The organism is Micromonospora sonchi (genome assembly GCF_014646235.1).
Lineage (GTDB): Bacteria > Actinomycetota > Actinomycetes > Mycobacteriales > Micromonosporaceae > Micromonospora > Micromonospora sonchi.
In genome coordinates this window covers 1-57671 of the sequence record NZ_BMNB01000007.1, presented here as the reverse complement: position 1 = coordinate 57671, position 57671 = coordinate 1, and the positions used below count along the sequence as shown (strand labels likewise).

The window sequence follows — 57671 nt, the reverse complement described above, 5'->3', positions numbered from 1 at the left end:
GACGTGGTCCGGCACGTACAGCCGGCGGTCACCGGCGTAGTACGCCTGGTCGAGCACCGGCAGCGGCACCCGCCGCGGCTCGCCGACCAGCGTGCCGAGCTGGATCGGAACCAGGTCACCCGGGGTGACGTCCGCCATCCGCTTCCAAACCCACTCGCCGGTCTCCGGGTCGACGACCTTGATCCGGTGGGCGAGGGTGCCCTGGATCGAGTAACCGCCGCCGGTGACCACCCGCCGGGTCGGCTCCTCGCCGTTGACGAAGAACTTCGTCGCCCGGCGGGCGCCCTCGTCGGTGGAGACCTGCATGTCCAGGTCCTGCCAACGGTCGCCGTACACGTCGCCGATCTCGCCCAGCCGCATCAGGCCCCGGTCGGTGGTGACCAGCGTGTCCGGAGTCAGGCAGCCGGTGGGCGCGAGGACGCTGGCCTGCGCGTTACGCCAACCGAATTTGTCACCGACCTTGTTGCCCTGGGTCCACTGCTTGGTGGCCTCCCGCTGGATGGCGGTCGCCACGGTGCCGGACGGCTTGATCTCGTCGTTCGCGGCGGCGTGCTTGCGCATCACCCGCTTGTGCGGCTCAGCGTTGCGGGCGTAACCGTCGTACGCGCCGACGACGCCGGCCAGCTCAGCCGAGCGGCGGTACGCGGTGCCGGTCATCAGCGAGGTGATCGCGGCAGCGACCGAGCGGCCCTGCTCCGAGTCGTACGGCAGGCCGGAGGCCATCAGCAGCGCGCCGAGGTTGGCGTACCCGATGCCGAGCTGCCGGTACGCCCGGGTGGTCTCGCCGATCTTCTCGGTCGGGAAGTCGGCGAAGCAGATCGAGATGTCCATCGCGGTGATGACGAACTCGACCGACTTGACGAACTTCTCCACCTCGAAGCCGCCGTCAGCGCGGAGGAACTTCATCAGGTTGAGCGAGGCCAGGTTGCACGAGGAGTTGTCCAGGTGCAGGTACTCCGAGCACGGGTTCGACGCGGTGATCCGGCCGGTTTCCGGGCAGGTGTGCCAGTCGTTGATGGTGTCGTCGTACTGCAGGCCGGGGTCGGCACACTCCCAGGCGGCCTGGGAGATCGTGCGGAACAGCTTCTGCGCGTCGATGGTCTCGATGGTCTGCCCGTCGAGGCGGCCGCGCAGGTCGAAGGTGCCGCCCTTCTCGACCGCGGTCATGAACTCGTCGGAGACCCGCACCGAGTTGTTGGCGTTCTGGTACTGCACGCTGACGATGTCGGACCCGCCCAGGTCCATGTCGAAGCCGGCGTCCCGCAGCGCGCGGATCTTGTCCTCCTCGCGCGCCTTGGTGACCACGAACTCCTCGATGTCCGGGTGGTCGACGTCGAGAATGACCATCTTGGCCGCCCGCCGGGTGGCACCGCCGGACTTGATGGTGCCGGCGCTCGCGTCCGCGCCGCGCATGAAGCTGACCGGGCCGGAGGCGGTGCCGCCGGAGGAAAGCAGCTCTCTGGACGAGCGGATCCGGGAAAGGTTCACCCCGGAGCCGGAGCCGCCCTTGAAGATCAGCCCCTCCTCCTTGTACCAGTCCAGGATGGAGTCCATCGAGTCGTCGACGGCGAGGATGAAACACGCGCTGACCTGCTGGGGCGAGGGCGTGCCGACGTTGAACCAGACGGGCGAGTTGAAGCTGAACACCTGGTGCAGCAGCATCCAGGTCAGCTCGTGGGCGAAGACCTCGGCGTCGGCCGGGGAGGCGAAGTAGCCGTACTCCTCACCGGCGGTGCGGTAGGTGGTGACCACCCGGTCGATCAGCTGCCGCAGCGACCACTCCCGCTCCGGGGTCCCCACCGCGCCCCGGAAGTACTTGGTCGTCACGATGTTGGCCGCGTTGACGCTCCACGACTCGGGGAACTCCACGCCGCGCTGCTCGAAGTTGATCGAGCCGTCCCGCCAGTTGGTCATCACGACGTCGCGGCGTTCCCAGGCGACCTCGTCGTAGGGGTGCATCCCCTCCGTGGTCCAGACCCGCTCGACCTTGAGGCCCGCGCTCGCCTTGCTCCGTGACCTGCTTGTTGTCACACCATCCCCCGGCATCTCATCCGCCCCCTCGTCCACGCGGGCTCGCCGCGCGATCCGACTGTCACTGCTGCTGAAAAAATTCACTGCTCGCCGGTGGTACCGGCCCCGGCGCCCTCCCGGGCGCGCGCTGCGGCCCGCAGCGTCTCGATCTCCCGCTCGAAGTCGGCGAGCGAGTCGAACGACCGGTAGACGCTGGCGAAGCGCAGGTAGGCGACCTCGTCCAGGTCCCGGAGCGGACCCAGGATGGCCAGCCCCACCTCGTGGCTGGGGATCTCGGCGGCCCCCTTGGCCCGGATGGTCTCCTCGACCCGCTGCGCCAGCAGCGCGATCGAGTCCTCGTCGACCGGCCGGCCCTGGCACGCCTTACGCACCCCGCCGATGATCTTCGTACGGCTGAACGGCTCGGTCACCCCGCTGCGCTTGACCACCGCCAGCACCGCCTCCTCGACGGTGGTGAACCGTTTGCCGCACTCCGTGCAGGAGCGTCGCCGACGGATCAGCTGGCCGTCGTCGGCCTCCCGCGAGTCGACCACGCGGGAGTCGGCGTGCCGGCAGTACGGACACCGCATCGCCCGACCTCCTCGATCGACACGGGTACGCCCCGCCCGCCTCCGGGCACGCGTCAGCACGACGGATTCATCCTTGCAGGATGGCCGCCGGCTCGCCGATACCAGGAGTGCGGTCGGTAGTCGAACCCAACCTGTAGGCGACTTACGCCCTTGTGACTACTACATCTAGGGGTCGACCGTATGCCGCTGGCGATCCGCGGTCAAGTTGGCCGGCGTGTCCGGCGCGTCACCCGAACAGCCCACCGGCAACCCGCTCACGACGCAACCCGAGGGCCCAACGCGACGCGGTGACACCGGTTACCGTCCGACCGGCCAGGATCGCCGGCAATCCGGACGGGCTCGAACACCCGTTCGATCGGACGTACCATTTATCAGAACAGACGTACGACTGTCACGGTTTTCCGGCTCGACACGCGGAGCCAGGTCGTACAGACGTTTGAAAATGACCGATCTCACCTATACGGTCATGAACAGCCGGAGGTGACCATGGTCGACCCGCCGGTCGCAGCACTCTCGCACGCACCACGAGCCGCCGAGGCACCAACGCCGACCAGGGAGGACGGACGTGACCGAGGACCGGGCCACCCGGCCACAGGGCCCGCAACAGAGCACCGAGGCAGGCCCTCCGGCCGCCCGTCGCCGCAGCGTCTCCCGCGCTCGGGCCGGACAGCCCGCCCTGCGTCCGGTGACGCCGATGGCCAGCACCTTCGCCGACCCGACGACGGTCGACCTGACCGCCCGGCAGCGGCGCATCCTCGACTTCATCCGCACCTGGGTGGAGCGGCACGGTTACCCACCGAGCGTGCGCGAGATCGGTGAGGCGGTGGGGTTGGTCTCCCCGTCCAGCGTCGCCTACCAGCTCAAGGAGCTGGAGAAGAAGGGCTTTCTACGGCGCGACCCGAACCGGCCGCGCGCGGTGGACGTCCGCTCACCCAGCGACGTGGACGACGAGCTGACCCGCTCGCAGCGTCCCACGCCGGCGTACGTGCCGATGCTCGGCCGGATCGCCGCCGGTGGGCCGATCCTCGCCGAGCAGTCGATGGAGGATGTCTTCCCCCTGCCCCGGGAGCTCGTCGGCGAGGGCGAGGTCTTCATGCTCCAGGTCAAGGGCGACTCGATGCTCGACGCGGCCATCTGCGACGGCGACTGGGTGGTGGTCCGGCAGCAGCCGACCGCCGACTCCGGCGAGATCGTCGCCGCCATGCTCGACGGCGAGGCGACCGTGAAGACCTACCGCCGGCGCGACGGCCATGTCTGGCTGATGCCGCAGAATCCGGCCTTCGACCCCATCCCGGGCGACGACGCCACCATCATGGGCCGAGTGGTGGCCGTGCTGCGCCGCATCTGAGCGTCCCGGGCGACCGGCGCCGGCCGGAAAGGTCAGTACCGGTCGCCCCGATGGCCGTAGTTGCCGTGTGGCTGGCCGTACGGCTCGGAGTCGTCCTCGCGGTAGCGACCCGGGCGTCGACCCCGCTGGTCGGGCTCGGCCGGTCCACCCCGCCGAGGCGGCTCGGCACGACCACCACGAGGCGGCTCCGTGCGGCCGCCGCGAGGCGGCTCGGCACGCCCACCGCGAGGCGGCTCCGCACGCCCGCCACCGGACCCGCCTCCGCCGTAGACGCCACCGCCGTGCCCACCGCCACCGGCCGGCCGGCCGGCACCGGGCCGCCCGCCGTAGCCGGGAGCGCCCTCCGCGGGCCGCCCACCGCCGCCGTAGACGCCACTTCCCTGGGCCGGGCGGGCGGAGACAGCACCACCGGAGCCGTTCCGGCCGCCGTAGACCGGCCCCGACCGGGATGCGGACCGCTCGCCGTCCGGCGAGCCGCCGTAGACGTTCCCGGCCGGCGCGCCTGCGTACGTTCCGCCCCGCGGTCGATCCGGCGACGGTCCGGACCCGCCGTCCTTGTCCGTCGGGCCCGGACCGTCGCGGTCACGGTCGCGGTCCTTGCCGGGCGGCACCGGCCGCTTGCGGGCCCGCAGGATGCCGAAGATGCCCGCGCCGACCAGGAGCGCCCCGAGCACCCCCACGGCGGCGATCAGGTACGTGATGTCGTCCAGGGTCAACCCGTCGATGAAGGACCGGGCGGCGGACTTCTTCGCCGCGTCCGGATCCTCGGTCAGGTTCTTCGGCCCCTCGGTGGACGGGGTGTAGCTGAGGATGTCGACCGGATCCTGGTCGTCCAGGTGGCCCGCGTCGGAGACGGTCAGGAAGGTCTTGCCGTCGGTCGAGTAGGCGATCGCCTCGCCGAACGGGTCGGCCAGCGCGGTGACCCGCGGCGTGGTGGTGGTCAGCGCCGCCACGATGTCGCCGTTGGCGACGTCGTACTCGAAGGCGTCGGCGTACGTGCGCAGCACCACCCGGGAGCCGTCCGGCGACCGGGCGGCGCCGGTGATCGCGACGCGACCGAAGGTGCTGAGCGGGTTCTCGGTGTCCGTCTTCGGCACCTCGAACTCGCCGAGCCTCTTCATTGGCACCGGTTCGGTGTCACCGCTCTTCAACGGTCCGTCCGGGGTGAAGATCTCCGCCTTGCCGGCGGTGACCTTCGTGATGATCAACGGCAGGTTGTCGTCGCCGATCAGCAGCGCCTCGGCGTCGCGGGGCTTACCGTCCGGGTACGACAGCCGGTGCAGCTTCGGCTGCTTGCTGCCGTTGGCCGGCATGCTCCAGACCGCTACCCGCTCACGGCGTTGCCGGCTGGTGGCGTTGTCGCCGGTGTCGGCGATCCACAGCGTCTTGCGGTCCGGCGAGAGGGCGAGGTCCTCGGTGTCGGACGGTCCACCGCCGGAATAGGGGACCCCTTTGATGACCTCGCAGTCCTTGCTGAGGTAGAAGACCTGCTTGCGGTCGGCCTGCTCGCTGCTGTCGTTGATGACGATGTAGCCGTTCTTGGTCACCACCAGGCCGGACAGCTCACGCAGCCGCGGATCGTCGACGCTGCACTGCTTCTTCGGGGCCGCCATCAGCGGCGCCCCCAAACCCGCCAACGGCGCCCCCGCACCAGCCAACGGCACCCCCGGAGCAGCCAGCGAAACCGCGGAAAACGTCGGCGGCGGTGCCGCCACGGCCGCGCCGGCCAATGCCACGGTGCCCCCGAGCAGGCCGAGGGCGACCGTGACGGAGGAAACAGTGCGGTGCATGAAGAAAGTGTCGCATGCCACCGGTCTCCGCTGTGTGACGCGGATGAGCGGTCACGACGCGGTACGAAGCGCCTCCACCGCGTTGCCGAACGGAGCCAGCTCGGCCGCGAGCGCCTCGTTGACCCGGACGTGCAGCATGGTGCCTTCCGGCAGATGGGCCGTGCTGAGCACCTCGCCCTGCCGGTGCAGGCGGGCCACCAGGTCGCCCCGGTCGTACGGCAGCACGACCCGCACCTCGACGGCCGGGCGGGGCAGCCGCCGCTCGATCGCCTCGTGCAGCTCGTCGATGCCGCGCCCGCTGTGGGCGGAGACGAACACCGCGTCGGGCCAGAGCCGCTTGAGGTGAAGCAGGGTCTCCTCGTCGGCCGCGTCGGTCTTGTTGACCACCAGCAGCTCGGGCAGCCGGTCGGCGCCCACCTCGCCCAGCACTTCCCGCACGGCCCGGACCTGCTCCTGCGGATCCGGGTGGGCACCGTCGACCACGTGCACGACCAGGTCGGCCTCGGCGACCTCCTCCAGCGTCGAGCGGAACGCCTCGACGATCTGGTGCGGCAGGTGCCGGACGAAACCGACGGTGTCGGAGAGGGTGTAGATGCGCCCGTCGGCGGTGCTGGCCCGGCGGGTGGTCGGGTCGAGCGTGGCGAACAGCGCGTCCTCCACCAGCACGCCCGCCCCGGTGAGCCGGTTGAGCAGACTGGACTTGCCGGCGTTGGTGTAGCCGGCGATGGCCACTGCGGGCACCGCGTTGCGGGTCCGCCGGGCCCGCTTGGTCTCGCGTACCGTCCGCATGGCCTTGAGCTCCCGGCGCAGCCGGGAGATCCGGTGGCGGATGCGCCGCCGGTCGGTCTCCAGCTTGGTCTCACCGGGGCCACGCACGCCGACGCCACCGCCGGCGCCGCCACCACGGCCCGACCCACCGGTCTGCCGGGACAGCGTCTCGCCCCAGCCCCGCAGCCGGGGCAGGAGGTATTCGAGCTGGGCCAGCTCGACCTGCGCCCGGCCCTCCTTGCTCTTGGCGTGCTGGGCGAAGATGTCGAGGATCAGCGCGGTGCGGTCGACCACCTTGACCTTGGTGCGCTGCTCCAGGTTGCGCAGCTGCGACGGGGACAGCTCACCGTCGCAGATCACCGTGTCCGCACCGGCGGAAAGCACCACGGAGCCGAGGTCGTCGACCTTGCCGCGACCGATGTAGGTGGCCGGGTCGGGCCGGTTGCGCCGTTGGATCAGCCCTTCGAGCACCTGCGAGCCGGCGGTCTCCGCCAGTGCCGCCAACTCGGTGAGGGAATTCTCCGCGTCGGTCTGGGTGCCTTCGGTCCAGACGCCGACCAGGACCACCCGCTCCAGCCGGAGTTGGCGGTACTCGACCTCGGTGACGTCGGTCAGCTCGGTGGAGAGGCCGGGGACCCGTCGCAACGCCTGCCGCTCGGAGAGCTCGTACTCGCCGGTGGTGGGGTCGAGCTCGTCGTCTGGGAAAGGAACGTAGGTCTCCTGGTCTCGCAAGCGTCTCTCCTGTCCGTTCTGTGCATGTACCGAGCAATCCTGACACGTGTCAACGCCGTCCGCACCCGCTATATGCCCAGCGCGCAAAAGGGCAAAAGCGGGGGGTGGGTGCTGACCGCGCAGGTCGGGCGAGTAGAAATGCGGACGAGCCGTTCAGTGCCGACGGAGGGATCTGCGTGGCCACCACTCGACTGCCCAGTGCCGGATTCTCGATCACGATCCGCATCGCCGTGCCCGCCGACGCCTCGTCGATCGGCCGGCTCACCACCTCGGTGGGCGAGGCTGGCGCGGTCGTCACCGCGCTGGACGTGGTCGATTCCGACCCGAACTGCGTGATCGTCGACCTGACCTGCGACACCGCCGACTCCGGCCACGCCGGCCAGGTGGTGGACGCGCTGCGGGTGCTGGACGGCGTGGACGTGCGCAAGGTCTCCGACCGCACCTTCCTGCTGCACCTCGGCGGCAAGATCGAGGTGAACTCCAAGGTCGGGCTGCGCACCCGCGACGAACTCTCCCGCGCGTACACCCCGGGGGTGGCCCGGGTCTGCCAGGCGATCGCCGACAACCCGGCCGACGCCCGCCGGCTGACCATCAAGCGCAACACCGTCGCCGTGGTCAGTGACGGCTCGGCCGTGCTGGGGCTGGGCAACCTCGGCCCCGCGGCGTCGCTGCCGGTGATGGAGGGCAAGGCGGCGCTGTTCAAGCGCTTCGGTGGGGTGGACGCCTGGCCGGTGGTGCTCGACACCCAGGACACCGACGAGATCGTCGCCATCGTCAAGGCGATCGCGCCCGCGTACGGCGGGATCAACCTGGAGGACATCGCCGCGCCGCGGTGCTTCGAGGTCGAGGCACGGCTGCGCGAGGCGCTGGACATCCCGGTCTTCCACGACGACCAGCACGGCACCGCGATCTGCGTGCTGGCCGCGCTGACCAACGCGCTGCGCGTCGTGGGCAAGCATCTCGCGGACGTGCGGGTCGTGGTCTCCGGCGCTGGCGCGGCGGGCACCGCGATCATGAAGCTGCTGCTGCGCCAGGGCGTCGGGGACATCATCGCGTACGACCGCCAGGGCGCCCTGCACCGCGGCCAGACCGGCCTCAACCCGGCCTGGCAGTGGCTGGCCGAGCACACCAACCGGGACGGCTACTCGGGCGACCTGCCCGGTGCGCTGGCAGGTGCGGACGTCTTCATCGGGGTGAGCGCACCGAACCTGCTCACCGGTGCGGACATCGCCACGATGGCGAAGGATGCGATCGTCTTCGCGCTGGCCAACCCGGACCCGGAGGTCGACCCGCGGGAGGCGCGCAAGCACGCCGCCGTTGTCGCCACCGGCCGTTCCGACCAACCGAACCAGATCAACAACGTGCTCGCCTTCCCGGGCGTGTTCCGCGGCATGCTCGACGCGCACGCCGAGGAGTTCACCGAGGAGATGGCGCTCGCCGCCGCCCAGGCCATCGCCGACGTGGTCGGCGTGGAGAAGATCAACCCGACCGTCATCGTGCCCAGCGTGTTCGACTCCCGGGTCGCCCCTGCGGTCGCCGCGGCCGTCCGCGCCGCCGCCCAGAACCCGACCCGCACTCCCGCACCCGCCGCCGACCCCGGCCCCGCCGACCTCCCCGAGATCGCCGCCAACGCCTCCGCCACCCCCTGACCCCTGCTCTCTCCCTCCCCCCTCCCCCTCTCCCCCGCCGTCGCCCCTCCGCGTCGATCATGCACTTTCCGTCGGGACAAAAGTCCATCAACAGGGGCATTCCGGCGACCAAGAGTGCAAGATCGACGGGGAAGGGTGGGAAGAGTGGGGCGGCGAGGGGCGAGCGGGGGGTGGTTCAGGGGAAGGTGAGGGTGCCGGTGGCGACGAGGAGGGCGGGGCCGGAGAGCCAGCAGGAGTCGTCGGTCACGGTCGCGGTGAGACGCCCGCCGGGGACGTCCACGGCCACCGTGCCGGTTCGGCGGCCGGCGTCGTGCAGCGCGACGGCGGCGACCGCGCAGGCGCCCGTGCCGCAGGACAGGGTCTCGGCGGAGCCGCGCTCGTAGACCCGCATCCGCACGTGTGCGTCGACGCCGTCGACCGCCTCGCCGGGCGCGGTGAACTCGACGTTCACCCCGGCGGGGAAGAGCGCCGGGTCGAACCCGGGTGCCCGGGTGAGGTCCAGCCCGGCCAGTTCCAGCCCGGCGGGCAGTGGGCAGACCAGGTGCGGATTGCCGACGTCCACCGCCGTGCCGGGCAGGGTCAGCCCGTCCACGGCGGCCGCCGAGGTCGCGTACAGCCGGGGGCGGCGCAGCTCGACGGCGATGGTCTCGCCGTCGACCCGCGCGCGCACGACGCCGGCCCGGGTGGCCACCGGCAGCACGCCGGCGGCGGTCGGCGCGGCCAACCCGGTCTCCAGGAGGTACCGCACGAAGACCCGGGCACCGTTGCCGCACATCTCGGCGAAGGAGCCGTCGGAGTTCCAGTAGTCCATGAACCACTCCGCCTCGTCGGCCAGAGCGGCACCATCAGGATGCCGGCCCGCCCGGACCGCCCGCAGCACGCCGTCGCCGCCGATCCCCCGTCGCCGGTCGCAAATCGCCGCCACCAGATCGGACGTCAGCTCGAGCGTGCCGTCCGGGTCGGGCAGGATCACGAAGTCGTTGCCGGTGCCGTGTCCCTTGGTGAACTCCACGCCCCCATCATCGCGCAGCGTCACCGAGGATCCGCAGGGCGGCCTCGACCAGCCCCGGGTCGGCCGAGTCCAGCCAGTGCACCCTCGGGTCGCGCCGGAACCAGGAGCGTTGGCGACGGACGAACCGGCGGGTGGCCCGGATCGTCTCGTCGCGCGCCTCGGTCTCGGTCAGCTCGCCGGCGAGGAGACGCAGCACCTGTTGGTAGCCGAGCGCCCGGCTGGCCGTACGGCCGTCGGCCAGGCCGCGTCCGACCAGCTCGCGGGTCTCGTCCACCAACCCGTCGGCCCACATCCGGTCCACCCGCGCCGCGATCCGCTCGTCGAGCCGGGCGGTCTCCAGGTCGACCCCGATCTGCACCGCCGGGTAGTACGGCGTGGGCTGCGGCAGCGCGGTGGTGAAGGGTTGCCCGGTCAGCTCGATCACCTCCAGTGCCCGGACGATCCGCCGGCCGTTGCCGGGCAGGATCCCGTCCGCCGCCGCCGGGTCGGCCTCCCGCAGCCGCGCGTGCAGCGGCGCCGGGCCGACCGTCGCCAGCTCGTCCTCCAGGCGGCGGCGCAGCGCCGGGTCGGTGCCGGGGAACTCGAACTGCTCCAGCACCGCCCGCACGTACAGCCCGGACCCGCCGACCAGCAGCGGCACCCGGCCCCGGGCCAGGATGTCGTCGACCGTCGCCCGCGCCAACCGCTGGTACTGCGCGACGCTGGCCGGCTCGGTCACCTCCCAAATGTCCAGCAGGTGGTGCGGCACGTCCTCCCGCTCGGCCACGGTCAGTTTGGCCGTGCCGACGTCCAGGCCCCGGTAGAGCTGCATCGAGTCGGCGTTGACCACCTCGCCGCCGAGCGCGTGGGCCAGCGCGATGCTGAGCGCGGACTTGCCCGCGGCCGTCGGTCCGACCACGGCGACCACGGTCCCCGGGGCGATCATCGCCGCTCCCAGCTCGCCACGAAGTAGGCCACCCCGTACGGCGCGGCGTGGTATCGCAGCTCGCCACGCCAGTCGCCGCCCGCGGCCCGGACCGCCCCGGCGAGCACCTGCCAGGGCGCCCGCCCGGCCACCTTGAGCTGCGCCGACAGGTCGGGGTCCAGGCCGAGCAGGGCCTCGCCGTCCGCGTCGGCCAGGGCTCGCGCGACCCGCTCGTCGTACGCCGTGGCGCGCGGGTCGGCGTAGCCGGGCGCCTTCTCTCCCCGGCAGGCCGACCCGTCCCCCATCACCAGCAGTGCCCACGGCTGGTCGGTTCCGAGGCGGGCGCCCCGGGCGGCGCAGGCCTCGACGGGCTCGTCGACGTCGACCGTCCGCATCCGCCAGCTGATGCCGCCGGTCCCGGCGACCGGCCGCCGGCCCAGCAGCCAGGCGCCGACGAGCAGGCTGAGCGGGAGCCGGTCGGTGCCGACCCGGTCGTGGGGCGGACCGCCGAGGCGCACCTCCAGCGGCACTCCCCAGGGCGCGAAGCTGCCTCGGAACGGGGAGTCCAGATCGGCGCTACGGTCGTCGGCGCCGAGCACCACGACGCTCCGCGCGCCCGAGTCGAGCAGCCGGGCGACGGCGGCGTCACAGGCGGCACGGAGATCGTCCAGTTCCGAGGCGGCCGCGCCGGCCACCTCGGGGACGAGCAGTGGCGGGTGGGGGCAGACGGCGGCAGCGACCAGTGGCACCAGCCAACGGTATCGGCCCACCGGCACCGGTCGCCGGGGTGGACTGCCGACAGCGGTCCGGCAAGGTCGAATTGATCCGGGTATCGGCGGTTGCGTCCCGGCACCCGCCGGAGCGGCCGCGGGACCGGTCAAGGGCTTCGACACCGGCCCTAGGACACCGTATGGTCACGGTCGGCGATAGGCGCTCGACGCGGACCGGGGCGGACCTGTGACAATGCCCGGAGAAACTTGGCTGCGCCGTGGCGGGGCCCGGGAGGCTGCCTCCTGGGCACCGGGAGAACGAGGATGGGCACATGAGCGACTGGACTGCCTTCGGACGGGTGGACGCGGACGGCACCGTTTACGTCAAGACCGCCGAGGGCGAGCGGGTGGTCGGATCCTGGCAGGCGGGAGCACCAGAGGAGGGGTTGGCCCATTTCGCCCGCCGCTTCGCCGACCTGGTGACCGAGGTGGATCTGACCGAAGCGCGGCTCAACTCGGGCGCGGCGGACGCCAACCAGTCGCTGAGCACCATCCGGCGGCTGCGCACCTCGCTCGCCGAGGCGCACGTGGTCGGCGACCTCGACGCACTGGCCGCCCGGCTGGACCGGCTCGTCCTCGTGGCGGAGGAGAAGGCCGGTGAGGCCAGGGCCGCCAAGGAGGCCGCCCGCAGCGAGGCCCTCGCGCGCAAGACGGCCCTGGTGGAGGAGGCGGAGAAGCTGGCCGCCGAGTCGACCGGCTGGAAGACCGCCGGTGACCGGCTGAAGGAGATCCTCGACGAGTGGAAGACCATCCGGGGGGTCGACAAGAAGACCGACGGCGAGCTGTGGAAGCGCTTCGCCGCCGCCCGGGACGGCTTCACCCGCCGCCGGGGCGCGCACTTCGCCTCGCTGGACTCGCAGCGCAAGCAGGCGCAGACGGTCAAGGAGGAGCTGGTCGCCGAGGCCGAGAAGATCTCGGACTCCACGGACTGGGCGAGCACGGCCAACCAGCTGAAGGACCTGATGACCCAGTGGAAGGCCGCACCGCGCGCCTCGAAGGAGGCCGAGCAGCGGCTGTGGGAACGGTTCCGCGCCGCGCAGGATGCCTTCTTCACCCGACGCAGTGAGGTGTTCTCCGCTCGGGACAACGAGCAGCGCGCCAACCTGGAGCGCAAGCAGGCGTTGCTCGCCGAGGCCGAGGCTCTCGACGTCGACAGCGACCCGAAGGGCGCCCAGGCCAGGCTGCGGGAGATCCAGGCGCAGTGGCACGAGGCCGGCCGGGTGCCGCGCGAGGCGGCCGCCGGGTTGGATCGACGGCTGCGCGCCGTGGACGAGAAGGTCCGCGAGGTGATGGACTCGGCGTGGCGCCGCACCACCCGCGAGGACAATCCGCTGCTGGCCCAGATGCGGGCCCAGGTCGCGGAGGCCGAGGAGCGGCTGACCCGGGCCCAGGCCGCCGGCGACGCCCGGCGGATCAAGGAGGCCGAGCAGGCCCTCGCCTCGAAGCGCCAGTTCCTTCAGCTCGCCGAGCAGGCCGGCTGAGCCGTACGACCGCCAAGGCCCCTGGTCCCGTGTGGGACCGGGGGCCTTTGTCGATGCGACCGGCGATGTGAACGTACGACATTTACATCGACCGATATCTGTGGTTGCCTGGGGAAAACGCTTACCCACCTTCGACCACGAGGAGAATGACCGTGCTCGCAATCGTCAAGCGTCGTCCGGCGCGGCGGCTCGCGGCGCTGGCCGCGGCGGCGGTCGCGCTGCCGGCGGCGGCGGTCGTGGCGACCGTCGCCCCCGCCGCCGCAGCCACCGTCGACACCGGCGCCTACTACGTGTTCGTCAACCGCAACAGCGGCAAGGCGATGGACCTGTGGAACTGGTCCACCGCCGACGGCGGCGAGATCCGCCAGTTCACCCGCGGTGACGGCAACAACCAGCAGTTCCAGTTCGTCGACGTGGGCAACGGCTACTACCAGCTGCGCAACCGGCACTCCGGCAAGGTCGTCACGGTGCCGAACTCGAACGACGGGGTGCAGGTCACCCAGATCACGGCGAGCAGCGACACCAAGCAGCACTGGGCGCTGCGCGACTCCGCCAACGGCGACGTCCGGTTCATCAACCGGCACAGCGGCAAGGCGCTCGACCTGTGGGAATGGTCCACCGCCGACGGCGGGATGGTCTCGCAGTACGCCGATCTCGACGGCGCCAACCAGCGCTGGCAGATGATCAAGTTGGGCGGCGGCAGCACTCCCCCACCCAACCCGGCCCCGCAGACCGGCCTGGTCGGCTGGGCCACTCAGAACGGCGGCACCAGCGGCGGCGGCAACGCCGGCACCACCACGGTCACCAGCGCCTCGGCCCTGACCAGCGCGCTCAACTCCACCAGCGCGGCGGTGATCCGGGTCTCCGGCACCATCAACTGCTCCGGGATGCTGCGCGTCCGGTCGAACAAGACCATCCTCGGCAACGCGGGTGCGACCATCGTCGGCTGCGGCTTCACCATCAACGGTGACCGCAACGTGATCATCCGTAACCTGACCTTCCGGAACTGGGGCGACGACGCGATCAACGTGGAGCAGTCCGCCACCAACATCTGGATCGACCACAACACCTTCAGCAACGGCTACGACGGCGCGGTGGACATCAAGCGCGGCTCGGACTTCATCACCGTGTCGTGGAACCGGGTCTTCAGCCACGACAAGACGATGCTGCTCGGACACAGCGACGACAACGGCAGCCAGGACGTCGGACGGCTGCGGGTGAGCTACCACCACAACTGGTTCGACGGCAGCAACCAGCGCAACCCGCGGGTCCGCTTCGGCAACCCGGTGCACGTGTACAACAACTACTACGGCAACGTGCGCGGCTACGGCGTGGCCTCCACCATGAACGCCGGCGTGCTGGTCGAGGGGAACTACTTCGAGAACACCCCCGACCCGTTCCACCGTGGTGAGGGCGACTCCGGCCCGGGTTCGCTGGTGGCCCGCAACAACCACTTCGTCAACTCGGGCAGCGGGCAGACCGGCGGCAGCGTGGCCGGCATCCCGTACGCGTACACCCTGGACAGCGCGAGCAGCGTGAAGTCGATCGTGACGGGCGGCGCGGGCGCCGGCCGGATCTCGGTCTGACCGCGCGGTCAGGGCCTGTGTCGAGGTCCTCGGTCGAGCCGAGGCGGAGTCCAGGCGGCGTCCGGCCAGGCGTGGCGCGAGCCCGCCGCAGGCCGGCCCGGGACTTCGACGCAGGGCCCAGGGCTGCGTGACGCAGCCGCATTCGGGTTCGGTTCTGCGCACCGGTGAGTGGCGTGGGTCAGGGTTGTCGGGTCAGGCCGACGATGGTGGCCAGTCGCGCGACGCCGGCCGCTGCCGGCCCGCCTTGGATGACCTGGGCGAGGAGAGTACGGGCGACAGGTCGGCTGCGGACTTCGGCGGGCGCAATCCTGTCGGAGTCGAGCAGAGCTTGGCCGGCTCGGATGGAGTCGCCGGTGTCGAGGTAGGCGTGGGCGGCGTCGATGAGATGGGCGGCGCGGTGTTCGGGCGGTAGTCGTCGCCAGCCGTCGCTTCGGATGGCGTGTTCGTGTCGGTGGATGGCCTCGATCGTGTCGCCGAGGTGGTGGGCCGCGAGGAAGCGAGCCGACTGGACGGCGGCGGGCCCGAAGCCGATGTGGTGCGGGTCGGTGTCGCGGGTGTGTCGGTCGGCGAGGGCAGCGGCATGGTCGAGCAGGTCGTGGGCGTTGCGGCAGTCGCCACTGCCGGCGGCGGCGAGGCTGGCCTGGAGAAACAGAGTTCCGCGTACGGTGTCGTCGTCTGCGGTGTCCGCCGCGCTGAGGGCGGCGGTGAGCGCGAGATGGTGGTGGCCGAGGGCGCGTAGGGCCTGCCCGACAGCGGTGGTGGCGGTGGCGGTGAGGGTGGGGCCGCCAGCGGCGGTGGTGACGGCCCGGTCGGCGGCGAGCCAGGCGAGGTCGGCATGGTCGAGTTTGACCAGCACGGCGGCGGCGATCCGGTACGTGGAAACCAGCAGGCTCCGGGTGCCGTGGGTGGTGTCGAGCAGGGCGGGTAGGGCGTCGAGCAGGTGCGGATAGCGGGCGTGCTGGTAGGCCATCCAGGCGTACGCAACCTGCCGGCGCGCCTGGTCCGCCGTGACGGTGCGCTGTGATCGAGCGTCGTAGCGGGCGAGGGCGGCACGCACCCCGTCGACGCCGTCGAGGCTGGGTGCGGTGGGTGGCGGCTGGCGGGGACCCAGGAGAAGTTCCGGGTCGAGGCGCAGCACGTCGGCGATCTCCCGGATGACGGAGTAGCGGTCGAGTTTGCGTACGCCGCGCTCGATTTTGTCGACCCAGCTTTTCGACTTGCCGAGCCGGTCGGCGAACGCCTGCTGGCTCATGCCCCGGCGGGCCCGCAACTCGGCGACCCGCCGGCCGATGGGCACGGAGTTGTGGTCGCGCCGGTGTGGGCGGTTCATCGGTCCCCCTGCACCGGCGGCGCGGCGTGGGTGGACTCCCCGCAGCGCGGACACCACCGCGACTTCACCCGAAACGCAAACAGCCCGGCCAGGAAACCCGGTACCAACCCGCCGAGTACGACCGACACGACCACGAAGGCCACGATTCTCCTCATATCGTGAGTGGACCGAGGGCAGGGCGTTGCCGCGCCCATGACCCTCGGTCCTCGCGACAAAGACCGCGATATATGCAAAAGGTTGCCGGTGTGTCACGGACGGTTGCACCGCTGGCGTGTGACTATCAGGGGACGTCTACGAAAGGTCCCCGGTCATGGCGCGGAACGATGGACTCAGGAGAGCGATGGTGGCAGCTGGCCTGACCGCAGCTGACCTCGCACAACGGTGCGATGTGGACGCAAAGACCGTAGAGCGGTGGGTCAGTCGAGGACGGGTGCCGCATCCCCGCTCAAGGGTGCGTGCGGCCGAGGTACTGGGCGAAGATGTAGGGATGCTGTGGCCTGAGATCATCCGACGCGCTGCAAAGGTAGGGGCTGATCGGGAACTGGTCGGCATGTACCCTCACCGCGCCGACCTTCCCCGAGCGGTCTTTCGTGAGGCGATCGGGCGTGCTGGCACTCGGCTGTGGTTTGGTGGGTACACCAGCTACTTCGTGTGGCTGGAAGTGCCCGACGCCGCCGCAACCCTCGAAGCGAAGGTCAACGCCGGGGCCGACCTGCGGTTCCTTCTCGGCGACCCGGACAGCCGAGTCACGGCCGAGCGAGATCGGCTGGAAGCGACTCCGCTCACGTTGGCGACTCGTATCGCGATGACCCAGGCAGAGATCGGCAAAGTCGACGCCGTGATTCCGGTCCGGCTGTCTGATCGCCATATCGCCATGTCCGTGTGGGTCTTCGACGACGAAGCCATCGTTGCCACGCACATCGGTGCGGGGCTCGGGCAGGACTCTGTGACGCTGCACCTGCGGCGTGCGCAGGACGGCGGAGTATTCGACCGGTACGTGGAGCACTTCGAGTCGCTGTGGGCCGATGGCAGGCCCACTGAACCACAGGACTGAGCCAGCCCAGCACGCTGCGGCTGCCCACCATCCTGTCTGAGGCGTCCCTGCGGACCGATGTCGGCGGTCGGAGCCGTCACTTGGCGCGGCTGTCGGCGGCGGACGACAATCTGAGGATGCTGGCCAGATCGCCGGCCGAGTCGATGAAGTTCATCAAGGAGCTGAGCGAGCATGGAGCGTAACGTCTGGCGCACGTCGAGCCGTTCCGGCAGCAACGGCCAGTGCGTCGAGGTCCGCGACCGAGGCGCCGAAATTGACGTACGCGACTCCAAGGCCCCCACCGCCGGAACCCTGAGCTTCGACCCTGCGGCCTGGGGCACCTTCGTCAACGGCATCAAGACGGACGGCGCCCGCGCCTGAGCTGCGGCCATGCATGCCGTGTTCGCCGATCTCCACCACCTGAGCGTCGACGGCGTTTCAGCCCTGGCCGGGTCCCGGATCAGGTCGCTGAGCGATTACTCGTTCTTGGCGTACTTGTTCGAGCATGGCAGTGTCGGATGCGAGGTCCGGGTGGCCCGCTTGGCGGTCGAGGTCGACGACGAGTTCGAGCTCGCCGATCGCCTTGTCGAGATCTCCCTCACCGCGATGGATCATTGCGATGTTGTATCGGGTGACTGCTTCGCCGGCGCGGTCGCCGACCTCCCGCCGGATGGGTAGGGCCTGCCGGTAGTAAGTAAGGGCCTGCTGCCGATCCCCAAGCCCGCCGTACACGAGGCCGATGTTGTTCAGGGTGACTGCTTCGCCGGCCCGGTCACCGACCTCCCGCCGGATGGGTAGGGCCTGCCGGTAGTAAGTAAGGGCCTGCTGCCGATCCCCAAGCCCGCCGTACACGAGGCCGATGTTGTTGAGAGTGGCGGCTTCGCCGGCCCGGTCACCGACCTCCCCCCGGATGGGTAGGGCCTGCCGGTAGTAAGTAAGGGCCTGCTGCCGATCCCCAAGCCCGCCGTACACGAGGCCGATGTTGTTGAGAGTGGCGGCTTCGCCGGCCCGGTCACCGACCTCCCGCGCGATGGGTAGGGCCTGCCGGTAGTAGGTGAGGGCCTGCTGCCGATCCCCAAGCCTGTCGTACACGTGGCCGATGTTGTTGAGGGTGGCGGCTTCGTTGCCGTGGTCGTCGACCTCGCGGTACAGGCGCAGGGCCTGTTCGTAGCTTTCCAAAGCGAGCCGGGGCCGGCCGGTGGCGGATTGGGCCCACCCCAGGTCATAGAAGGCGCTGGCGTCCGGGCCGAGAGTCAGGGTCGCAGTCGCGAGGGCCTCGACATCCGCGAACCGCGACGTGCGCAGCCACACCCTCGCCACCCCGCGGCCGACGTGCCGGGCGATCACCGGCTCCCGGCCCGCCACCGCCAGCCGATGCACCTCCACCCACTGGGTGAGGGTGGTCATGACGCGGGTCCGGGCGTGGCGGGGTCGGTGATCCAGAGTTGGTAGAGGGATCGGGCGGCGGCGGCGCAGGCTTGGGTGTGCTCGTCGTCGGTGAGTAGGGGGCGGATGAGGGGGCGCAGGACGTTGGAGACGTAGTAGCGGGGTTGGCGGGTTTCCGGGTCGGTGCCGTGTTCCATCAGGCCGAGTTGGACGGCGCGTTCGACGTGGACGGTGGCGTCGGGGTGGTCGTGGACGGCGCGGACGGTGTCGGCGGGGACGGGGAGTTCGATGACGTTGACCTTGGCGAGCATCTTCTGCAACTCGGCGGGTTGGGAGCCGAGGAGGTTCTTCGCGAGGATGGTTTCCCGGCGGAATCGGTCGGCTTCGGCCTCGATGGCGGTGATGAGGCCGTCGATGTCGAGGTCGGGGGCGGCGACGATCAGGTCGAGCCAGTCGAGCAGGCGGGGGTTGCCAGCCGCGGCCTCGACGGCGCGTTCGCGGATGTCGGGGTCGACCGGGGAGTCGGGGCGCAGGTTAGGCAGGTTCGCGAGTTTCTTGGCCTGCTCGATGTCGGTGAGAGTTTCCAGTGACTCGACGACGATGCCGGCGCCGACCGGTGGAGGGAAGCGGTAGCGGCTTGTGATGATGACCCGACTGGGGCTGCCGGTGTCGCGGATGGCCTTCAGCAGGGCCGGGAGGATGTCGGCCATCTCCGGGGCCAGCACGTGCCCGCCGTCGCGTTCGTCGAGGTTGCCGTCCTCGAAGTCGTCGAACACGAACAGGCAGGGAGTCTGACCGAGCGGTCCGTCGACGTGCAGCAGGTGACGTAGGCGGACGGGCAGGGGGGCATCGTTGTTGTCGAGCAGCTTGGTCGCTTCGATCTGCTGCTCCATGCCGGGGAAGTCGACCTTGGTGGTGAGTTCCCGGAACTTGGGCAGGTCAACGCGGCCATACCAGACGGCACGCTGGTGGGTGGGCATGCGTTCCAGCATCCGGGAGGCGAGGCTGCTCTTGCCAAGACCACCCATACCGGCCAGGACCAGTGCCTCCGCCGCACCGTCGCCACCGAGCGGTTGTTTGAGGGTACGCAGGCAGCGCTGGATGACCCGCCGCCGTCCGACGAACGCGGCGCGGGAGGCGACTCGGGACAGTTGGGTCTGCGGGTCCAGGAACTCCTGGTCGGCGGGGCGGATCTGGATCCGGGCACGCCACTTGGTGAGCAGCGGCGTGACCATGGGGGCGAGCGGGGATCTGTCGGCGTAGACGCGCAGCAGATGCCAGTTGCCGCGCTTGTTCGCGTACAGGTGCTGGCGCGCCTCGACCACGGCCCGGTCGAGGGCCTCCCCGGCGGCCAGCGACTGGTAGAGCTTGGCGGCGAACTCGGTCGCGGAGACGTCACCGACCGGCAGCGCCCACCCCAGCACAGTCGGGGCTCCGGCGCGGACCAGGCTTTCACTCATAGACGGGAACGCACCGGAGTCAGGGGAGTTCGCGGTCAGGCAGCCGGAGACAAAGACCAAGCGGGGCCAGCGACCGCCCATCGCCTGGGCGATCTGGTCAGCGGTGGCGTAGGCGCGCCCACCGAACTCGTTTTCCACCAGGAAGACGGGTTGACCGTCCGCGCCGACGGTGGCGTGGCCGCTCAAGTGCAGGACGTCGAAGTGTCCCACGCCGTAGTCGAGACTGACGAAGCGAAGCCCTTCCAGGGTGCCGCTCTCCTCCACGACCAATTCGGTTCCGGTTCGGGTCGTGGCCTCCAGGATGGCTGCCTCCTCCGCCTCGTAGCCGAGCACCGGCTCGACACCCTCCGGAGAGGTGGCCATGAACAGCACCCGCAACGGCCGGTTCTCGGGCTCGACCGGCCCCTTGAGCGCCGCGTTGGTGCCGACGGACCGCACCGGTAGCAGCGGTGCACTGGTGGAGACGGTCAGATGCGAGTCGCCTGCGGCGAGCAGTTCCCAGGGCAGGTGCCGCAGCCGTTTCTCGGCGGTGATGCGCAGCGTGGTGCCGGCAGGGCGGTCCAGCACCTGGGTCAGCCACCGCTCATCGCCATCGAGAAAGGCAGCCAGCTTCGCACCGAGATCACGTAGCTGCGGCGCGTCGAACACCTTCTGCGCCACCGCGTGCTGGCTGTAATCGCGTTCCACCACCTCGATCAGCCGGTCGATAGCCGCCTTGTCCAAACCGCGGGTCTTCGGCGGACCCCCATCGGTCGACAGGCGCAGCTCGGAGAAGTCGGAGGTCTGCTCGAAGACCTCCAACTCGTACCCGCTCATCTCACCCACGCTGGTCCCCGTCCTCGGCTTGCCGCGACTCGACCTGCTGGAAAGCGATCTTCAGCTCGCCACTGCTGGCGTTGGACAGCTCGACCCGGGTGCCGTCGCTGAGCAGGACCGTGACGGCAACCCCGTCCGGACGGCGGGAATGCCACCAGTCCCAGATCGTCTTGGCCGCACCAACCCCGCCGAACACCAGCCCGATGACCGCGATCACCAGCTCTGCGGAACGCCGCACCTCAACCGGGGACACCTCATCGCCAGGCCCGGCGTTCGCGGCAAGAACGGCGCGTAGTTCCGCAGCCGAACGCGCGGCGTTCGGCCCTGACACCTCAAGTACGGCAGTTCCCACCGGCTATCCCTTCTTTGTTTGCTCAAGCTCAATGAGGAACGCCTGCATCTCGTCCAGCGCTGGATGGTTCGTCTCCTCGGCTAGCTCTACCGCTCGGCGCTGGACCCCGATGGCATCGTCCACTCGCGCCATCCGCAGTAGCAGGACGGCCATGCTGAAGCTGACCATGGCCTCGGATCCGCGATCACCGACCGTGCGGAAGACCTCAAGAACTTCAACGAACGCATTCTCCGCCCCAGCATGATCACCCTCCTGAAACCGGATTAAACCGATGTTGTTGAGGGTGGTGGCTTCGCCGGCGCGGTCGCCGACCTCCCGCCGGATGGGTAGGGCCTGCCGGTAGTAGGTAAGCGCCTGCCGCCGATCCCCGAGCCCGTCGTACGCCAGGCCGATGTTGTTGAGGGTGACGGCTTCGCCAGTGCGATAACCGACCTCCCGCATGATGGGCAGGGCCTGCCGGTAGTAGGCGAGGGCCTGCTGCCGATCCCCAAGCCCGTCGTACACGCGCCCGATGTTGTTGAGGGCGGCGGCTTCGCCGGCACGGTCACCGACCTCCCGCGCGATGGGCAGGGCCTGCCGGTAGTAGGTCAGGGCCTGCTGCCGATCCCCGAGCCCGTCGTACATGGCGCCGATGCTGGTGAGGGTGGCGGCTTCGTTGCCGTGGTCGTCGGCCTCGCGGTGCAGATGCAGCGCCTGCTCGTAGCTTTTGAGGGCTGGCCGGGGTCGCCCGGTGGCGGCTTGGGCCCACCCCAGGTCATAGAAGGCGCCAGCGTCCGGGCCGAGGGTCAGGGTCGCAGTCGCGAGAGCCTCGACATCCGCGAACCGAGACGTGCGCAGCCACACCCTCGCCACCCTGTGCCCGACGTGTCGGGCGATTACCGGCTCCCGGCCCGCCACCGCCAGCCGATGCACCTCCACCCACTGCGCAACCGTGGCCGCCGGTCTAACGTGAGTCAATTAATCCTCCATACCGGCCAGCACGATACGGCCGACACCGATCCGGCAGACCGCAACGACCAAGATCTGACAGCAAGAACCGCACCAGCACCGTCGATTTAGGACGGTGACGGTGCGGTCAATGCCTTGGCGGGTTCGACCACAGCAGCTGCCGGCGGGTCTGGGCGAAAATGACCGCCGGGCTGCGGGCGCTCAAGCCTGAAGAAGGGCCCGACTCGGCTCAGTGCGTGACGGCGCAGCCGCTGGTCGGCGCGGGCGACGCGGCCGGGGCGCCGACCGTGGGCAGCCCGAGCAACACCCCGGGGGTACGCGGCGACCGCCCGGCCTCGGCCGCGTCGCCGGCCCGGGTGCGGCGGTGCGACAGCGGCTCACCGTCGGCGTTGAGGTGGTGCGGGGCGGCGTAGGTAATCGTGGTGTGCACGATGTCGCCGGGACGGATCGACCCGGCGTACGAGCCGGCGTCGAAGTGCACCAGGCGGCCGTCGCGGGCCCGGCCGGACATCCGGCCGGTGCGCTCGTCCTTGCGGCCCTCGCCGACGGCGACCAGCACCTCGACGGTCTCGCCCACCAGCTTCTTGTTCTCCGCCCAGGTGATCTCCTCGACGCAGGTGATCAGCCGCTCGTACCGCTCCTGCACGACCTGCTTGGGCAACTGGCCGTCCATGGTCGCGGCCGGCGTGCCGGGGCGCTTCGAATACTGGAAGGTGAAGGCGGAGGAGAACCGGGCCGCCCGGACCACGTCCAGGGTGCGCTCGAAGTCCGCCTCGGTCTCGCCGGGAAAGCCGACGATGATGTCGGTGGTGATCGCCGCGTCCGGCATCGCCGCGCGGACCTTCTCGATGATGCCCAGATAGCGCTCCGACCGGTACGACCGGCGCATCGCCCGCAGCACGTCGTCGGAGCCCGACTGCAACGGCATGTGCAGCGAGTGGCAGACGTTCGGTGTCTCGGCCATCGCCGCGATCACGTCGTCGGTGAAGTCCTTCGGATGCGGGCTGGTGAACCGCACCCGCTCCAGCCCGTCGATCTCCCCGCAGGCGCGCAGCAGCTTCCCGAACGCGTACCGGTCGCCGAACTCCACACCGTAGGAGTTGACGTTCTGCCCGAGCAGGGTCACCTCCAGCACACCCTCGTCGACCAGCGCCCGTACTTCGCTGAGGATGTCGCCGGGGCGGCGATCCTTCTCCTTGCCGCGCAGCGCGGGCACGATGCAGAAGGTGCACGTGTTGTTGCAGCCGACCGAGATCGACACCCAGCCGGCGTACGTCGACTCGCGGCGCGTCGGCAGCGTGGAGGGGAAGACGTCGAGGGACTCGAGGATCTCCACCTCGGCGGCGGTGTTGTGCCGGGCACGCTCCAACAGCACCGGCAGCGAGCCGATGTTGTGGGTGCCGAAGACCACGTCGACCCAGGGCGCCTTGCGGACGATGTCGCCCCGGTCCTTCTGGGCCAGGCAACCACCGACCGCGATCTGCATCCCCGGGTGCCGGTCCTTGACCGGACGCAGTTGACCGAGGTTGCCGTACAGTCGGTTGTCGGCGTTCTCCCGGACCGCGCAGGTGTTGAACACCATCACGTCCGGGGTGTCGTCGGCCTGGCCCGCGCGGACGTAGCCGGCCTGTTCCAACAGGCCGGAGATGCGCTCGGAGTCGTGCACGTTCATCTGGCAGCCGTAGGTGCGCACCTGGTACGTGCGCGGGCCGCTCGCCGCTGCGGTAGTCATGACGTGCACAGCGTATCCGCACCAGCGGGAACCGACGGAACGAGGAGGAGCCATGTGCCGGAGCATCAAGACGCTGCGTGAGCCGTACACCCCGGCGGTCACCGACGCCGACGTGCAGGCCGCCGCGTTGCAGTACGTCCGGAAGATCTCCGGATTCCGGGCGCCGGCCGCGCACAACGCCGCCGCGTTCGACGCCGCGGTGGCCGCGGTCGCCGCCGCCACCCGCACCCTCCTCGACGACCTGGTCGTCCGCAGCCGATGAGGTGTCAGGCGGCGGCGAGGGCGGGGTTCACCGAGTCGGGAACCCAGCGGGAGCGGTGGCAACGCGACCAGCCGCGGCAGCGCGGGTCGGCCTCGGTGCACAGGCGTCGGTTGCTCAGCACCTCGCCGTCGTCGGTCTCCCGTACGTCGAAGTGCACCGGCCGGATGCTGCCGTCGGGAGCGACCAGCAGGTGCCGGGTGGCGTCGAGGGTGTCGTCGCGCAGCACGCAGTTGCGCCCGAGCAGCCGGGCCAGCGCCGCGACGCTGGGCAGCTCGGGCAGGGTCTCGGGCACGCCGTAGCAGTCCACGACCGTGGCGAACTCGCCCGGGGCCTGCCACACGTCGCAGACCACCGCGTACGCCGGCAGCCGGGCCGGGTCGGCGACGGCCAGTGGCATCACCACCCGGCCGAGCGCGTCGGCGAGCGCCGGATAGACCTCCACCGGCCGTACGCCGTCGATTCTCCAGCTCCACAGCTCGGTCATGCCGCCTCCTCGCTGTGCTCGTCCACCGGCCTCCAGATCGGGCCTTACCGACGATGGTGGTAGGCATTTGCCCCTAGCCGGGGGCAAGTTACCGGTCTGTGACCATTCTGGGCAAAATTTCCGCGAGCCTCATCGCTCCGGGCAACGGGAAGGTGACAGTTTATCGGGTATGGTGCCCGCGGTCGGTTCTCAGCGCAGCACGACCAGGTGCTCGCCCCGGGGCAGCAACTCACCGACGACCGGCGCGCCGGGCACCTCACCGGCGACCAGCAGGCCGCCGGAGGTCTGCGCGTCGGCGAGCAACAGCCGGTCGATCTCTGCGACCGCGCCGAAGTCGGTCCACGGGGTCACCCATTCCAGGTTGCGCCGGGAACCGCCGCTGACGTACCCGTCGCGGGCGGCCTCCCGGGCACCGCCGAGGTACGGCACCCGGGCGGCGTCGATCGCCACGGTGAGCCGACTGGCTCGGGCCAGCTTCGAGGCGTGACCGAGCAGGCCGAACCCGGTCACGTCGGTGCCGCAACGCACCCCGGCCGCCACGGCGGCGCGAGCCGCCTCCCGGTTCAGCGTGGTCATCGACGCGACCGCCTCGGGGAAGCTCTCGCCGGTGTTCTTGTGCCGGCTGTTGAGCACACCGACGCCGAGCGGCTTGGTCAACGACAGCGGCAACCCGGCCCGCCCGGCATCGAGGGTGATCAACTCCTGCGGCCGGACCAGCCCGGTCACCGCCAGGCCGTACTTCGGACCGTCGTCGTCGACGCTGTGCCCGCCGGCCAGGTGGCAGCCCGCGGCGCGGGCCACGTCCCGGCCGCCGCGCAGCACCTCGCGGGCCAACTCCAGCGGCAGCGTCTCGCGGGGCCAGCAGAGCAGGTTGAGCGCGACCAACGGGTTGCCGCCCATCGCGTACACGTCGGACAGCGCGTTGGTCGCGGCGATCCGCCCCCAGTCGTACGCGTCGTCGACCACCGGGGTGAAAAAGTCCGCTGTGGTCACCACGCCGGTGCGCGCGTCGAGCCGGACCACCGCGGCGTCGTCGCCGTGATCGAGCCCGACCAGCAGGTCGGCGGTGTCGGTGGCCGGGTCCAGGCCGAAGAGCATCGTCTCCAACTCGCCCGGTGGAATCTTGCAGGCGCATCCGCCACCGCGGGCGTACCGGGTCAGCCGCACGACTTCGTCCATCCCCACATGATCTTCGTCGCCGGGCGCGGGCGCCACCCCGTAGTGGGCAATTCCGGGCGCGGGCGCCACCCGTAGTGGGCAATTCCGGGCGCGGAGGCACCGATCAGAAACGGTGTTACCGCCTCGTGACCATCTGAGTTGCGTGCCGCCACTTCACCCCGCCTACAGTGACCGCTACCGGGGGCCGACCGGCCCCCCGCCAGGCAACGAGGGGGACGACGTGGCGACGGGCGAACCGCTCATCGTGCTGGACTCGGTCAACAAGTGGTACGGGCCGCTGCACGTGCTGGACGACGTCTCACTCTCCGTGGACCGCGGCGAGGTGGTTGTGGTGATCGGCCCGTCCGGCTCCGGCAAGTCGACCCTGTGCCGCACGATCAACCGGCTGGAGCCGATCAACTCCGGCACCATCACCTTCGACGGGCAGGAACTGCCGGCCGAGGGCCGGGCCCTGGCAAAGCTGCGCAGCGAGGTCGGCATGGTCTTCCAGTCGTTCAACCTCTTCGCGCACAAGACGATCCTGGAGAACGTCACCCTAGGCCCGATCAAGGTACGCGGGGAGAAGCCGGCCGCCGCCCGCGAGCGCGGCCTCGCCCTGCTCGACCGGGTCGGCATCGCCAACCAGGCCGACAAGTTCCCCGCCCAGCTCTCCGGCGGCCAGCAGCAACGCGTCGCGATCGCCCGCGCCCTGGCCATGCAGCCCAAGGCGATGCTCTTCGACGAGCCCACCAGCGCCCTGGACCCGGAGATGGTCGGCGAGGTGCTGGATGTGATGACCTCGCTGGCCCGCGAGGGCATGACGATGGTCGTGGTCACCCACGAGATGGGCTTCGCCCGGCACGCCGCCAACCGGGTCATCTTCATGGCCGACGGCAAGCTCGTCGAGGACGCGGCTCCCACGGATTTCTTCGCCAATCCGCGCAGCGAGCGGGCCCGGGACTTCCTTTCGAAGATTCTCACGCACTAGGCGTTCCGTAGCGGAGCGGGCCGTGACCCGGCCCGGCTCCAGTTCCAGAAGGAGAACAAGTATGCGAATGAAGCGCATGGCGGCGATTGCCGCCGCTGCCGGCCTCGCGATCACCATGGCCGCCTGTGGCGGGGACAGCGACGAGGGTGGTTCCGGCGCCGGCGGCATCGTGGGCAAGGCCGAGAGCCAGAAGAAGCTGGTCATCGGGGTCAAGGCCGACCAGCCGGGCCTGGGCCTGCAGACCGGCAGCAAGTACGAGGGCTTCGACGTCGAGATCGCGAAGATCATCGCGAAGGGTCTCGGCGTCGAGGAGGGCAACATCGAGTGGAAGACCACCGTGTCCTCCAACCGTGAGCCCTTCATCGAGCAGGGCACCGTCGACCTGGTGATTGCCACCTACACCATCAGCGACGAGCGCAAGCAGAAGGTCGGCTTCGCTGGCCCGTACTACATGGCCGGCCAGGACCTGCTGGTCAAGGCGGACTCGACGCTCACCGGGCCGGACCAACTGGCCGGCAAGACGGTCTGCTCGGCGACCGGCTCGACCCCGGCCAAGCGGATCACCGAGAAGTACCCGGACGCCAAGCTGGAGCAGTTCGACGCGTACTCGAAGTGCCTGCCGCTGCTGGAGAACGGCCAGGTCGACGCGGTGACCACCGACGACATCATCCTCGCCGGCTACGCCGCGCAGGACCAGTACGCCGGCAAGTTCAAGGTCGTCGGCAGCCCCTTCTCCGAGGAGCCGTACGGCATCGGCCTGAAGAAGGACGACAAGGCCGGCTGCGAGAAGGTCAACGAAATCCTCAAGGCCGCCGCCGGTGACGGCACCTACAAGGCCGCCTGGGACGCCACCCTGGGCAAGAGCGGCACCGCCGCGCCCGAGCTGGACACCACCAAGCTGACCCACTGCGGCGCTGTCTGACCGTGACCGGAGCCGGCATCCCAGTGGGGTGCCGGCTCCGGCCTGTCAGCGGCCGCCATGACGTGCCTCGGGAGCCGAAGCATGCACGTATTCACCGATCCGAAGAACTTCGACGCGTACCTGTCGGGTTTCCTCTGGATCCTCAAACTGACCGGCGCGTCTGCAGTCTTCGCGCTGCTCCTCGGCGTACTGCTGGCCGGGATGCGGGTCTCCCCCGTACCCGTGCTGCGCGGCTTCGGCGCGGCCTGGGTGAACATCTTCCGCAACACCCCGCTCACCCTGGTCATCTTCTTCTGCTATTTCGGGCTGTACTCCACTCTCGGGCTGAGTCTGTCGCAGGAACTCGACCTCAACCGCTACTGGCTCGGCGTGATCGGCCTGTCGGTCTACACCGCCGCGTTCGTCTGCGAGGCGGTCCGCTCGGGCATCAACACCGTGCCGACCGGGCAGGCCGAGGCGGCCCGGGCGATCGGGTTGTCCTTCGCGCAGACCCTGCGGATCGTGGTGCTGCCGCAGGCCGCGCGTTCGGTGATCGCGCCCTTCGGCAGTGTCCTGATCGCGCTCTGCAAGAACGCCACCATCGTCGGCACCATCGGGTTGATGGAGTCCTCCAACGTCATGAAGGACCTGATCAACAGCAACGGTGACGCGGTCATCCCGATCTTCCTGGTCATCGCCGGCACCTTCGCCGCGCTCCTGATCCCCACCGGCTACCTCTTCGGCTGGCTGGCCAACCGTCTGGCGGTGAAGCGCTGATGAGCACCACCAGCGTCCTCTACGACCACCCGGGGCCGCGGGCCCGGGTCCGCAACACGGTGCTCAGCGTCGTCTTCGGCGTCGCGCTGCTCGGGCTGCTCTACTGGATCTACACCAAGTTCGACCAGGCCAACCAGTGGGAGCCCCGGCTGTGGGAGCCCTTCACCCGGTCGACCACCTGGACGCAGTTCATCCTGCCGGGCCTGTGGGCCACCCTCAAGGCGGCGGTCGTCGGCATGCTGCTCTCGCTCGCCTTCGGCATCGTCTTCGCCGTCGGCCGCATCTCCGACCACCGGTGGATCAGTGTGCCGGCCGGCGCGGTGGTGGAGTTCTTCCGAGCCGTGCCGCTGCTTCTGATGATCTTCTTCGTCTTCTACGGCCTGCCGTACGTCATCAAGCAGCCGGTGACCGCCTTCTGGGCCGTGGTGATCGGCCTGACCCTCTACAACGGGTCGGTGCTGGCCGAGGCGTTCCGAGCCGGCATCCGGTCCCTGCCCGCCGGACAGTCCGAGGCGGCGTACGCGATCGGCATGCGCAAGACCCGGGTCATGCAGCTGATCCTGATCCCGCAGGCGGCCCGGGCCATGCTGCCGATCATCGTCAGCCAGCTGGTGGTGCTGCTCAAGGACACCGCGCTCGGCTACATCGTGGCCTACCCGGAGCTGCTCCAACGCGGCGTCAACGACCTCGCCGCCAACTACGGCAACATCATCGCCGCGGCGATGGTGATCGCGGTCATCTACATCGTCATCAACTCCATGCTGACCTGGTTCGCCGGTTGGCTGGACCGGCGCAGCCGCGTCCGGGCCTTCCGGGTACCGAAGCAGACCGCCCCGGCCAACGCGCCCGACTCCACCCCGGAGGGCGGTGTCACCGTCTCCGAACCGCAGGGCTGAACTGGCCCACCGGAAGCGGCGCCGGCCAGATTGGCTGGCGCCGCTTCGCGTCCTACCGCCGCCTTCAGCGTGTGACCGCCCCGGTTACGGCGCGGAGTACGCGGTGCCCGGCGTGCGCGGCGCGGAGCACGGGTGCGTGCGCCCGCGCACCCGGCGACGGTACGCGCCGTCGGCCGTTAAGAAGGGGCCCTTCCTATGCACGAGGCGTTAAAAAGGGGCCCCTCCTTACACCTCAGCGGGCGATCTCGGTGACGCGGGACTCGCGGACCACCGTCACCCGGATCTGGCCGGGATAGGTCAGTTCCTCCTCGATCTGCTTGGCCACGTCCCGGGCCAGCACCGCCGCACCGATGTCGTCCACGTCGTCGGGCTTGACCATCACCCGGATCTCCCGGCCCGCCTGCATGGCGAAGACCTTCTCCACCCCGAGCTTGCCGGCCGCGATCTCCTCGATCCGCTCCAGCCGCTTGACGTACGCCTCCAGACTCTCCCGCCGCGCCCCCGGCCGGCCCCCGGAACAGGCGTCGGAGGCCTGGGTCAGCACGGCCTCCACCGTCTGCGGCGGCACCTCGTTGTGATGCGCCTCGATGGCGTGCACCACGTCCTCGCTCTCGCCGTACTTGCGGGCCACCTCGGCACCGACGATGGCGTGGCTGCCCTCCACCTCGTGGGTCAACGCCTTGCCGATGTCGTGCAGGAACGCCGACCGCTTGATCAACGGCACGTCCAGGCGCAGCTCGGCGGCCATGATGCCGGCGATGTGCGCCGTCTCCAGCAGATGCTTGAGCACGTTCTGCCCGTACGACGTGCGGTAACGCAGCCGGCCGAGCAGCGTGACCAGCTCCGGGTGGATCTCGGTGATGCCGACCTCCACCAGAGCGTCCTCGGCGGCCCGCCGGCACAGCTGGTCCACCTCCTGCCGGGCCAACTCGTGCACCTCCTCGATCCGGTGCGGGTGGATCCGACCGTCGAGCACCAGCTTCTCCAGCGTCAACCGGCCCACCTCCCGGCGCACCGGGTCGAAGCAGGACAGCAACACCGCCTCGGGAGTGTCGTCGATGATCAGGTTGACTCCGGTGACCGACTCGAAGGCCCGGATGTTGCGGCCCTCCCGGCCGATGATCCGCCCCTTCATCTCGTCTCCCGGCAGGTGCAGCACACTGACCACGCTCTCCGCGGTCTGCTCGCTGGCAACCCGCTGGATCGCGTCGACCACGATGTGCCGGGCCCGCTGCTCGGCGGTGGACCGGGCATCCGCCTCGATGTCCCGCACCAGCAGCGCCGCCTCCCGCTTCGCCTGGGTCTCGATCACCTCCACCAACTCGCCCCGCGCGGCGTCAGCGGTCAACCCGGCGACCCGCTCCAACTCGCGCCGCCGCTGGTTCTCCGCCTCGGTCAGCTCCTCGTCGCGGACCGCCAGCGCGGCCTCCCGCGCGGCGAGGGCGGCGCTCGCCGCCGTCAGCTGGCGCTCCCGCTCCGCGAGTCGCTCCACCTCCTCGGTGTGCAGCCGCTCCCGCTCATCCATCCGGGCCGCCCGCCGCTCCACCTCGGCGGCCTGCTCGCGGGTGGTCGCGGCGAGCACCGCCACCTCCCGCTCACCGCTGCGCCGGGCCGTGGTCCGCAACTGCTCGGCGTCCGCCTCGGCCTGCTTGTGCGCGCGCTCCAGCACCGTGTCCGCCTCGGCGCGGGCGACGTCGAGCATGCGACGCGCCTCCGCCCGAGCCGCCTTCGCCTCGGCCCTGGCCGCAGCCGCCTCCGCGCGGGCCGCCGCCGCCGCGGACTTCGCCACGTCGATCGTGCTGTTCGCCTCGTCGGCGGCGGTACGCAACGCGGCCAGGGACTGCTCCTGGCGGTCCTTCTCGGCGATGTAGGCAGGATCCTCCGGCGCCGGGCGCGCCTGCAACCCGCGCACCATCCGCATCCCGAGCACCACGGCGCCGAGCACCACCAGGGTGAGCACCAGCACGGCGATCAGCAGTACGACCTCGAAGGCGCTCATGCCGCCGCTCCCGTCGCTGGCGGCTGCTCGCCGTCGTCGGTGTTACCGGCCTCCGCCGGGCCGGCAGCCGCCTTCCCGCTCATGCCGGCACTCCGCATCGCCCGCTGGTCACCGGCACGCCGAACCGCTCGCTGGCTACCGGCGCTCCCCGCCGCTCCGCGCCGCCATCAGACAGCGACCAATGGCTCGTTCGCCCACACCCGCTCATGCCGGCCACCCCGCGGATCCGTGTCGCCTCGCCATGGCGCGCCTCCCCTGAACGTCGCGCCGCAGGAACCTGCCGGTAGGCACACTCCTACGACTCTGGACGCCCGACCGGAGCGCCTGGCCATGGGGACAGCTTTCTCCGCCGGCGGTCTCCCGAGTGGAGCGCCGACGGGCCGGCTGAAGGTGTCCTGCCGGCACCGGACCGGCCTGTCCGGAGCTGGCGTCAGGCCGATGGAGCTGGCCAAAGTGATGCTGTCTTGTTACGCGTTCTATGTTGTGCGCTTAGCCTGCGCTTGGTCGGGCAATGTGAGCCTTTATGGCGAGGCTAGGTCTCCGACGGGCTCCGGTCAAGAAGTCATGATCAAACCACCCGGACGGAGAGAAGTTGAGTCGTCACACACCGCCAACGAAGAGTCGGACGCCCAGGGACAAACAAGGCGGCTACGCGGGCCGAAGCTCTCCCACGCGACCCGCGCCGACGCGCGAGTCTCAGCGGAGACCCTCCTCCTCGGCGTCGGCCAGCGCGTCGGCGTCGATCTGCTCGGCGAACTCGGCCGCCTCGGCGCTCTGCTCCGCCAGCGCCTCCTTCACCGCCCGAATGGCCACCCCCGGCGGATAGCCCTTGCGGGCCAGCATGCCGACCAGCCGCCGGAACACCGCGTCCGGCTCACCCCGGGCGGTACGCAGCTTCCGCCGAACCAGGGCCAGCGCGGTCTCCGCCTCGGTGGTCTCGTCCAACTCGCCGAGCGCCTCGCTGGCGGTGTCGCCGTCCACTCCGCGCTGGCGCAACTCGTTGGCCAGCGCGCGGCGGGCCAGCCCTCGGCCGGCGTGCCGGCTGGTCACCCAGGCCCGGGCGAACGCGGCGTCGTCGATGATCCCGACCTCGTCGTACCGGTCGAGAACCTCGCTCGCGGTCTCCTCGGAGATGCCCCGCCGGGCCAGCGCGGCAGCCAACTCGGCCCGGGTACGTGGGCGGACCGAAAGCTGCCGCAGGCAGATCTCCCGGGCCACCTCACCCTCGTCACGCGGGGCCGGCCCCGCGCCCCCGTCCTCGCCCGGGTCGGTCTCGCTCGCCGAGGAGCGGCGACGGGGACGCGGCGTGCTGTCGCCCGCACGGGACGGACTGGCATCCCAGCCCCGCCCCGTGCGGGCACGTCGTCCAGCCACGGGTCAGATCAGAAGTCGACCGGCGGCAACTCTGGCCCACCGGCGGCGTCGCCCGCGCCGACCCCGACGCCGAGCTTCTCCAGGATCTTCTTCTCGATCTCGGCGGCCACGTCCGGGTTTTCCCGGAGGAACTCGCGGGCCTTCTCCTTGCCCTGGCCGAGCTGGTCACCCTCGTAGGTGTACCAGGCACCGGACTTGCGGATGATCGACTGCTCGACGCCGACGTCGATCAGCGAGCCCTCGCGGGAGATGCCCTTGCCGTACATGATGTCGAACTCGGCCTGCTTGAACGGTGAGGCCACCTTGTTCTTCACGACCTTGACCCGAGTGCGGTTACCGACCACATCGGTGCCGTCCTTCAGGCTCTCGATGCGCCGCACATCGAGCCGGACCGAAGCGTAGAACTTCAACGCCCGCCCACCCGTGGTCGTCTCAGGGCTGTTGTGCACCATGACCCCGTCCACGAAGTAGTTGTGGTTGCCCTCCACCTCAATGTCGAATCGGTTCATCGAACGGGTTTTCGGCTTGACCCGCACGTCGATAATCCGGGCCGGCACCGGCGTGATCTCTGCTGGGACGAACTGCGGCTCGACGGAGCATTGGCCTTGGAAACGCGGCAGCAACTTGGACGCCATCGCAGCCGGCACATACGGAGCGATCAGCGCCTGAAACCTCGCCGATGATTCCGTCGTGAACATGATCGAAGCCGTCTGCCGGGTGCCACGAGACACCAGCTTCACGTCCATGCCGTACACGTCACGCAGATGCTCGACCAGACGGTTGCGGCTGCCCTCCGCCATCGCCTCGACGCAGATCTCAATCCGGCCGGAGCCGCCTGCCGTACGCTTCTGCAGGCCCTTGGACCGGAGCGTGAAGCACCCGTCGTCCATGTACCACACGGCGAGAGCCAGAGGGGTCAGCGCCTTGAGATAATCCCAGCTGAGGTGCTTCTTGCCATCGCCCAGGTAAACCGCGCGGCGCAGCTCGTCCAACTCGGGCAGTGGGGTGAAGTCGACGAAGGCCGCGCCCCGTGTGTCGGTACGCCGCGAGTGGCCGATGTTGCCGAGCAGCGACACCTTCCAGTCGAGGTAGTCGACCTGCTGTGCGCCGTGGCCGAGGCGGAAGCGGACACCGGATCGGTCCCGGCGGTTCGGCGAAAGGGCGCCATCGCCCATCAACGAACCGAGCACGACCTGCCACTGCTGCTCACTGAGACGTCGTGACTCGGCAAGCATCACCCGGTCACCAGCGATCAACTCGCCCGCCTCCCGCCAGCCACCAGGCGTACGGATCAGGTGGTTGGCGGTGGCGGCGAACTGGGCTCGACCATTCCCGCCCGACTTGGCGACGGTGAACTGAAGGAACTGCTCCGCCGGGCCGTTGTTGAACCAATTGGTGATCCGCTTCGGCTCCACCCGGTCAGTGTCCGGGTTGTAGGAGAGAACCTCGACATCCATCCGCTGGTTGACGATCTTGCCGATTTTCTCCTGCGTGCCGTCAGCCAGGGTGACCCTGGTCGAGTACGACATGCATCCGAACATCACACCGATTTTTTCTCGCAACTGGTTGATGAAGATCGCGGTGGTGCCGGTGTTGTTGAGCACACCGGTGATCTTCCGCAGCGCCTGGCTCATCAGCCGGGCCTGAAGACCCACGTGGCTGTCGCCCATCTCGCCCTCGATCTCGGCGCGCGGCACCAGGGCGGCGACCGAGTCGATCACGATGATGTCCAGCGCGCCGGAGCGGACCAGCATGTCCGCGATCTCCAACGCCTGCTCGCCGGTGTCGGGCTGGGAGACCAGCAGGGCGTCGGTGTCGACGCCGAGGGCCCGGGCGTACTCCGGGTCGAGCGCGTGCTCGGCGTCGATGAAGGCGGCGATGCCGCCGTTGCGCTGGGCGTTGGCCACGGCGTGCAGGGCGACCGTAGTTTTCCCGCTGCTCTCCGGGCCGTATACCTCCACCACCCGGCCGCGGGGCAGGCCGCCCACGCCGAGCGCGACGTCGAGCGCGATGGAGCCGGTGGGGATCACCGCGGTCTGCACGACCGGCCGTTCCCCCAGGCGCATCACCGAGCCCTTGCCGAACTGTTTGTCGATCTGAGCGAGAGCAAGGTCGAGCGCCTTCTCCCGGTCAGGTCCTGCTGCCATCGTTGCCACCCCTGCCTTCGCCGGCGTCTTTCCTGAGCTTCGCGTCACGCGGAACACGCTAGGCGCTGGGTCCGACAGAAAACCAGCCGGCCGGCCGTGGCCTGTGGACGAGCACCCCGCTGTGGACAATAGCCGAACAGGTGTACGAGTCGGCAAGAGACACGCGGAAGTAGCGAATCGGCTGCTCAGCGTAGCCGGGTGGGGACCCGGTCGGGGTAGGCGGCGACCACCGCTCGCCACACCACGTGCGTCTCCTCACCGGCCGCGAGGGCCTGCTCGATGGTCCGCCCGTCGAGCTGTGACAGCACCTGGTCGCTGGCGATGCTGGCCGCGTACCCCGGCCCGAACGCCTCCTCCAGTCGCGTCCAGAAGTCGGTCAGCCGCACGTGATCAGTCCTCCTCGCCCGCCGCGCCCACCGGTCGCAACGCTAGCGCCAGCAGGGGCATCACCGCGATCGCGGCGAGCAGGGTCAGCACCGGATAGCCGGACAGCTGCACGACAAACCCGCTGAGCGCGCCGGCCAGCGCCCCGGCGCACCCCATGACCAGGTCGGAGAGGCCCTGCGCCTGGGGTCGCACCGCGTCGGGTACCGACTCCGACAGCAGGGTGGAGCCGGCCACCATGGTCGCCGACCAGCCCAGCCCGAGCAGCACCAGCCCGACGGTGAGGCGGGGGGTGTGGTGCCCGGCGGTGCCGGCGACCGCGCAGGCGGCGAGCAGGGTGCCGATGCCGCCGAGGATGACCGGGCGGCGGCCGAGTCGGTCGGTGAGCCAGCCGATCACGGGCGCCAGCGCGTACATGCCGGCGATGTGCAGGCTCAGCACCAGCCCGACGACCGGCAGCACCTTCTCGACCGGGTGGTACTCCCGCAGGTGCACGGGGGTCATCGCCATCACCGCCACCATCGCCAGATGCCCCACTGCCACGGTGGCGATGCCGAGCCGGGCGGCCGGTCGGGCGCGTACCACCGACCAGGCGGCGCGCATGCCGGCGCCGCGCCGGGCGGGCGGAGCCGGCACCGTGAGCGGCTCGGCCGCCGTCGGAGCGTCGGCGGGCGGGATCGGGGCCGCGAGCCGGCGCGCGGTGAGCAGCGGGTCGGGCCGCAGGCACAGTTGGAGTACGCCGGCGGCGAGCACGAAGGCGACGGCGCTGAACGCGAATGGGCCGGAGAGTGCCGGCAGTCCCCAACCGCGGGTGGTGTGGTCGGCGAGGGCGGCGAAGTTCGGGGCGGCCACCGCGCCGATGGTGGTGGCCCAGACGATCAGGGACAGTTGTCGGGCCCGGCGGTTCGGTTCGGCGAGGTCGACCGCCGCGTAGCGGGCCTGGAGGTTGGCGGTGGAGCCGCCGCCGAAGAGCAGCATGCCGGCGAAGAGCAGCGGGACCGATCGGGTCGCCGCGGCCAGCACGATCAGCATGGCGCCCAAGGTGCCCACGCCGTACGCGAAGGCCAGGCCGGGTCGGCGGCCGTGGCCGATGGTGATGTGGGTGACCGGCACGGCGAGCAGCGCACCGCCGACCACGGCGGCGCTCTGTGCCAGGCCGGCCACTGCGGTGCCGGCGATCTCGGCGGCGAGCAGCGCCCCGACGGCGATGCCGATGGTCACTCCGATGCCGCCGACGATCTGGGTGGTGAAGAGCAGGCGCAGGGTACGCCGCTGGATGCGTGCGGCGTCGGGGTGCGCCGGTGCGGGGGTCGTCAGGTCGGTCGCCAACGGGCATGCTCCTTGGTGCGGGGTGACTCATCCTCTCGCTTCCGGCCGGTGTCCGCGGCCCGGTTTTTCGTCACAGCCCGAGGCCGCGTCCGATGATCTCCTTCATGATCTCGGTGGTGCCGCCGTAGATGGTCTGCACCCGGCCGTCGAGCCAGGCCTTGGCCACCGGGTGTTCCAGCATGAAGCCGTAGCCGCCGTGCAGTTGCACGCAGCGGTCGGCGACCCGGTTCTGCAGTTCGGTGGTCCACCATTTGGCCTTGGCGGCGTCGGTCACCGACAACCGGCCGGCGTTGAACTCGGTGATGCAGTGGTTGAGGAAGGTCCGCGCGATGGTGACCTCGGTGTCCAGTTCGGCCAGGAGGAACCGGTTGTGCTGGAATGTGCCGATCGGCCGGCCGAACGCCTCCCGGGTGCGCGCGTGTTCGAGGGTGAGCGTGAGCAGTTTCTCGGTGGCGGCGACCGCGGCGACGGCGATGCTCAGCCGTTCCCGGGGCAGGTTGGCCATCAGGTGGTAGAAGCCGTGGTTCTCGGTGCCGATGAGGTTCTTCGCCGGTACCCGGCAGTCGTCGAAGAAGAGTTCGGCGGTGTCGTTGGCTTTCAGTCCGACCTTGGCCAGCCGCTGGCCTCGGGTGAAGCCGGGGGTGCCGGTCTCGACCGCGATCAGGCTGACCCCGTGCGCGCCCCGGTCGGCGGTGCGTGCGACCACGATGACGAGGTCGGCGAGTTCGCCGTTGGTGATGAATGTTTTCTGCCCGTTGAGCAGGTAGCTGTCACCGTCGCGGACGGCGTTGGTGCGGATGCCGGCCAGGTCGGAGCCGGCGCCCGGTTCGCTCATCGCGATGGCGGTGACCAGGTCGCCGGAGCAGAATCCGGGCAGCCAGCGGGTGCGCTGCTCGTCGGTGGTCAGTTCGGTGAGGTATGGCGCGACCACGTCGTTGTGCAGGCCGAAGCCGAGCCCGGAGCAGCCGGCGGTCACGATTTCCTCGACCAGGACGGCGTTGTACCGGAAGTCCTGTTGCCCGCCTCCGCCGTACGTCTCGTCGACGTCGATGCCGAGCAGTCCGGCGGCGCCGGCGGCACGCCACACGTCGCGGTCGACGATGCCGTCGGTCTCCCAGCGGTCGTGGTGCGGCACGGCCTCGCGGGTGAGGAACCGGCGGCACAGGTCGCGGAACGCGTCGTGGTCCGGTTCGTACAGGTGCTGCTGCATGGCGGCAAGTGTGGCACCGGGCACCCGGGCCGGCCCAGCGGCGTCCGTCGGTCGCCGCCGGGCCGCGTGGACGGTGGCTGTCAGCGGCTGAGGGCGCGGGCGACGATGGTGAGGTCGGCGACCAGCCCGTCGTACGCGATGTCCTGGTTGTCGGCGCGGAGCACGGCGGACGGGTGGATGGTGGCCAGCAGTTGGGCCGGTGGCGCGTCGGCGGTGCGTCCGGTGCTGTCCACCGGCACCCGCTGGAAGTCCTCGGGGTGTTGCGCGGCGGCCGGCCAGGGCAGCAGTTCCCCGCGTTGGCGGGTGACCCGGAACGCCGGGCCGAGCAGGGCTTTCGCGGCGGTCGCCCCGAGCACCACGACGACCTCCGGGTGCAGCTGGGCGAACTCGGCGACCAGCCAGGGTCGGCAGGCGGTGATGTGCACCCGGTCCGGGGTCTGGTGGATGCGTCGTTTTCCGCGCAGTTCGAAGCGGAAGTGCTTCACCGCGTTGGTGAGGTAGATGTGTCCCGGGTCCAGTCCCGCGTCGTCGACCGCCTTGCGCAGCAGCCGGCCGGCGGGTCCGACGAAGGGCAGCCCTTTCTGGTCCTCCATGTCGCCGGGCTGTTCGCCGACGAAGACCACCCGGGCGGTGGCGTCGCCTCGGCCGAAGACGGTCTGTGAGGCGGCGCGGTACAGCTCGCAGCCCTGGCAGCCGGTGGCGGCGGCACGCAGGTCGTCGAGGGTGTCGGCCTGCGGCGGGATGAACCGCTGGGCGCCGGGCGCGGTCTCGGTCATGCCACTGTTCTACCCGTCCCATCCCCGCCCTCGCCCCAAGCCCCGCCGATCTTGCACTTACGGTCGCCGATATACGGAGTATGCCCCGATTCATCCCGACCAAAAGTGCAAGATCGACGAGGCGGGGGTGGGGACGAGGCGGGGACGAGGCGGGGGTCAGGCGGTGAGGGTGGGGGGTGGGGTGGGATGGGCGGCGCGGGTGAGGGCATCGGCCAGGGCGGGCAGTTCCGGCTCGTCCAGGGGGCTGATGGTGATCCGCAGGCCGGGTCCGGCGGCGGTGCGGTACAGCGCTCCGGGGGCGACCAGCCAGCCGGCGTCGCGCAGCACGGTCGCGGCGACGGTCTCGTCGGTGACCGGCACCCAGACGTTGATCCCGCTCCGACCGTGTGCGGCCAGGCCGCGTTCGGTCAGGGCGTCGACCAGCGCGTTCCGCCGCCGTTCGTAGCTGTCCGCCGCCCGGTCGATCAGCGCGGTCACCGCCGGGTCGCGCCAGAGGGAGAGCACCAGTCGTTGCAGCACGGTGGAGACCCAGCCGGCGCCGACCCGGGAGCGGCCGGCCACCCGGGCCACCGTGGTTTCGTCGCCGGCCAGTACGGCCAGGCGCAGGTCGGGCCCGTAGGGCTTGCTGACCGAGCGGATCAGGGCCCAGTGGGTGGTCGCGCCGGCGAGCGGGTGCAGGGGTACGCGGGCCAGTTCGGCGGCGTGGTCGTCCTCGATGAGCAGCAGGTCGGCGTACCCGGCGAGCAGGGTACGCAGCGCGGCGGCCCGGTCTGCGGAGAGCGCGGCGCCGGTGGGGTTCTGAGCGCGGCTGGTCACGATCAGCGCTCGGGCTCCGGCGGCGAGCGCGGCGGCCACTCCGGCGACCAGTGGGCCGTCGTCGTCGACCGGTACGCCGATCGGCCGTAGGCCGAGTGCGGCGATGAGGTCGAGTTGGTTGGCCCAGCCCGGATCCTCGACCGCGACCGCGTCCCCGGGGCGCAGGTGGGCGCCGAGCAGCCGCTCGATGCCGTCCAGCGCGCCGCCGGCGAGCGCCAGTTCGGCGGCGGGCACGCCGTCGGCGACGAGCCGGTCGCGGGCGGCCTCGGCGAATTCGGGCAGCGTTCCGGCGTCGGAGTAGCTGATCGCCGCGCTGGCGGTGTCGGCGAGCGCGGCCAGGTGCGGGCCGAGTGGTGGGAGCAGTCGTGGATCGGGTTCGCCCTGGGACAGGTCGCGCAGGCCGGGGGCGGGTGGCGGGCGCAGGGCCGCGCGGCGGGCGGCGACCGGGGGACGTGGGCGTACCCGGGTACCGTGCCGGCCGGCGGTGACGATGAGTCCGCGTTGGCGCAGCTCGGCGTAGGCGCGGGAGACGGTGGCCGGGCTGACGGCCAGGTCGGCGGCGAGCGCGCGCACCGGCGGCAACGGGTCGCCGGGGGCGAGGGCGGCGCGGCGGATGCCGGACTCGATGCTGACCGAAATCTCGGCGGCTGTCGCACCGGTCACCTGATATCGTGCTGACACAAACAGGAGATTGTACTAGAACAAAGGTGGAGCATGTACGCGCAGACCGCCCGCACCACCGCCAGCCGCTCGCGCGACCGGATGAGCTACGACCGGGACGCCGCGCACGCCGTGCTCGACGAGGCGTACCACTGCGCGCTCGGGTTCACCGTGGACGGTGAACCACGCGTACTGCCCACCCTGCACGTGCGCATCGGCGACACGCTCTACCTGCACGGCTCCACCGGCAGCCGGCCACTGCTGGCCGCCCGGGGTGACGGGTTGCCGATCTGCGTGTCGGTCACCCTGCTCGACGGGCTGGTGTACGCCCGCTCGCACTTCCACCACAGCGCCAACTACCGGTCGGTGGTCGCGCACGGCACCGCCCACCTGGTCACCGACCCGGGTGAACGGGCCGAGGTCTTCACCGCCCTGGTGGAGAAGGTCGGCGCCGGCCGCGCGGCGGAGAGCCGCCCACCGAGCCGGCGGGAACTGGCCGAGACCGCCCTGCTGGCACTGCCGCTGCACGAGGTGTCGGTCCGCGCCCGCACCGGCGGCGTCCGCGACGAACCCGCCGACCTGGCGCTGCCGCACTGGGCGGGGGTGGTCCCGCTACGGCTGACCGCCGGGCCGCCGGAGCCCGACGCCGGGGTCACCGCACCGGTGCCGGGGTACCTGCGGCCGGCCCGCACGCCGTGGCACGAGCCGGTGGTGCTGCGCGGCGCGCACGTGCTGCTGGAACCGCTGGACCTCACGCACGCCGACGCCCTCCACGCGGCCACCGCCGACCCGGAGGTCTGGCGGTACCTGTCCGCGCCCCCGCCGGCCGACGCCGTGGCGATGCGGGGCATCCTCGCCGCGGCGCTGGCCGCGCAGCACCGCGGCGAGCGGGTCGCCTGGGCGCAACGCTGCGCGACGACCGGTGCGATCGTCGGCAGCACCTCCTATTACGAGATCGACCCCGAGCGACGGTCGGTGGCGCTCGGGCACACCTTCCTCGGCCGGCCGTGGTGGGGTACCGGCCTCAACACCGAGGCCAAGCTGCTGCTGCTCGGCCGGGCCTTCGGCGAGCTCGGCGCGGTGCGGGTGGTCTGGCACACCGACATCCGCAACGAACGCTCGCAGCGGGCCATCGAGCGGCTCGGCGCGACCCGGGAGGGGGTGCTGCGGATGCACCTGCTGCGCCCCGACGGCTCGTGGCGGGACACCGTGCAGTATTCGATGACCGTTGACGAGTGGCCGAAGGCACAGATCAGGCTCCGGGAAAGGCTTCGCGCGCCGGCGCCGGCGGCCGGATGATGTCGGGCGTGCTGGGGATCACCGACATCTGGACGTACGTGCTGGGCACCGTGGCCATCGTGCTGCTGCCCGGACCCAATTCGCTGTTCGTCCTCTCCACCGCCGCCCGCCGGGGCGTGCGCACCGGTTACCGGGCCGCGGGTGGGGTGTTCGTCGGCGACGGGGTGCTCATGTTCCTCTCCGCCGCCGGGGTGGCGTCGCTGCTCAGGGCGTACCCTCCGGCCTTCCTGGTGATCAAGTACGCGGGCGCCGCGTACCTGGGCTATGTGGGGTTGACCATGCTGCGCGGGGCCTGGCGGCGCTGGCGCGACCGCAACGACCCGGCCACGCCGCGGTTGATCGACGCCGCGGAGCCGGCGGCGATACGCAGCCCGTTCCGCAAGGCCCTCATGATCAGCCTGTTGAACCCGAAGGCGATCCTGTTCTTCGTCTCGTTCTTCATCCAGTTCGTCGACCCGACCTACCCGTGGCCGGCGCTGTCCTTCCTGCTGCTCGGCCTGATCGCGCAGGTGGCCAGCGCGCTCTACCTGACCGCGCTGATCTTCGCGGGCACGTCCCTGGCCGCCCAGTTCGGCCGGCGCCGCCGGCTCGCCGCCGGCGCCACCTCCGCCGTCGGCGCGCTCTTCATCGGCTTCGGTCTCAAGCTCGCCCAGGGGTGAGGAATCAGGTGCCGTCGCCGCCACCGCCGCCACTGCCGCCCGCCGCGCCGTCGGGGCCGAAACCGGGCTGGAGCTCGTCGGGCGGGCGGCTGACGTGGGCCGACTCGGTGATGGTGGCCGACCAGTCGGCGTGGGCCGCCGCGGCGGCGTGCCGGTTGATCGTCTCGCGCAGCCAGCCGTCCACGGTCGCCACCCAGTCCCGCTGGTCGGCACCGGCGTGCCAGACCCGGAACCGGCTGATGCTGGTGTGGGTGATCCCGGCCAGCGCCAACCGGCGGTCGCACCAGAGGATCACCTCGAGACCCGCGGAGTTGGCCACGAAGATCACTTCCAGTTCGGTGATCGGCCCGGCGTAGAGCGGCCCGACCCAGAAACCCCAGCGTTGGTGCAGCGGCAGGGTCTGCTCCACCCCGGGCAGCCGACCGTCGACCAGACCGGCCTGACGCACGCTGAAGCCGAGGGTGGCCAGGGCGGCCAGCACGTACTGCTGGGTGGGCAGCGGATGCACGAAGATCGGCACCATGGCGCCCTGGTCCAGCGCGGGCTCGATGGCCACCTCCGTCCGCAGCCCCATGCGCAGGCTCAGCAGCGGTACGCCGCCGAACGTCGTCAGCGGCGTTTCCCAGGGCAGCGAGAAGTGGAACGCAATCGAGCGGGCCCGGCCGGCGCGCAGCACCAGGGCATCGGCCACCTGTGCCTGGTGGAACTGCACCAGCCGGCGGGGCGCCTCCGGATCGTCCGGCTCGACCTGGCTGACCAGGCCGAGCCGGACGTGGTAGACCGGCACGTCGACGGAACCGGCCACGAGGGTCACCCGCCCGGGCAGCCGCAGACCGGGACGGGTGCTGGGGTTGGTCACGGCGGTGTGCACCGTCAGGCCTGTACCGCCCGACTCCGGTGACACCCCCGTCAACCGCACCCGCGTCGCTCCTACCTCAGGCGGCGCACCGCGCGCGGAACCGTGTCGGTCTCGTCGTCGAACTCCCCGATGACCTCCTCCAGCAGGTCCTCCAGCGCGACGAAACCGACCGGGCGGGTCGGGCCGCCGCCGTTGCGCACCAGCGCGAGCTGGGACTGGCGGGCGCGCATCACGGCCACCGCCTCGGTCACGGTGGCCGTGCCGGGCAGCGTGATCGCCTCGTTCATCAGGTCCACCGCCCGGGCGTCGGGACGGGTGGCGGTGGCCCGCACCGCCTCCCGTACGTGCACCAGGCCGCAGACGTCACCGGCGGCGTCCAGCACCGCCAGCCGCGAGCGGCCGCTGTCCCGGCTGATCTGCTCGATCCGGTCGGCCGGTTCGTTCCGCCGCACCGTCACCATCCGGTCGAACGGCTCCATCACCTGGGCGACCGTGGTCTGCTGCAACGCCAACATGCTGGTCAGCATCTCGTGCTGGGCGGCGCCGAGCAGCCCGTGCTCGCGGGACTGCTCCAGCAGCATCCGCAACTCGTCCGGGCCGTGCACCTGGGCGAGCTGGTTCTGCGGCTTCACCTTTGCCAGTCGCAGAAGCACGTTGGCCACCGCGTTGAGGACCGACAGCACCGGCCGGGACACCCGGGCGAAGGCCCGGAAGGGCAGGGCCAGCAGCAACGCGGAGCGCTCCGGGTGGGTGATCGCCCAGGACTTCGGCGCCATCTCGCCGACCACCAGGTGCAGGAAGGTGACCAGGCTCAGCGCGAAGATCAGCGCGATCACGTGGCTGGCGCCGTGCGGCAGGCCGACCGCGTGCAGCAGTGGGCTGAGCAGGCGTTCGATCGCCGGTTCGGCCAGGGCGCCGAGGCCGAGCGTGCACAGCGTGATGCCGAGTTGCGCGCCGGCGAGCATCAGCGACAGCTCGCGTGCGCCGTCCAGCGCGGCACGGGCCGCCCGCCCGCCGCCGGTCGCCGCCTGCTCCAGGCGGTATCGCTTGCTCGCCACCAGGGCGAACTCGGCGGCGACGAAGAACCCGTTGAGCGCCAACAGGACCACCGAGGTGATCAGCGCGAGCCCGGTGCTCATGCCGTCACCTCTTCCCGCCCGCCGGTCACCTCGAGGCGTACCGAGTCGGCCACGTGCCGGTCGACCGCGAGCACCTCGACGAGCGCGCGCGGCGGGACGTCGCCGTTGTCACCGTCGGCCGGCAGGCTGATCTCCAGCCGGTCACCGACCTCGGGCACCCGGCCCAGCTCCCGCATGACCAGCCCGGAGAGGGTGTCGTACTCGGGGTGTTCGGGCAGCTCGATGCCGGTGCTGTCGGCGACCTCGTCGATCCGCCACCGGGCCGGCACCACCCAGGAGCCGTCCTCCTGCCGCGCCGGGGCGCGCTCCGGCGGGTCGTCCTCGTCGCGGATCGGGCCGACCAGTTCCTCGGCGATGTCCTCCAGCGTGATCACGCCGGCGAAACCGCCGTACTCGTCGACCACGCAGGCGAGCTGCCGGTGCCCGGATCGGAGTCGGTCCAGCACCGTGGGCAGCGGCAGCGTCTCGGGCACCAGCAGCGGTGGTACGGCCACCGCGCTGACCGGCATGGTGGCGCGCTCGGCCGGGGGCACCCCGAGCACGTCGGCGATGCCGATCACGCCGACCAGGTCGTCGACGCCTTCGGCACCCCGTACGGGGAAGCGGGAGCGGCCGGTGTCGAGCAGTTCGACCACCCGGCTGATCGGCTCGTCCGCCCGGACGGTGTGCACGTCCACCCGCGGCACCATGGCCTCGCCGGCGGTCAGCTGGCGGAAGTCCAGCCCTCGGTCCAGCAGTTCGGACATCTCGGCGTCGAGGTGCCCCTCCAGCCGGGACTCGGCGATGATCTGCTCCAGGTCCTCTGGGGTGGCGCCGCTGGGCAGTTCCTCGATCGGCTCGATGCCGACGCGACGCAGCAGCCGCACCGCGGCCCGGTCGAACAGCTTGATCGCCGGGCCGGCGACCGCCAGGTAGATGATGGTGGACCGGGCCAGCGCCCGGGCGACCTGCTCGGGGCGGGCGATGGCCAGGTTCTTCGGAGCCAGCTCGCCCACCACCATCTGCACGACGGTGGCGATGACCAGGGCCAGCGCGATCGACAGCGGCAGGCTGACGGCGGTGGAGACGCCGGCGACGCCGAGCAGCTCGGCCAGGCCGCCACCGAGGTAGGGCTCCGCGAAGTAGCCGACGAGCAGGGCGGTGACGGTGATACCGAGCTGCGCGCCGGAGAGCATGAACGACAGCCGTCCGGTCACCTCCAGCGCGCGGGCGGCAGCCTGGTCGCCCTCGGCGGCGAGCTGCTTCAGTTTGCCCCGGTCCACGGCGACATAGCCGAACTCCTGCGCGACGAAGTACCCCGTCGCGACCGTCAAAACGATGATCAGAGAAAGACCAACGAGGATCAACACGGGAGTTTCAGGGCTCCCGGGGTCGTCGGGTCGTACGCATGCCGGGGCTTACCCGGCTGGCTACTGCTGCCCTCCTGGGCAGAAGAGTCGATCATCCCGCCATTCTACCGGCGGGCCAGCAGGAAGGGGATGGTGTGGGGCGACGGGCCTCCCTTCCCACCAGGGCGGATCAGGGCTCGGCCAACTCGTCGACGTCGAGCAGACGCCGGTCCACCCGTCCGCTGCGGTACGCGGCCCGGCCGACCATCTGCGCGGCGACCGGGGCGGTGGCCAACTGGAAGATCCCGACCAGGGCGATCATGCCGAGATCGGAGAGAGTACGCAGCCGCAGGGACAACCCGAGCAGCAGGAGCAGTACGCCCAGCACCTGTGGCTTGGTGGCCGCGTGCATCCGGCTCAGCGTGTCCGGGAAGCGCAGTACCCCAATCGCGGCGGCCAGGCTCAGCAGCGCGCCGGCCACCAGGCTGACGGCCCCCAGCCAGTCCGCGACGGCAATCGGCGACAGCGCCCAGTCGACGGCGACCGGCTGTCCGGGGGCGAGCGGCCCGGTGCCGGCCGGCGGCGTCACCGCTTCTCCGGGGCGGCGAAACGGACCAGCGACACCGCGCCGACGAAGCCGAGCAGGGCGAGCACCACCAGCACCGGCAGCGTGGTGGCGTGCCGGTTGATCGCCGCCTCGGCACCGACCGCGCCGATCATGGTGGCCAGCAGCATGTCCGCGGCGACCACCCGGTCCACCAGCGCTGGACCTCGGTAGAGCCGCACGAGGGCGAGCAGGGCGGTCAGCGACAGCAGCCCGGCGATGACCACGGTGAGCAGATGGTTCACGGCAACTCCTTGTCGACGGGTACGGAGCGCACCTGGCGCAGCTCGGCCGCCGAGCCGACCGCGGCGATGATCCGCCGCTCCAGGAGGCGGATCTCCTTCCGGGCGGTGGCGATGTCGGCGGGGGCGCGTACGTCGAGCACGTGCACGTAGAGCACCCCGCCATTCCGGTCCACGTCCACGATCAACGTGCCGGGCACCAACGACACCGCTTCGGCGGTGAGGGTCAGGTTGAGGTCGGTGGGCACGAGCAGCCGTACCGCGATGATGGCCGAGCGGGGCGTGTAGCCCGGTTGCATTCCGATCCGGGCCACGTGCAAGCTCGCCCAGACCAGTTCGACGACGAACCGTCCGGCGAACATCAGCAGGCCGCGCAGTCGCAGCCGACCGTCGAAGGTCACCGCGGGAAGCGGGAAGAACACCAGCACCGCCGCGGCGGCCAGCAGCCCGCCCAGCAGATTCCCCCAGCTGATGTCGCCCCACAAGAGCAACCAGATCAGCACCAGCCCGCCGACCGCGATCCACTGCTCGCGCCACCGGCGTACCCGGGCCCGCAGGCCCTGCCCCGGGCCGGTCACGGCCGCCCGCCCGGCAGCACGGCGTGGATGTAGGGGGTGCGCTCGTGCAGGTCGACCGCCGCGCCCGTGGTCACGTCGAACAGCGGACCCGCCACGACGGTAAGGCCCACCCCGAGCGCGACCAGCGCCACGGTGGCGCCGACCATCAACGTGGGCAGCGGGACGGTCGACGCGACGGCCGGACCGGGTGCCCGCCAGAAGGCGATGCTCCACACCCGGCTGGCCACGTAGAGGGTGAGCAGGCTGGTCAGCGTGCCGAGGGCGACCAGGATCCAGGGCAGTGGACCGCCGGCCGCCACACCGGCCTGGAGCAGTCCGAGCTTGCCGAGGAAGCCGGAGAACGGTGGGATGCCGGCGAGGTTCATCGCCGAGACGAAGAAGAGCACCCCGAGCAGCGGTTTGATCCGGGCGAGGCCGCCCAGCTGGCGCAGGTCGGTGCTGCCGGTCTTCTCCTCGACCAGGCCGGTGACCAGGAACAGGGCGGTCTGGATGGTGATGTGGTGGACCACGTAGAAGATGGCCCCGACCAGCCCGGCGACCGTGCTGAGTCCGATCCCGAAGATCATGTAACCGATGTGGCTGACCAGGGTGAACGAGAGCAGTCGCTTCAGGTCCGACTGGGCCACCGCGCCGAGGATGCCGACCAGCATGGTCAGTCCGGCCACCACCAGCAGCAGCGCGGCGGCGCGCGGTCCGGGGAAGAGCAGGGTCTGGGTACGGATGATCGCGTACACCCCGACCTTGGTGAGCAGGCCGGCGAAGACGGCGGTCACCGGGGCGGGCGCGGTCGGGTAGCTGTCGGGCAGCCAGGCCGACAGCGGGAAGACCGCCGCCTTGATGCCGAAGGCCACCAGCAGCATCAGTTGCAGACTCAGCCGTAACCCGTCGGGCAGCGCGTCCAGCCGGTGGGCGAGGTGGGCGAGGTTGAGCGTGCCGGTGGCCGCGTAGACCAGGCCCACCGAGATCAGAAAGATCATCGAGGCGAGGATGTTGACCACCACGTACGTCGAGCCGGTGCGGATGCGCAGCGGGGTGCCGTTCAGGGTGATCAGGACGAAGCTCGCGGCGAGCAGCATCTCGAAGCCGACGAAGAGGTTGAACAGGTCACCGGCGAGGAACGCGTTGGTCACACCGGCGGTCAGCACCAGGTAGGTCGGGTGGAAGATGGCCACCGGAGTGTTCTCGCTGGCATCCGACTGCCCCTGGCCGATCGAGTACAGCAGCACGCAGAGGGTCACCGCCGAGGAGACCACCAGCATCAGCGCCGCCAGTTGGTCGGCGACCAGGACGATGCCGACCGGCGCGGGCCAGCCGCCGATCTCGATCACCAGCGGCCCGTGCCGGTACGTCCGCACCAGCAGCACCGCCGCCACCGCCAGGGTGGCGGCCAGGCAGGCCACGCTGACCACCCGTTGGGGCCGGTCCCGCGTCGCCAGCAGCAGGGTCAGCGCCGCGCCCAGCAGCGGCAGCAGCACCGGCAGGGCCACGAGGGCGTTCATTCCGGCCCCTCCCCCCGGTGGGGCCGGCGGGGTGCCGGGGCGTCGACCTGCTCGGAGTCGGAATCGGCGCGTTCGTCGCTGAGGTCGGCGGTGGAGACCTCCTTTGCCGCGGCGCGGCGCACGATCTGCTGGTCCTCCAGGTCGTCGGGCACGTCGTCGTCGCCGGTCAGATACCAGCTGCGATAGCTGATCGCCAGCAGGAAGGCGGTGAACCCAAAGGTGATCACGATGGCGGTGAGCACCATGGCCTGCGGCAGCGCGTCGCTCATCGCCCCCGTCCCGGGGACCCCGACCACCGGCGCGCGACCGGACCGACCACCAAAGATGATCAGCAGGTTGACCCCGTTGCCGGCCATGACGATGCCGAGCAGCACGCGGATCAGGCTGCGCTCCAGCAGCAGGGTCACCCCGCAGCCGACGAGCACGCCGATCGCGACGAAGGACACCAGATTGGCGCCGGAGGCACTCACCGGGCCTCCCCTCGCGGGTCGGATCCGCCGCCGGCCTGGTAGCTCGCCTCGATGTGCCGGTCCACCTCGGCGCCGAGGCTGCGCAGCACGTCCAGCGCCAGGCCGATCACCACCAGGTACACGCCGATGTCGAAGAAGAGCGAGGTGACCAGATAGAAGTTCCCGATCAGTGGCAGCCAGAGATCGATCTTCGCGCTGCCCAGCACGACCCCGCCGATCAGCAGCGAGAGCACCCCGCTGCCGGCCGCGACCGCGAGCCCGAGGCCGAGCACGGTGCCGGCGCCGATCGGCGCGGCCTCGGCCAGTTCCTGACGGCCACCGGCGAGGTAGCGCATGGTCAGCGCCAGGCTGGCCACCAGACCGCCGGCGAAGCCGCCGCCGGGCGCGTTGTGCCCGGAGAAGAGCAGGTAGAAGGAGAAGAGCACGGCGATGTGGAAGATCAGCCGGGTGATCACCTCGAGCACGAGCGAGCGCTGTCGCTCGCTCAGGGTGGTGCCGCCGCGCAGCCAGACCGGCCGGCCGGCGAAGGTCTCCTGCTGGCCCGCGCCCAGCCGACGGGGGCGAGGTCCGATCCGGGAGCCCAGGAAGATCAGGCTGGCCACCCCGGTGGCGGCCGCCACCAGCACCGTCAACTCCCCCAACGTGTCCCAGGCCCGGATGTCGACCAGGGTCACGTTGACCACGTTGCGGCCGTGCCCCTGCTCGACGGCCAGTTGGGGAAACTGCTCGGAGATGGAGGGCTCGCGCCGGCCGGTGGTGGCGGCCACCGCGAGCCCGGCGACCGTCGCACCCACCGTCACGCCGATCGCCCGCCGCGCCCAGCGGGCACGACGCAGCGGTCGCACCGAGAACCGTTCCGGCAGGCGACGCAGCACCAGCACGAAGATCGCGATGGTCATGGTCTCCACCAGGAACTGGGTCAGCGCCAGATCGGGGGCGCCATACAGCACGAAGAGCATCGCGGTGCCGTATCCGGTCACGCCGACCAGCAGCATCGCGGTCAGCCGGCGGGAGGCGCCCACGGCGAGCAGGGCGGCGACGCTGATCACCAGCAGCACCACCGGCTGCGCCGGGTTGGCCCACAGCGCGAGTGGCTGCTCCCAGGGCCGCAGCAGCAGCAACGTGCCGCCCGGGACGGCGACCAGCACGATCAGGATCAGGCCGAGGTACTGCGGCAGCGCACCTCGCTGGGTGACGCTGGTGATGTCCACCGCGGCCCGGTCGAAGCGGTGGCTGATCCACTCGTAGCCCTGCAGGCCGGCGACCGGCGAGCGCAGCCGGGCCAGCGCCGGCGCCAGCGGGCCGCGCAACGCGAACAGCACCACCCCGCCCGCCACGGCCAGCGCGGACAGGCCCAGCGCCAGGTTGAGGCCGGGCCACAGAGCCAGGTGTCCGTGGGTCGGGCCGAGGAGTTCGGCGTACGGGCGCAGCAGCCGCTCCAGCCCGCCCGCCGCCGGGCCCGCGACCAGCCCGGCCACTGCCAACAGCGCCGGCGGCACCAGCATCGGCGCGGCGACCCGGCCCAGTTCGGTGGGGGCCACCGCGCGGCGGGTGGCGAACGCGCCCCAGTAGAACCGGATGCTGTACGCGACGGTGAGCGCGGTGCCGGCGACCAGCACCGCCAGGGCCAGCGGCCGGTCGGTGAAGGCGGCGAAGATGGCCTCCTTGGCAACGAAGCCGACCAGCGGTGGCAGGCCCGCCATCGACGCGGCGGCGAGCAGCGCCACCCCGGCCAGGACCGGAGCGGTGCGCCACAGCCCGGACAGCTCACGCAGGTCCCGGGTGCCGGCGCCGTGATCGATCACGCCGACGACCAGGAAGAGCGCCGCCTTGAACAGGGCGTGGGCGAGCAGCATCGCGACACCGGCCAGGGCGGCGTCGGCGGTGCCCGTCCCGACCACCGCCGTCAGCAGGCCCAGCTGACTGAGCGTGCCGTACGCCAGCAGCAGCTTCAGATCGGTCTGCCGGAGCGCGGCCCAGCCACCCACCATCATGGTGGCCAGCCCGGCGACCAGGACGACCGGCCGCCACGGGCCGACCAGGGCGAGCACCGGGGCGAGCAGGCCGAGCAGATAGACGCCGGCCTTCACCATCGCCGCCGCGTGCAGGTACGCGCTCACCGGCGTCGGCGCCGCCATCGCCACCGGCAACCACGAGGTGAACGGCAGCACCGCCGACTTGGACAGCGCCCCGAGCAGGATCAGCAGCACGGCGACAACCAGGTACGCCCCACCCGGCAACGGGCGCCCGACCAGCTCCGACCAGCGGTAGGTGCCGGCGTGGTGACCGAGCATGATGAACCCGACCAGCATGGCCAGGCCGCCGGACGTGGTCACGATCAACGCCTGGGCGGCCGCCAAGCGGCTGGACCGCCGCTCGGTGCTGTGCCCGATCAGCAGGTACGAGAAGACCGTGGTGAGTTCCCAGCAGACGTAGAGCAGCAGCAGGTCGTCGGCGAAGACGAGCCCGAGCATGGCACCGGCGAAGGCCACCATCACCCCGGCGTACCGGGCGGTGCCGACCGCCTCGGGTGGGAAGTACCGCCCGCTGTAGAGCAGCACCAGGGCGCCGACTCCGCCGATCAGCAGCGTCATCAGCCAGGACAGCGTGGTCATCCGCAGGTCCACGTTCAGACCCAGCCGGGGGATCCAGCCGTACGTCTCCACCACCGCGCCCCCGTCGACGACGGCCGGTGTGCGGGCCAGCGCCCAGCCGAACGCCGTGGCCGGCACCAGCGCCAGCGGGAAACAGGCGCGCGGTCCCCACCGACGCACCAGCAGCGGCGCCACGAGGGCCGCCCCGAGGTGCAGGATCAGCAGTACGAGCACGCGCGCTCCCGATCGAGGTGGGCAGGGGGCGCCCCTCGGCGGGTGCACGGCGCCTAGAAGCGATCAGACGCTAGTCGGCGCGCGCTATGGGTTGTTTTCCCGAAAATGACCCACTTTAGCGCTGATCGGGGCGAAACGGCGCGAGCCGCACGCCCTGCACCATCAGAACCGGGGGGCGTGGTCGCCTCGGCCCTCGACCGTGAGGTCGGGCCGGCCGATCCGGAGCGCGGCCCGGTCGACGAGCCGCTGGGCGGCGGTCAGCGAGCGCACCGACAGCAGTCGGCCCCGGCTCTCCCGACGCAGCACGAAGTAGTGCACGGCGACGCGCACCTGCGCACGGTCGGCGGCGCTGGCGCGGGCCGTGGAACGGACCAGCTCACGCAGACAGCCGGCGAGTCGTTCGGCAAGTTCGAGGTCGGGGCCGTGCAGCCCGGCGCGGAGGGCGACGAGTCGGCTGTCGACCTTGCGAATGAGGACGTCGCTGCCGGGCTCAGAGCTGCGCTCCTCGACGACCATCCGACCTCCCCCAGCACGCACCGCATCGCGAGCGAAGTTACTTTATGTTGTGACTCCACAGCAAGCAGTTAAGTAAGACTTAACGGAATCAACGGTCAACTCCGCTGCAATGCCTTGACCGAGTATCCCGCCGGGGGATGGCGGGGCGATGTCGGTGGGCGGGGGCAGGATGGAGTCGTGGCGAATTCCCTCGAAGCATCGCCGGGCGAGGAGGTGCTTTCCCGGTTCGGCGCGGCCACCCGGGAGTGGTTCGGCGCCGCCTTCGCCGCGCCGACGGCGGCACAGGTCGGCGCCTGGGCGGCGGTCGCCGCCGGCCACCACGCCCTCGTCGTGGCGCCGACCGGCTCCGGCAAGACCCTCGCCGCCTTCCTCTGGTCACTGGACCGGCTGGCTCGCGAGCCCGCCCCGACCGACCCCCGGCACCGCTGCCGGGTGCTCTACGTCAGTCCACTCAAGGCGCTCGCGGTCGACGTCGAGCGAAATCTGCGCGCCCCGCTCGCCGGCATCCGGCAGGCCGCCACCCGGCTCGCGCTCACCCCACCGGACATCACCGTCGGCATGCGCACCGGCGACACCCCCGCCGACGAGCGGCGAGCCTTCGCCCGCACCCCGCCGGACATCCTCATCACCACCCCGGAGTCGCTGTTCCTGCTGCTCACCTCAGCCGCGCGGGATTCACTGCGCGGCATCGAGACGGTGATCCTCGACGAGGTGCACGCGGTGGCCGGCACCAAACGCGGCGCCCACCTCGCGGTCTCCCTGGAGCGGCTGGACGAGCTGCTGCCCGCCCCGGCCCAGCGGATCGGGCTCTCCGCGACGGTCCGGCCGATCGACGAATGCGCCCGGTTCCTCGCCGGCACCCGACCGGTCGACGTGGTCGCGCCGGTGAGCGCCAAGACGATCGAGGTGAGCGTCCAGGTCCCGGTGGAGGACATGACCCGCCTCGACGAGCACGCGGCGCCCGAGGACGACCTCGCCGGCCCACGGTCGGCGTCGATCTGGCCGGCGGTGGAGGAACGGGTCTTCGCGCTGGTCCGGGCACACCGGTCGACCATCGTCTTTACCAACTCCCGCCGCAGCGCCGAGCGGCTCTGCGCCCGGTTGAACGAGCTGGCCGCCGAGGAGATCGCCGGGGCACCGGCCGCGGCCGGTCACGCCGGCCGGACCCCGGCGGAGATGATGGCCCAGGCGGGGGCGGTGGCCGGCGCCCCACCGGTGCTCGCCCGCGCGCACCACGGCAGCGTCTCGCGGGAGGAACGCCGACACATCGAGGAGTCGCTCAAGGCGGGTCAGCTGCCCGCCGTGGTCGCCACCTCCAGCCTCGAGCTCGGCATCGACATGGGCGCGGTCGACCTGGTGGTGCAGATCGAGGCCCCGCCGAGCGTGGCCGCCGGCCTGCAACGCGTGGGCCGAGCCGGGCACCAGGTCGGTGCGGTCTCCCGTGGGGTGGTGTTGCCGAAGCATCGCGGTGATCTGCTCTCCTGTGCGGTGGTCGCCGAGCGGATGAGCGACGCCGCGATCGAGGAGCTGCATCATCCCCGCAACCCGCTGGACGTGCTGGCCCAGCAGATCGTCGCGATGGTCGCCCTGGACCAGTGGCGGGTCGGCGACCTGGCCACGATGATCCGCCGCGCCGCGCCCTTCGCCGAGCTGCCCGACTCGGCCCTGCACGCGGTGCTGGACATGCTCTCCGGGCGCTACCCGTCGACCGCCTTCGCCGAACTACGCCCACGCCTGGTCTGGGATCGCACCACCGACGTGTTGACCGGTCGGCCGGGCGCGCAGCGTCTCGCGGTCACCAGTGGCGGCACCATCCCGGATCGGGGCCTGTTCGGCGTGTTCCTGGCCGGCGCGGAACGCGCCGCCCGCGTCGGCGAGCTGGACGAGGAAATGGTCTACGAGTCCCGGGTCGGCGACGTGTTCCTGCTCGGCTCCTCGTCCTGGCGGATCGAGGAGATCACCCCGGACCGGGTGCTGGTCTCCCCCGCCCCCGGTCAGGCGGCCAAGATGCCGTTCTGGAAGGGCGACCAGCCCGGCCGGCCGGTGGAGCTGGGCCGGGCGATCGGGGCCCGGGTCCGTGGCCTGCTGCGGCAGGGCGACGAGGAGGCACTGGCCGGGTTGCGTACCGCCGGGTTGGACGACTGGGCCGCCGGCAACCTGCTGGCGTACCTGCGCGAGCAGCAGGCCGCCACCCGCGCGTTGCCGGACGACCGGACGGTGGTGGTCGAGCGGTTCCGCGACGAGCTGGGCGACTGGCGGCTGGCCGTGCACAGCGTTCTCGGCGCCCGGGTGAACGCACCCTGGGCCCTGGCGATCGGCCGACGGCTCGCCGAACGCTACGGCGTGGACGCCCAGGTGATGCCCGCCGACGACGGCATCGTCGTACGCCTGCCGGACACCGCCGACAGCCCGCCCGGCGCCGACGTGGTGGCCTTCGACCCCGAGGAGATCGCCCAACTGGTCGAGGAGTCGGTCGGCACCTCGGCGCTGTTCGCCGCCCGGTTCCGGGAGTGCGCCGCGCGGGCGTTGCTGCTGCCCCGCCGCGACCCGCGCCGCCGTCAGCCGCTGTGGCAGCAGCGGCAGCGCGCCGCCCAACTGCTCGACGTCGCCCGCGAGTACGCCGATTTCCCGGTCACCCTGGAGGCGGCCCGGGAGTGCCTCCAGGACGTCTTCGACCTGCCCGCCCTGACCCAGATGATGCGTGACCTGGCTGGTCGCCGGGTGCGACTGGTCGAGGTGGAGACGTCTCGGCCGTCGCCGTTCGCCCGGTCGCTGCTCTTCGGTTACGTCGGCGCCTTCCTCTACGAGGGCGACGCCCCGCTCGCCGAGCGTCGGGCCGCGGCGCTGGCGCTGGATTCGGCCCTGCTCGGTGAGTTGCTCGGCCGGGTCGACCTGCGCGAGCTGCTCGACCCGGTGGTGCTCGCCGAGACCGAGCGACAACTGCGCTGGCTGACCCCGCAGCGCCGGCCCCGGGACGCGGAGGACGTGGTCGAGCTGCTGCGCCAGCTCGGCGACCTGAGCACCGACGAGTTGGCCGAGCGGGCAGTGCCGGTCGACTGGCTGACCGACCTGGCCGCCGCCCGGCGGGTGGTACGCGTACGCATCGCCGGGCAGGAGCGCTGGGTGGTCGTGGAAGACGCCGGGCGGCTGCAGGACGCCCTCGGCGTGGCCCTGCCGGTGGGGATCGCCGAGGCGTACCTCGAACCGGTCGCCGACCCGCTCGGCGATCTCGTCGCCCGGTACGCCCGCACCCACGCCCCGTTCACCACGGCCGGCTGCGCCGCACGGTTCGGGCTGGGTGTCTTCGTGGTGGAGCAGGCGCTGCGCCGGCTGGCCGCCACCGGACGGGTGGTTTCCGGCGAGTTCACCCCGGACACGGTCGGCACCCAGTGGTGCGACGCGGAGGTGCTGCGCCTGCTGCGCCGGCGGTCCCTCGCGGCGCTGCGCCGGGAGATCGAGCCGGTGCCGCCCCGGGCGCTGGCCACCTTCCTGCCCCGCTGGCAGCAGGTGGGCTCCGCGGCCCGTGGCGTGGAGGCGGTGGCCGCGACGGTGGAGCAGTTGCAGGGCGTCGCCGTCCCCGCGTCGGCGCTGGAGCGGCTGGTGCTGCCGGCTCGGGTCCCCGACTACTCCCCCGCCCTGCTGGACGAGTTGTGCGCCAGCGGCGAGGTGCTCTGGGCCGGGGCGGGCGCGATCTCCGGCGGGGACGGCTGGGTCAGCCTGGCGTACGCCGACACCGCGCCGCTGCTGCTTCCGCCGCCGGACGAGGCCCTCGCCCGTACACCCCTGCACGACGCCGTGCTGGACGCCCTCGGCGACGGGCAGGCGTTGTTCTTCCGGCCGCTGGCCGACCGGGTCGGCGCCACCGACGACACCGCACTGACCGCCGTCGTCTGGGACCTCGTCTGGGCCGGATATCTCACCAACGACACCCTGGCACCGCTGCGGGCGGTGCTGGGCGGCGGTGGAGCGCACCGGTCCCGGCCGGCCGCCGCGCGCAGCCGTTACCGGCGGCCCGGGCGGGTGGCCCTGCCCAGCCGGGGTGGTCCGCCGAGCGTGGCGGGTCGCTGGTCCCGGCTGCCGGAGCGGGACCTCGACCCGACCCGGCGCGCGGCAGCCCTGGCCGACGTGCTGCTGGAGCGGCACGGGGTGCTCACCCGGGGCGCGGTCATGGCCGAGCAGGTGTCCGGCGGGTTCGCCGCGGTCTATCCGGTGCTGTCCGCGCTGGAGGAACGCGGCGCCGCCCGACGTGGCTACTTCGTCGACGGGCTGGGCGCGGCGCAGTTCGCGGTGCCCGGCGCGGTGGACCGGATCCGGGCGCTGGCCGAGCCGCTGGACGGCGGGCGGGTTCGCGGTGGCCCGGCGGTGGTGCTGGCGGCCACCGACCCGGCCAACCCGTACGGCGCGGCACTGCCCTGGCCCGAACGGGTGGTCGATTCCGGGAACCCGACAACGCCGCCCGGCACCGGTCACCGGGCCGGCCGCAAGGCCGGCGCGCTGGTCGTGCTGGTCGCCGGCGATCTGGTGCTCTACGTCGAACGCGGCGGGCGGACGATCCTCTCCTTCAGCGACGACGTCGACGCCCTGACCACGGCCGGTAAGGCCCTGGCCGACACCGTCGGATCCGGGGCGTTGGGCCCGCTCTCCGTCGAACGCGCCGACGGCGCACCGGTCCGTTCGTCCCCCCTGCACGACGCCCTCACCGCCGCCGGCTTCCGCCCCACCCCCCGCGGCCTCCGCCTCCGCACCTGAGACCTTCGAGTTGATCAAGAAGGTCTCGTCACAGAGACGCCGCTTCCAGGAACTTGTTGATCACGCGAGGCAGGGAGGGGTCGGTCACGGGAGGGTGGTCAGGGCTTTTTCGTAGTGGGAGTGGTTGGGGGGTGGGGCCTGGGGGTAGTTGAGGATCACCGTGCGGCTGCGGTAGGCGGCCCTGCCCCAGCGGTCGGCCAACTCGGCGGCGCTGATCTCGTCGGGGAAGACGTACACCGCGACCTGGTCGGTGACGACCAACTCCGAACAGCCCAGCCCCAACCCGTCGGGTCCGCAGTCGACCGACCGGTCCCGGAGGTTGGTCGCCTTGAGCCCGGCGGCCCGGAAGGCCGCGACGACCTCCCGCGCGCCGGGTGCACCGGGCGGACGGGGCGGCAGTTGCACCGGGGGAGGGTCGGGCGGTCGCCAACGGGTGGTGCCGCCGGTGTCGACGCTGGCCGACGGCTCGGTGGTCCGGGCCCGGATGGACGGTGCGCCGGAGGGCGTGGTCGCATCGGCGGGCGGCACGGCGGGACCCGTCATCGTGGTCGACGGGGCGGGGCCGACGGCGGACGCGCCGACGCTCGGGGTCGCCGGTGCGACAGCGGCCGACGGGGTGGCCGGTGCAACGACCGCCGGCGGCCGGGCCGGCTCACCGGCGCAGGCGCCGACCACGGCCAGGGTCGTGAGCAGGACGACGGCGGACGGGATTCGACACCTCACCCCTGGCAGTCTGCTCGCCCGACCAGGTCGCCGAAAGCAGCCGAGCCGTCACGGGCGCTGTCGCGTATCCGCCTTCCGTCCACCCGGGTCGTAGCATGCGATGCTTTGACTTCCTCTCCCGCCTAAAGGCGGGGGGTTCCCACCCTCGCGGATGGGAGTTCCTGGTTCATCGCAGACCGCACGGAAGGAGAGCCTTCGTGTCTGACGTCCGCTCCGCAGGCGTTTTTCGTCTCCACCAGCCCGGCGGCGACGGCGATGTTCTTGGCGGCGTTGATGTCCCGATCATGTCGGGTGCCGCAGGTCGGACACGACCAACGCCG

49 protein-coding genes and 4 pseudogenes are annotated in these 57671 nt (G+C 71.3%); 15 read left to right on the top strand and 38 right to left on the bottom strand.

Going from position 1 to position 57671, the window contains the following annotated elements; genetic code table 11:
• Positions 1-396 precede the first annotated feature (396 nt).
• Positions 397-2046 (bottom strand): annotated as a pseudogene (locus IEY61_RS31960) (vitamin B12-dependent ribonucleotide reductase); the annotation flags it as partial.
• Positions 2047-2111: 65 nt separating this feature from the next.
• Positions 2112-2600, bottom strand: a complete 489-nt coding sequence (gene nrdR / locus IEY61_RS09425) for a transcriptional regulator NrdR (RefSeq protein ID WP_189042624.1) — start codon at positions 2598-2600, stop codon at positions 2112-2114.
• Positions 2601-3165: 565 nt separating this feature from the next.
• On the opposite strand from nrdR, the gene lexA reads away from it, so the two are divergent.
• Complete coding sequence (lexA, locus tag IEY61_RS09420) at positions 3166-3948, top strand: transcriptional repressor LexA (protein ID WP_189042622.1); 783 nt, start codon at positions 3166-3168, stop codon at positions 3946-3948.
• 32 nt (positions 3949-3980) lie between these two features.
• On the opposite strand, the gene IEY61_RS09415 is transcribed toward lexA, so the two are convergent.
• Together IEY61_RS09415 and hflX are read right to left on the bottom strand one after the other, a co-directional pair.
• Positions 3981-5738, bottom strand: coding sequence for an SMP-30/gluconolactonase/LRE family protein (locus IEY61_RS09415; RefSeq protein WP_189042620.1), 1758 nt, complete (start codon positions 5736-5738; stop codon positions 3981-3983).
• Between the two features lie 51 nt (positions 5739-5789).
• Positions 5790-7238, bottom strand: coding sequence for a GTPase HflX (gene hflX, locus IEY61_RS09410; RefSeq protein ID WP_189042618.1), 1449 nt, complete (start codon positions 7236-7238; stop codon positions 5790-5792).
• Positions 7239-7414: 176 nt separating this feature from the next.
• Here hflX and IEY61_RS09405 point away from each other — a divergent pair, with 176 nt between their 5' ends.
• Complete coding sequence (locus IEY61_RS09405) at positions 7415-8887, top strand: NAD-dependent malic enzyme (protein ID WP_189042616.1); 1473 nt, start codon at positions 7415-7417, stop codon at positions 8885-8887.
• Between the two features lie 175 nt (positions 8888-9062).
• Here IEY61_RS09405 and dapF read toward each other — a convergent pair whose 3' ends face one another.
• The 3 genes from dapF to IEY61_RS09390 are packed head-to-tail and all read right to left on the bottom strand — an operon-like array spanning position 9063 to position 11552.
• Positions 9063-9899, bottom strand: coding sequence for a diaminopimelate epimerase (dapF, locus tag IEY61_RS09400; RefSeq protein WP_189042614.1), 837 nt, complete (start codon positions 9897-9899; stop codon positions 9063-9065).
• Positions 9900-9906: 7 nt separating this feature from the next.
• Positions 9907-10824 carry a tRNA (adenosine(37)-N6)-dimethylallyltransferase MiaA gene (gene miaA / locus IEY61_RS09395; protein WP_189042612.1) on the bottom strand — a complete coding sequence of 306 codons (918 nt, stop codon included), beginning with the start codon at positions 10822-10824 and terminating at the stop codon, positions 9907-9909.
• A complete protein-coding gene (locus IEY61_RS09390) occupies positions 10821-11552 on the bottom strand; it encodes a class III extradiol dioxygenase subunit B-like domain-containing protein (RefSeq protein WP_189042610.1) in 732 nt (243 codons plus the stop codon). Before IEY61_RS09390 ends, miaA begins: the two co-directional genes overlap by 4 nt.
• A gap of 293 nt (positions 11553-11845) precedes the next feature.
• On the opposite strand from IEY61_RS09390, the gene IEY61_RS09385 reads away from it, so the two are divergent.
• From IEY61_RS09385 to IEY61_RS32290, 3 genes and pseudogenes are all read left to right on the top strand, one after another.
• Positions 11846-13054: a DUF349 domain-containing protein gene (locus tag IEY61_RS09385; RefSeq protein ID WP_189042608.1), complete on the top strand. Its 1209-nt coding sequence runs from the start codon at positions 11846-11848 to the stop codon at positions 13052-13054.
• 146 nt (positions 13055-13200) lie between these two features.
• A pseudogene (locus tag IEY61_RS32295) lies at positions 13201-13695 on the top strand (RICIN domain-containing protein); the annotation flags it as partial.
• Between the two features lie 39 nt (positions 13696-13734).
• Positions 13735-14640 carry a pectate lyase family protein gene (locus IEY61_RS32290; RefSeq protein ID WP_444543347.1) on the top strand — a complete coding sequence of 302 codons (906 nt, stop codon included), beginning with the start codon at positions 13735-13737 and terminating at the stop codon, positions 14638-14640.
• A 178-nt stretch (positions 14641-14818) separates the two neighbouring features.
• Here the strand turns inward: IEY61_RS32290 and IEY61_RS09375 are convergent, their stop codons facing one another.
• Positions 14819-15970 (bottom strand): helix-turn-helix domain-containing protein, encoded by a 1152-nt coding sequence (locus IEY61_RS09375; protein WP_189042605.1) that lies wholly within the window; start codon positions 15968-15970, stop codon positions 14819-14821.
• The gene (locus IEY61_RS09370; RefSeq protein ID WP_189042604.1) at positions 15967-16125 is read right to left on the bottom strand and encodes a hypothetical protein; all 159 of its coding nucleotides are present in this window, start codon (positions 16123-16125) and stop codon (positions 15967-15969) included. Before IEY61_RS09370 ends, IEY61_RS09375 begins: the two co-directional genes overlap by 4 nt.
• 332 nt (positions 16126-16457) lie before the next feature.
• Between IEY61_RS09370 and IEY61_RS09365 the strand changes: the two genes are divergently transcribed.
• Both IEY61_RS09365 and IEY61_RS09360 read left to right on the top strand, forming a co-directional pair.
• Entirely contained in the window at positions 16458-17024 is a 567-nt protein-coding gene (locus IEY61_RS09365) for an XRE family transcriptional regulator (protein WP_189042603.1), read from the top strand.
• 171 nt (positions 17025-17195) lie between these two features.
• Positions 17196-17384, top strand: a complete 189-nt coding sequence (locus IEY61_RS09360) for a DUF397 domain-containing protein (protein ID WP_189042602.1) — start codon at positions 17196-17198, stop codon at positions 17382-17384.
• Between the two features lie 57 nt (positions 17385-17441).
• Here the strand turns inward: IEY61_RS09360 and IEY61_RS09355 are convergent, their stop codons facing one another.
• The 5 genes from IEY61_RS09355 to miaB form a co-directional block, all read right to left on the bottom strand.
• Positions 17442-18314: a tetratricopeptide repeat protein gene (locus tag IEY61_RS09355; RefSeq protein ID WP_229705789.1), complete on the bottom strand. Its 873-nt coding sequence runs from the start codon at positions 18312-18314 to the stop codon at positions 17442-17444.
• Between the two features lie 92 nt (positions 18315-18406).
• Entirely contained in the window at positions 18407-20665 is a 2259-nt protein-coding gene (locus IEY61_RS09350) for a CHAT domain-containing protein (RefSeq protein ID WP_189042600.1), read from the bottom strand.
• 1 nt (position 20666) lies between these two features.
• Positions 20667-20996, bottom strand: a complete 330-nt coding sequence (locus IEY61_RS09345) for an effector-associated constant component EACC1 (protein ID WP_373293127.1) — start codon at positions 20994-20996, stop codon at positions 20667-20669.
• Between the two features lie 24 nt (positions 20997-21020).
• On the bottom strand, positions 21021-21860 hold the full coding sequence (locus IEY61_RS09340; RefSeq protein ID WP_229705788.1) for a tetratricopeptide repeat protein: 840 nt from the start codon (positions 21858-21860) through the stop codon (positions 21021-21023).
• Between the two features lie 334 nt (positions 21861-22194).
• Entirely contained in the window at positions 22195-23697 is a 1503-nt protein-coding gene (gene miaB, locus IEY61_RS09335; protein ID WP_189042595.1) for a tRNA (N6-isopentenyl adenosine(37)-C2)-methylthiotransferase MiaB, read from the bottom strand.
• Positions 23698-23749: 52 nt separating this feature from the next.
• On the opposite strand from miaB, the gene IEY61_RS09330 reads away from it, so the two are divergent.
• Positions 23750-23959: a DUF2277 family protein gene (locus tag IEY61_RS09330; RefSeq protein WP_189042593.1), complete on the top strand. Its 210-nt coding sequence runs from the start codon at positions 23750-23752 to the stop codon at positions 23957-23959.
• Between the two features lie 4 nt (positions 23960-23963).
• Here IEY61_RS09330 and IEY61_RS09325 read toward each other — a convergent pair whose 3' ends face one another.
• Together IEY61_RS09325 and selD are read right to left on the bottom strand one after the other, a co-directional pair.
• Positions 23964-24443 carry a hypothetical protein gene (locus IEY61_RS09325; protein ID WP_189042591.1) on the bottom strand — a complete coding sequence of 160 codons (480 nt, stop codon included), beginning with the start codon at positions 24441-24443 and terminating at the stop codon, positions 23964-23966.
• 189 nt (positions 24444-24632) lie between these two features.
• The gene (selD, locus tag IEY61_RS09320) at positions 24633-25622 is read right to left on the bottom strand and encodes a selenide, water dikinase SelD (protein WP_189042589.1); all 990 of its coding nucleotides are present in this window, start codon (positions 25620-25622) and stop codon (positions 24633-24635) included.
• 220 nt (positions 25623-25842) lie between these two features.
• Here selD and IEY61_RS09315 point away from each other — a divergent pair, with 220 nt between their 5' ends.
• From IEY61_RS09315 to IEY61_RS09300, 4 genes are all read left to right on the top strand, one after another.
• On the top strand, positions 25843-26589 hold the full coding sequence (locus IEY61_RS09315; RefSeq protein ID WP_189042587.1) for an amino acid ABC transporter ATP-binding protein: 747 nt from the start codon (positions 25843-25845) through the stop codon (positions 26587-26589).
• Positions 26590-26650: 61 nt separating this feature from the next.
• Positions 26651-27511 (top strand): glutamate ABC transporter substrate-binding protein, encoded by an 861-nt coding sequence (locus IEY61_RS09310; RefSeq protein ID WP_189042585.1) that lies wholly within the window; start codon positions 26651-26653, stop codon positions 27509-27511.
• Positions 27512-27592: 81 nt separating this feature from the next.
• The gene (locus IEY61_RS09305; RefSeq protein ID WP_189042583.1) at positions 27593-28267 is read left to right on the top strand and encodes an amino acid ABC transporter permease; all 675 of its coding nucleotides are present in this window, start codon (positions 27593-27595) and stop codon (positions 28265-28267) included.
• The gene (locus IEY61_RS09300) at positions 28267-29163 is read left to right on the top strand and encodes an amino acid ABC transporter permease (protein WP_189042581.1); all 897 of its coding nucleotides are present in this window, start codon (positions 28267-28269) and stop codon (positions 29161-29163) included. The genes IEY61_RS09305 and IEY61_RS09300 overlap by 1 nt, the downstream gene beginning before the upstream one ends.
• Before the next feature lie 232 nt (positions 29164-29395).
• On the opposite strand, the gene rny is transcribed toward IEY61_RS09300, so the two are convergent.
• The 10 genes and pseudogenes from rny to IEY61_RS09260 form a co-directional block, all read right to left on the bottom strand.
• Positions 29396-31162 (bottom strand): ribonuclease Y, encoded by a 1767-nt coding sequence (rny, locus tag IEY61_RS09295; protein WP_189042579.1) that lies wholly within the window; start codon positions 31160-31162, stop codon positions 29396-29398.
• Positions 31163-31858: 696 nt separating this feature from the next.
• Entirely contained in the window at positions 31859-32536 is a 678-nt protein-coding gene (locus tag IEY61_RS09290; protein ID WP_189042577.1) for a regulatory protein RecX, read from the bottom strand.
• An 8-nt stretch (positions 32537-32544) separates the two neighbouring features.
• Complete coding sequence (locus IEY61_RS31955) at positions 32545-33045, bottom strand: hypothetical protein (RefSeq protein WP_269742610.1); 501 nt, start codon at positions 33043-33045, stop codon at positions 32545-32547.
• A gap of 171 nt (positions 33046-33216) precedes the next feature.
• Positions 33217-33792, bottom strand: a pseudogene (locus IEY61_RS31950) (LAGLIDADG endonuclease); the annotation flags it as partial.
• Between the two features lie 39 nt (positions 33793-33831).
• A pseudogene (recA, locus tag IEY61_RS31945) lies at positions 33832-34683 on the bottom strand (recombinase RecA); the annotation flags it as partial.
• 185 nt (positions 34684-34868) lie between these two features.
• Positions 34869-35069, bottom strand: coding sequence for a DUF3046 domain-containing protein (locus tag IEY61_RS09280; protein ID WP_189042573.1), 201 nt, complete (start codon positions 35067-35069; stop codon positions 34869-34871).
• 4 nt (positions 35070-35073) lie between these two features.
• Complete coding sequence (locus tag IEY61_RS09275) at positions 35074-36396, bottom strand: MFS transporter (protein WP_189042571.1); 1323 nt, start codon at positions 36394-36396, stop codon at positions 35074-35076.
• Between the two features lie 70 nt (positions 36397-36466).
• Complete coding sequence (locus IEY61_RS09270; protein WP_189042569.1) at positions 36467-37606, bottom strand: acyl-CoA dehydrogenase family protein; 1140 nt, start codon at positions 37604-37606, stop codon at positions 36467-36469.
• An 80-nt stretch (positions 37607-37686) separates the two neighbouring features.
• Positions 37687-38382, bottom strand: a complete 696-nt coding sequence (locus tag IEY61_RS09265; protein WP_189042567.1) for a UdgX family uracil-DNA binding protein — start codon at positions 38380-38382, stop codon at positions 37687-37689.
• Between the two features lie 156 nt (positions 38383-38538).
• Positions 38539-39879, bottom strand: coding sequence for an aminotransferase class I/II-fold pyridoxal phosphate-dependent enzyme (locus IEY61_RS09260; RefSeq protein ID WP_189042565.1), 1341 nt, complete (start codon positions 39877-39879; stop codon positions 38539-38541).
• Between the two features lie 33 nt (positions 39880-39912).
• Between IEY61_RS09260 and IEY61_RS09255 the strand changes: the two genes are divergently transcribed.
• Positions 39913-41157, top strand: a complete 1245-nt coding sequence (locus tag IEY61_RS09255) for a bifunctional pyridoxamine 5'-phosphate oxidase family protein/GNAT family N-acetyltransferase (RefSeq protein WP_189042563.1) — start codon at positions 39913-39915, stop codon at positions 41155-41157.
• Entirely contained in the window at positions 41154-41816 is a 663-nt protein-coding gene (gene leuE / locus IEY61_RS09250) for a leucine efflux protein LeuE (RefSeq protein WP_189042561.1), read from the top strand. The genes IEY61_RS09255 and leuE overlap by 4 nt, the downstream gene beginning before the upstream one ends.
• A gap of 4 nt (positions 41817-41820) precedes the next feature.
• Here leuE and IEY61_RS09245 read toward each other — a convergent pair whose 3' ends face one another.
• From IEY61_RS09245 to IEY61_RS09200, 10 genes are all read right to left on the bottom strand, one after another.
• Positions 41821-42735: a sporulation protein gene (locus IEY61_RS09245; protein WP_189042559.1), complete on the bottom strand. Its 915-nt coding sequence runs from the start codon at positions 42733-42735 to the stop codon at positions 41821-41823.
• Positions 42736-42746: 11 nt separating this feature from the next.
• Positions 42747-43814, bottom strand: coding sequence for a hemolysin family protein (locus IEY61_RS09240; protein ID WP_189042557.1), 1068 nt, complete (start codon positions 43812-43814; stop codon positions 42747-42749).
• A complete protein-coding gene (locus IEY61_RS09235) occupies positions 43811-45163 on the bottom strand; it encodes a hemolysin family protein (RefSeq protein ID WP_189042555.1) in 1353 nt (450 codons plus the stop codon). The genes IEY61_RS09240 and IEY61_RS09235 overlap by 4 nt, the downstream gene beginning before the upstream one ends.
• Before the next feature lie 169 nt (positions 45164-45332).
• Entirely contained in the window at positions 45333-45668 is a 336-nt protein-coding gene (gene mnhG / locus IEY61_RS09230; RefSeq protein ID WP_189042929.1) for a monovalent cation/H(+) antiporter subunit G, read from the bottom strand.
• A 59-nt stretch (positions 45669-45727) separates the two neighbouring features.
• Positions 45728-45991: an MrpF/PhaF family protein gene (locus IEY61_RS09225; protein ID WP_189042553.1), complete on the bottom strand. Its 264-nt coding sequence runs from the start codon at positions 45989-45991 to the stop codon at positions 45728-45730.
• Positions 45988-46566, bottom strand: coding sequence for a Na+/H+ antiporter subunit E (locus IEY61_RS09220; RefSeq protein WP_189042552.1), 579 nt, complete (start codon positions 46564-46566; stop codon positions 45988-45990). The genes IEY61_RS09225 and IEY61_RS09220 overlap by 4 nt, the downstream gene beginning before the upstream one ends.
• Positions 46563-48065, bottom strand: coding sequence for a Na+/H+ antiporter subunit D (locus tag IEY61_RS09215; protein ID WP_189042550.1), 1503 nt, complete (start codon positions 48063-48065; stop codon positions 46563-46565). The genes IEY61_RS09220 and IEY61_RS09215 overlap by 4 nt, the downstream gene beginning before the upstream one ends.
• Complete coding sequence (locus tag IEY61_RS09210; RefSeq protein ID WP_189042547.1) at positions 48062-48535, bottom strand: Na(+)/H(+) antiporter subunit C; 474 nt, start codon at positions 48533-48535, stop codon at positions 48062-48064. The genes IEY61_RS09215 and IEY61_RS09210 overlap by 4 nt, the downstream gene beginning before the upstream one ends.
• Entirely contained in the window at positions 48532-51363 is a 2832-nt protein-coding gene (locus IEY61_RS09205; RefSeq protein WP_189042545.1) for a Na+/H+ antiporter subunit A, read from the bottom strand. Before IEY61_RS09205 ends, IEY61_RS09210 begins: the two co-directional genes overlap by 4 nt.
• A 162-nt stretch (positions 51364-51525) precedes the next feature.
• The gene (locus IEY61_RS09200) at positions 51526-51879 is read right to left on the bottom strand and encodes a hypothetical protein (RefSeq protein ID WP_189042543.1); all 354 of its coding nucleotides are present in this window, start codon (positions 51877-51879) and stop codon (positions 51526-51528) included.
• A gap of 177 nt (positions 51880-52056) precedes the next feature.
• On the opposite strand from IEY61_RS09200, the gene IEY61_RS09195 reads away from it, so the two are divergent.
• Positions 52057-56628 (top strand): ATP-dependent helicase, encoded by a 4572-nt coding sequence (locus tag IEY61_RS09195; protein WP_229705787.1) that lies wholly within the window; start codon positions 52057-52059, stop codon positions 56626-56628.
• Positions 56629-56712: 84 nt separating this feature from the next.
• Here IEY61_RS09195 and IEY61_RS09190 read toward each other — a convergent pair whose 3' ends face one another.
• Together IEY61_RS09190 and IEY61_RS32110 are read right to left on the bottom strand one after the other, a co-directional pair.
• Positions 56713-57351, bottom strand: coding sequence for a hypothetical protein (locus IEY61_RS09190; RefSeq protein ID WP_189042541.1), 639 nt, complete (start codon positions 57349-57351; stop codon positions 56713-56715).
• Positions 57352-57473: 122 nt separating this feature from the next.
• Positions 57474-57671 (bottom strand): zinc ribbon domain-containing protein (locus tag IEY61_RS32110; protein ID WP_189042539.1); only part of this gene is annotated, 198 nt, incomplete at its 5' end.

Bases quoted from the DNA above. Each gene is read 5' to 3' on its own strand.
- nrdR (WP_189042624.1), bottom strand. From the start codon at position 2,600: ATGCGGTGTCCGTACTGCCGGCACGCCGACTCCCGCGTGGTCGACTCG.
- IEY61_RS09415 (WP_189042620.1), bottom strand. From the start codon at position 5,738: ATGCACCGCACTGTTTCCTCCGTCACGGTCGCCCTCGGCCTGCTCGGG.
- miaA (WP_189042612.1), bottom strand. From the start codon at position 10,824: ATGATCGCCCCGGGGACCGTGGTCGCCGTGGTCGGACCGACGGCCGCG.
- IEY61_RS09385 (WP_189042608.1), top strand. From the start codon at position 11,846: ATGAGCGACTGGACTGCCTTCGGACGGGTGGACGCGGACGGCACCGTT.
- IEY61_RS32290 (WP_444543347.1), top strand. From the start codon at position 13,735: ATGATCAAGTTGGGCGGCGGCAGCACTCCCCCACCCAACCCGGCCCCG.
- IEY61_RS09375 (WP_189042605.1), bottom strand. From the start codon at position 15,970: ATGAACCGCCCACACCGGCGCGACCACAACTCCGTGCCCATCGGCCGG.
- IEY61_RS09370 (WP_189042604.1), bottom strand. From the start codon at position 16,125: ATGAGGAGAATCGTGGCCTTCGTGGTCGTGTCGGTCGTACTCGGCGGG.
- IEY61_RS09365 (WP_189042603.1), top strand. From the start codon at position 16,458: ATGCTGTGGCCTGAGATCATCCGACGCGCTGCAAAGGTAGGGGCTGAT.
- IEY61_RS09360 (WP_189042602.1), top strand. From the start codon at position 17,196: ATGGAGCGTAACGTCTGGCGCACGTCGAGCCGTTCCGGCAGCAACGGC.
- IEY61_RS09350 (WP_189042600.1), bottom strand. From the start codon at position 20,665: ATGAGCGGGTACGAGTTGGAGGTCTTCGAGCAGACCTCCGACTTCTCC.
- miaB (WP_189042595.1), bottom strand. From the start codon at position 23,697: ATGACTACCGCAGCGGCGAGCGGCCCGCGCACGTACCAGGTGCGCACC.
- IEY61_RS09330 (WP_189042593.1), top strand. From the start codon at position 23,750: ATGTGCCGGAGCATCAAGACGCTGCGTGAGCCGTACACCCCGGCGGTC.
- IEY61_RS09325 (WP_189042591.1), bottom strand. From the start codon at position 24,443: ATGACCGAGCTGTGGAGCTGGAGAATCGACGGCGTACGGCCGGTGGAG.
- selD (WP_189042589.1), bottom strand. From the start codon at position 25,622: ATGGACGAAGTCGTGCGGCTGACCCGGTACGCCCGCGGTGGCGGATGC.
- IEY61_RS09310 (WP_189042585.1), top strand. From the start codon at position 26,651: ATGCGAATGAAGCGCATGGCGGCGATTGCCGCCGCTGCCGGCCTCGCG.
- IEY61_RS09305 (WP_189042583.1), top strand. From the start codon at position 27,593: ATGCACGTATTCACCGATCCGAAGAACTTCGACGCGTACCTGTCGGGT.
- IEY61_RS09300 (WP_189042581.1), top strand. From the start codon at position 28,267: ATGAGCACCACCAGCGTCCTCTACGACCACCCGGGGCCGCGGGCCCGG.
- rny (WP_189042579.1), bottom strand. From the start codon at position 31,162: ATGAGCGCCTTCGAGGTCGTACTGCTGATCGCCGTGCTGGTGCTCACC.
- IEY61_RS31955 (WP_269742610.1), bottom strand. From the start codon at position 33,045: ATGAACCGATTCGACATTGAGGTGGAGGGCAACCACAACTACTTCGTG.
- IEY61_RS09270 (WP_189042569.1), bottom strand. From the start codon at position 37,606: ATGCAGCAGCACCTGTACGAACCGGACCACGACGCGTTCCGCGACCTG.
- IEY61_RS09265 (WP_189042567.1), bottom strand. From the start codon at position 38,382: ATGACCGAGACCGCGCCCGGCGCCCAGCGGTTCATCCCGCCGCAGGCC.
- IEY61_RS09255 (WP_189042563.1), top strand. From the start codon at position 39,913: ATGTACGCGCAGACCGCCCGCACCACCGCCAGCCGCTCGCGCGACCGG.
- leuE (WP_189042561.1), top strand. From the start codon at position 41,154: ATGATGTCGGGCGTGCTGGGGATCACCGACATCTGGACGTACGTGCTG.
- IEY61_RS09240 (WP_189042557.1), bottom strand. From the start codon at position 43,814: ATGAGCACCGGGCTCGCGCTGATCACCTCGGTGGTCCTGTTGGCGCTC.
- IEY61_RS09215 (WP_189042550.1), bottom strand. From the start codon at position 48,065: ATGAACGCCCTCGTGGCCCTGCCGGTGCTGCTGCCGCTGCTGGGCGCG.
- IEY61_RS09200 (WP_189042543.1), bottom strand. From the start codon at position 51,879: ATGGTCGTCGAGGAGCGCAGCTCTGAGCCCGGCAGCGACGTCCTCATT.